This window comes from Streptomyces sp. NPDC093225 (assembly GCF_044753805.1).
GTDB lineage: Bacteria > Actinomycetota > Actinomycetes > Streptomycetales > Streptomycetaceae > Streptomyces.
Genome location: NZ_JBIVNX010000015.1, coordinates 113,904 through 170,679 on the forward strand (window position 1 = coordinate 113,904; position 56,776 = coordinate 170,679).

49 protein-coding genes (1 of these 49 running past the window's edge) are annotated in these 56,776 nt (G+C 73.4%); 29 read left to right on the forward strand and 20 right to left on the reverse strand.

The annotated features are described in order from the left end of the window. Positions 1-1,009: the 3' portion of an alpha/beta hydrolase gene (locus tag ACIQCH_RS16525; protein ID WP_402581369.1), read on the forward strand. The gene continues 101 nt to the left of window position 1, outside the view; the window shows 1,009 of its 1,110 coding nt (coding positions 102-1,110); its start codon lies off the left edge, out of view; it ends in the stop codon at positions 1,007-1,009. A gap of 53 nt (positions 1,010-1,062) precedes the next feature. Here the strand turns inward: ACIQCH_RS16525 and ACIQCH_RS16530 are convergent, their stop codons facing one another. Next, positions 1,063-2,031 (reverse strand): ABC transporter ATP-binding protein, encoded by a 969-nt coding sequence (locus ACIQCH_RS16530; protein WP_402581370.1) that lies wholly within the window; start codon positions 2,029-2,031, stop codon positions 1,063-1,065. Positions 2,032-2,171: 140 nt separating this feature from the next. Here ACIQCH_RS16530 and ACIQCH_RS16535 point away from each other — a divergent pair, with 140 nt between their 5' ends. The 4 genes from ACIQCH_RS16535 (at position 2,172) to ACIQCH_RS16550 (ending at position 5,755) form a co-directional block, all read left to right on the forward strand. Continuing rightward, positions 2,172-2,852 carry an ABC transporter permease gene (locus ACIQCH_RS16535; protein ID WP_402581371.1) on the forward strand — a complete coding sequence of 227 codons (681 nt, stop codon included), beginning with the start codon at positions 2,172-2,174 and terminating at the stop codon, positions 2,850-2,852. Positions 2,853-2,855: 3 nt separating this feature from the next. After that, positions 2,856-3,518, forward strand: a complete 663-nt coding sequence (locus ACIQCH_RS16540; RefSeq protein ID WP_402581372.1) for an ABC transporter permease — start codon at positions 2,856-2,858, stop codon at positions 3,516-3,518. Positions 3,519-3,663: 145 nt separating this feature from the next. Continuing rightward, positions 3,664-4,644, forward strand: coding sequence for an ABC transporter substrate-binding protein (locus ACIQCH_RS16545; RefSeq protein WP_402581373.1), 981 nt, complete (start codon positions 3,664-3,666; stop codon positions 4,642-4,644). Between the two features lie 82 nt (positions 4,645-4,726). Further along, the gene (locus ACIQCH_RS16550; protein ID WP_402581374.1) at positions 4,727-5,755 is read left to right on the forward strand and encodes a hypothetical protein; all 1,029 of its coding nucleotides are present in this window, start codon (positions 4,727-4,729) and stop codon (positions 5,753-5,755) included. A gap of 124 nt (positions 5,756-5,879) precedes the next feature. On the opposite strand, the gene ACIQCH_RS16555 is transcribed toward ACIQCH_RS16550, so the two are convergent. Next, entirely contained in the window at positions 5,880-7,022 is a 1,143-nt protein-coding gene (locus ACIQCH_RS16555) for an NADH-quinone oxidoreductase subunit D (RefSeq protein ID WP_402581375.1), read from the reverse strand. Between the two features lie 55 nt (positions 7,023-7,077). On the opposite strand from ACIQCH_RS16555, the gene ACIQCH_RS16560 reads away from it, so the two are divergent. Both ACIQCH_RS16560 and ACIQCH_RS16565 read left to right on the forward strand, forming a co-directional pair. Further along, entirely contained in the window at positions 7,078-7,611 is a 534-nt protein-coding gene (locus ACIQCH_RS16560) for a PH domain-containing protein (protein ID WP_402581376.1), read from the forward strand. Beyond that, positions 7,608-8,930: a PH domain-containing protein gene (locus ACIQCH_RS16565; protein ID WP_402581377.1), complete on the forward strand. Its 1,323-nt coding sequence runs from the start codon at positions 7,608-7,610 to the stop codon at positions 8,928-8,930. The genes ACIQCH_RS16560 and ACIQCH_RS16565 overlap by 4 nt, the downstream gene beginning before the upstream one ends. A 58-nt stretch (positions 8,931-8,988) precedes the next feature. On the opposite strand, the gene ACIQCH_RS16570 is transcribed toward ACIQCH_RS16565, so the two are convergent. Together ACIQCH_RS16570 and ACIQCH_RS16575 are read right to left on the reverse strand one after the other, a co-directional pair. Further along, positions 8,989-9,666: a response regulator transcription factor gene (locus tag ACIQCH_RS16570; protein WP_030199713.1), complete on the reverse strand. Its 678-nt coding sequence runs from the start codon at positions 9,664-9,666 to the stop codon at positions 8,989-8,991. A 94-nt stretch (positions 9,667-9,760) separates the two neighbouring features. Further along, positions 9,761-10,963, reverse strand: a complete 1,203-nt coding sequence (locus tag ACIQCH_RS16575) for a sensor histidine kinase (protein WP_402581378.1) — start codon at positions 10,961-10,963, stop codon at positions 9,761-9,763. A gap of 125 nt (positions 10,964-11,088) precedes the next feature. Here ACIQCH_RS16575 and ACIQCH_RS16580 point away from each other — a divergent pair, with 125 nt between their 5' ends. After that, positions 11,089-12,081 carry an SAM-dependent methyltransferase gene (locus ACIQCH_RS16580; protein ID WP_402581379.1) on the forward strand — a complete coding sequence of 331 codons (993 nt, stop codon included), beginning with the start codon at positions 11,089-11,091 and terminating at the stop codon, positions 12,079-12,081. A 60-nt stretch (positions 12,082-12,141) separates the two neighbouring features. Here ACIQCH_RS16580 and ACIQCH_RS16585 read toward each other — a convergent pair whose 3' ends face one another. The 3 genes from ACIQCH_RS16585 to ACIQCH_RS16595 form a co-directional block, all read right to left on the reverse strand. Then, positions 12,142-13,695 carry a M28 family metallopeptidase gene (locus ACIQCH_RS16585; RefSeq protein ID WP_402581381.1) on the reverse strand — a complete coding sequence of 518 codons (1,554 nt, stop codon included), beginning with the start codon at positions 13,693-13,695 and terminating at the stop codon, positions 12,142-12,144. Positions 13,696-13,972: 277 nt separating this feature from the next. Next, positions 13,973-15,103, reverse strand: a complete 1,131-nt coding sequence (locus ACIQCH_RS16590; RefSeq protein ID WP_402581383.1) for a DUF5937 family protein — start codon at positions 15,101-15,103, stop codon at positions 13,973-13,975. An 82-nt stretch (positions 15,104-15,185) separates the two neighbouring features. Continuing rightward, positions 15,186-16,424 carry a threonine aldolase family protein gene (locus ACIQCH_RS16595; protein ID WP_402581384.1) on the reverse strand — a complete coding sequence of 413 codons (1,239 nt, stop codon included), beginning with the start codon at positions 16,422-16,424 and terminating at the stop codon, positions 15,186-15,188. 123 nt (positions 16,425-16,547) lie between these two features. Between ACIQCH_RS16595 and ACIQCH_RS16600 the strand changes: the two genes are divergently transcribed. The 10 genes from ACIQCH_RS16600 to ACIQCH_RS16645 all read left to right on the forward strand — a co-directional run bounded on the left by ACIQCH_RS16600 (position 16,548) and on the right by ACIQCH_RS16645 (position 24,985). Next, positions 16,548-17,504 (forward strand): Rossmann-like and DUF2520 domain-containing protein, encoded by a 957-nt coding sequence (locus tag ACIQCH_RS16600; protein ID WP_402581386.1) that lies wholly within the window; start codon positions 16,548-16,550, stop codon positions 17,502-17,504. Beyond that, the gene (gene panC / locus ACIQCH_RS16605; RefSeq protein ID WP_402581387.1) at positions 17,501-18,577 is read left to right on the forward strand and encodes a pantoate--beta-alanine ligase; all 1,077 of its coding nucleotides are present in this window, start codon (positions 17,501-17,503) and stop codon (positions 18,575-18,577) included. The genes ACIQCH_RS16600 and panC overlap by 4 nt, the downstream gene beginning before the upstream one ends. Then, positions 18,574-20,439 carry an L-aspartate oxidase gene (locus ACIQCH_RS16610; RefSeq protein WP_402581388.1) on the forward strand — a complete coding sequence of 622 codons (1,866 nt, stop codon included), beginning with the start codon at positions 18,574-18,576 and terminating at the stop codon, positions 20,437-20,439. The genes panC and ACIQCH_RS16610 overlap by 4 nt, the downstream gene beginning before the upstream one ends. Before the next feature lie 2 nt (positions 20,440-20,441). Beyond that, on the forward strand, positions 20,442-21,419 hold the full coding sequence (gene nadC, locus ACIQCH_RS16615) for a carboxylating nicotinate-nucleotide diphosphorylase (protein WP_402581389.1): 978 nt from the start codon (positions 20,442-20,444) through the stop codon (positions 21,417-21,419). Then, entirely contained in the window at positions 21,419-22,228 is an 810-nt protein-coding gene (locus tag ACIQCH_RS16620; protein ID WP_030199736.1) for a type III pantothenate kinase, read from the forward strand. Before nadC ends, ACIQCH_RS16620 begins: the two co-directional genes overlap by 1 nt. Before the next feature lie 184 nt (positions 22,229-22,412). Further along, positions 22,413-23,024, forward strand: a complete 612-nt coding sequence (locus ACIQCH_RS16625) for a hypothetical protein (RefSeq protein WP_402581390.1) — start codon at positions 22,413-22,415, stop codon at positions 23,022-23,024. Positions 23,025-23,038: 14 nt separating this feature from the next. Further along, positions 23,039-23,206, forward strand: a complete 168-nt coding sequence (locus ACIQCH_RS16630) for a hypothetical protein (protein ID WP_030199741.1) — start codon at positions 23,039-23,041, stop codon at positions 23,204-23,206. A gap of 230 nt (positions 23,207-23,436) precedes the next feature. Continuing rightward, a complete protein-coding gene (locus ACIQCH_RS16635) occupies positions 23,437-23,886 on the forward strand; it encodes a BlaI/MecI/CopY family transcriptional regulator (protein ID WP_402581391.1) in 450 nt (149 codons plus the stop codon). Between the two features lie 9 nt (positions 23,887-23,895). Beyond that, complete coding sequence (locus tag ACIQCH_RS16640; protein ID WP_402581392.1) at positions 23,896-24,453, forward strand: amino-acid N-acetyltransferase; 558 nt, start codon at positions 23,896-23,898, stop codon at positions 24,451-24,453. Positions 24,454-24,649: 196 nt separating this feature from the next. Then, positions 24,650-24,985 carry an Lsr2 family protein gene (locus ACIQCH_RS16645; RefSeq protein WP_030199749.1) on the forward strand — a complete coding sequence of 112 codons (336 nt, stop codon included), beginning with the start codon at positions 24,650-24,652 and terminating at the stop codon, positions 24,983-24,985. Here the strand turns inward: ACIQCH_RS16645 and ACIQCH_RS16650 are convergent. Further along, positions 24,964-25,593, reverse strand: coding sequence for an SCO3374 family protein (locus ACIQCH_RS16650; protein ID WP_402581394.1), 630 nt, complete (start codon positions 25,591-25,593; stop codon positions 24,964-24,966). The genes ACIQCH_RS16645 and ACIQCH_RS16650 overlap by 22 nt on opposite strands. A 449-nt stretch (positions 25,594-26,042) precedes the next feature. On the opposite strand from ACIQCH_RS16650, the gene ACIQCH_RS16655 reads away from it, so the two are divergent. Continuing rightward, complete coding sequence (locus tag ACIQCH_RS16655) at positions 26,043-28,562, forward strand: ATP-dependent Clp protease ATP-binding subunit (RefSeq protein WP_402581395.1); 2,520 nt, start codon at positions 26,043-26,045, stop codon at positions 28,560-28,562. 77 nt (positions 28,563-28,639) lie between these two features. Here ACIQCH_RS16655 and ACIQCH_RS16660 read toward each other — a convergent pair whose 3' ends face one another. Next, a complete protein-coding gene (locus ACIQCH_RS16660; RefSeq protein ID WP_402581396.1) occupies positions 28,640-31,747 on the reverse strand; it encodes an NACHT domain-containing protein in 3,108 nt (1,035 codons plus the stop codon). Between the two features lie 380 nt (positions 31,748-32,127). Here ACIQCH_RS16660 and ACIQCH_RS16665 point away from each other — a divergent pair, with 380 nt between their 5' ends. Then, positions 32,128-32,754: a M23 family metallopeptidase gene (locus tag ACIQCH_RS16665; protein ID WP_402581440.1), complete on the forward strand. Its 627-nt coding sequence runs from the start codon at positions 32,128-32,130 to the stop codon at positions 32,752-32,754. Between the two features lie 22 nt (positions 32,755-32,776). Here the strand turns inward: ACIQCH_RS16665 and ACIQCH_RS16670 are convergent, their stop codons facing one another. Further along, the gene (locus ACIQCH_RS16670) at positions 32,777-33,364 is read right to left on the reverse strand and encodes a TetR/AcrR family transcriptional regulator (RefSeq protein ID WP_402581397.1); all 588 of its coding nucleotides are present in this window, start codon (positions 33,362-33,364) and stop codon (positions 32,777-32,779) included. A 269-nt stretch (positions 33,365-33,633) separates the two neighbouring features. Between ACIQCH_RS16670 and ACIQCH_RS16675 the strand changes: the two genes are divergently transcribed. Beyond that, positions 33,634-35,181 carry an MDR family MFS transporter gene (locus ACIQCH_RS16675; RefSeq protein WP_402581442.1) on the forward strand — a complete coding sequence of 516 codons (1,548 nt, stop codon included), beginning with the start codon at positions 33,634-33,636 and terminating at the stop codon, positions 35,179-35,181. A 579-nt stretch (positions 35,182-35,760) separates the two neighbouring features. Here ACIQCH_RS16675 and cseC read toward each other — a convergent pair. The 6 genes from cseC to ACIQCH_RS16705 form a co-directional block, all read right to left on the reverse strand. After that, positions 35,761-37,107 carry a two-component system sensor histidine kinase CseC gene (gene cseC / locus ACIQCH_RS16680; RefSeq protein WP_402581398.1) on the reverse strand — a complete coding sequence of 449 codons (1,347 nt, stop codon included), beginning with the start codon at positions 37,105-37,107 and terminating at the stop codon, positions 35,761-35,763. Positions 37,108-37,210: 103 nt separating this feature from the next. Beyond that, a complete protein-coding gene (gene cseB, locus ACIQCH_RS16685; RefSeq protein WP_030199770.1) occupies positions 37,211-37,915 on the reverse strand; it encodes a two-component system response regulator CseB in 705 nt (234 codons plus the stop codon). A 9-nt stretch (positions 37,916-37,924) separates the two neighbouring features. Then, positions 37,925-38,536, reverse strand: coding sequence for a hypothetical protein (locus ACIQCH_RS16690; RefSeq protein ID WP_402581399.1), 612 nt, complete (start codon positions 38,534-38,536; stop codon positions 37,925-37,927). A gap of 44 nt (positions 38,537-38,580) precedes the next feature. Beyond that, positions 38,581-39,150, reverse strand: coding sequence for a SigE family RNA polymerase sigma factor (locus ACIQCH_RS16695; protein WP_402581400.1), 570 nt, complete (start codon positions 39,148-39,150; stop codon positions 38,581-38,583). Between the two features lie 281 nt (positions 39,151-39,431). Then, positions 39,432-40,400, reverse strand: a complete 969-nt coding sequence (locus ACIQCH_RS16700) for an A/G-specific adenine glycosylase (protein WP_402581401.1) — start codon at positions 40,398-40,400, stop codon at positions 39,432-39,434. Between the two features lie 332 nt (positions 40,401-40,732). Further along, on the reverse strand, positions 40,733-41,437 hold the full coding sequence (locus ACIQCH_RS16705; protein ID WP_402581402.1) for a phosphatase PAP2 family protein: 705 nt from the start codon (positions 41,435-41,437) through the stop codon (positions 40,733-40,735). 250 nt (positions 41,438-41,687) lie between these two features. Between ACIQCH_RS16705 and ACIQCH_RS16710 the strand changes: the two genes are divergently transcribed. After that, the gene (locus ACIQCH_RS16710; RefSeq protein ID WP_402581404.1) at positions 41,688-42,512 is read left to right on the forward strand and encodes a hypothetical protein; all 825 of its coding nucleotides are present in this window, start codon (positions 41,688-41,690) and stop codon (positions 42,510-42,512) included. 118 nt (positions 42,513-42,630) lie between these two features. Here ACIQCH_RS16710 and disA read toward each other — a convergent pair whose 3' ends face one another. Both disA and radA read right to left on the reverse strand, forming a co-directional pair. Further along, positions 42,631-43,755, reverse strand: coding sequence for a DNA integrity scanning diadenylate cyclase DisA (gene disA / locus ACIQCH_RS16715; RefSeq protein ID WP_402581406.1), 1,125 nt, complete (start codon positions 43,753-43,755; stop codon positions 42,631-42,633). Between the two features lie 238 nt (positions 43,756-43,993). Then, the gene (gene radA / locus ACIQCH_RS16720) at positions 43,994-45,400 is read right to left on the reverse strand and encodes a DNA repair protein RadA (RefSeq protein WP_402581408.1); all 1,407 of its coding nucleotides are present in this window, start codon (positions 45,398-45,400) and stop codon (positions 43,994-43,996) included. Positions 45,401-45,730: 330 nt separating this feature from the next. Between radA and ACIQCH_RS16725 the strand changes: the two genes are divergently transcribed. After that, positions 45,731-47,599, forward strand: a complete 1,869-nt coding sequence (locus ACIQCH_RS16725; protein WP_402581410.1) for a hypothetical protein — start codon at positions 45,731-45,733, stop codon at positions 47,597-47,599. A 37-nt stretch (positions 47,600-47,636) separates the two neighbouring features. Here the strand turns inward: ACIQCH_RS16725 and ACIQCH_RS16730 are convergent, their stop codons facing one another. Further along, on the reverse strand, positions 47,637-48,401 hold the full coding sequence (locus ACIQCH_RS16730; RefSeq protein ID WP_402581444.1) for a hypothetical protein: 765 nt from the start codon (positions 48,399-48,401) through the stop codon (positions 47,637-47,639). 200 nt (positions 48,402-48,601) lie between these two features. On the opposite strand from ACIQCH_RS16730, the gene ACIQCH_RS16735 reads away from it, so the two are divergent. The 4 genes from ACIQCH_RS16735 to ilvD all read left to right on the forward strand — a co-directional run bounded on the left by ACIQCH_RS16735 (position 48,602) and on the right by ilvD (position 53,379). Next, entirely contained in the window at positions 48,602-49,528 is a 927-nt protein-coding gene (locus tag ACIQCH_RS16735; RefSeq protein ID WP_402581412.1) for a Ppx/GppA family phosphatase, read from the forward strand. Positions 49,529-49,645: 117 nt separating this feature from the next. Continuing rightward, the gene (locus ACIQCH_RS16740; protein WP_030199800.1) at positions 49,646-50,470 is read left to right on the forward strand and encodes a sugar phosphate isomerase/epimerase; all 825 of its coding nucleotides are present in this window, start codon (positions 49,646-49,648) and stop codon (positions 50,468-50,470) included. Beyond that, on the forward strand, positions 50,467-51,117 hold the full coding sequence (locus ACIQCH_RS16745; RefSeq protein WP_402581414.1) for a TetR family transcriptional regulator: 651 nt from the start codon (positions 50,467-50,469) through the stop codon (positions 51,115-51,117). The genes ACIQCH_RS16740 and ACIQCH_RS16745 overlap by 4 nt, the downstream gene beginning before the upstream one ends. Before the next feature lie 411 nt (positions 51,118-51,528). Then, a complete protein-coding gene (ilvD, locus tag ACIQCH_RS16750; RefSeq protein WP_402581416.1) occupies positions 51,529-53,379 on the forward strand; it encodes a dihydroxy-acid dehydratase in 1,851 nt (616 codons plus the stop codon). 91 nt (positions 53,380-53,470) lie between these two features. On the opposite strand, the gene ACIQCH_RS16755 is transcribed toward ilvD, so the two are convergent. Continuing rightward, positions 53,471-55,729, reverse strand: coding sequence for a PQQ-binding-like beta-propeller repeat protein (locus ACIQCH_RS16755; protein ID WP_402581418.1), 2,259 nt, complete (start codon positions 55,727-55,729; stop codon positions 53,471-53,473). 103 nt (positions 55,730-55,832) lie between these two features. On the opposite strand from ACIQCH_RS16755, the gene ACIQCH_RS16760 reads away from it, so the two are divergent. After that, positions 55,833-56,144: an SH3 domain-containing protein gene (locus ACIQCH_RS16760; protein ID WP_402581420.1), complete on the forward strand. Its 312-nt coding sequence runs from the start codon at positions 55,833-55,835 to the stop codon at positions 56,142-56,144. A 55-nt stretch (positions 56,145-56,199) separates the two neighbouring features. Continuing rightward, positions 56,200-56,748: a hypothetical protein gene (locus ACIQCH_RS16765; RefSeq protein ID WP_402581422.1), complete on the forward strand. Its 549-nt coding sequence runs from the start codon at positions 56,200-56,202 to the stop codon at positions 56,746-56,748. Positions 56,749-56,776: the final 28 nt, after the last annotated feature.

The window sequence follows — 56,776 nt, forward strand, 5'->3', positions numbered from 1 at the left end:
CTGGCGTGCCGTGTCCGGACGGGTGGGCCTGTTGCTCGCCACGCAGCTCGCGCTGTTCTCGGCGGTGGGCCTCGCAGCCAACAAATCGTTTCTCTTCTACGGTTCCTGGGCCGACCTGTTCGGCCAGGAGACCGAGTTGGGCGTGGTGGTCGACCACTCGGCGGGTGCCAAGGACATCAAGGTCGTCGGTACGCAGAAGCTCGACGTGCCCGGCGGCGGCCGGCCGGCCGTGGGCGGCCAGATCCAGAAGGTGGTCGTGGCCGGGGAGAAGTCGAAGATAACCAGCCCGGCGTACGTGTACCTGCCGCCGGAGTACTTCCAGCCGCAGCACGCCAAGGACGACTTCCCGGCCGCCGTGGTCCTGACGGGCTATCCGGGCACCGCGGAGAACCTGATCAAAGGGCTCGACTACCCGATGAGGGCCTACAAGCAGGCCAAGGCGGGCAAGATGAAGCCGATGGTCCTGGTCATGATGCGGCCGACGGTGGCCCCGCCGCGGGACACCGAGTGCGTGGACATACCCGGTGGACCGAAGACGGAGACCTTCTTCGCCGAGGACCTGCCCAAGGCCATCGGCGAGAGTTACCGCGTCGGCAGCAAGCCGCAGAACCTGGGCTTCGTCGGCAACTCCACCGGCGGCTACTGCGCGCTGAAGATGGGCATCCACTACCCGGGGACCTTCGGCGCGGTGGCCGGCCTGTCCGCGTACTACAAGGCCGCGCAGGACCCGACCACCGGCGACCTCTTCCACGGCGACAAGGCCCTCAAGGCGCGCGCGAACGTGCTGGCCAGCCTGAAGGCCAAGGCCCCGTCCCACACGTCGTTCCTGGTCACCAGCAGCCGGACGGGCGAGGGCAACCTCGCCGACACCAAGAAGTTCATCGCGGGTGTGAAGCGGGGCGACCGCGTCTCGTCGATCATCCTCGACAGCGGCGGCCACAACTTCAACACGTGGCGGCGCGAGATCGAGCCGATGCTGATCTGGATCAGCGGCCGGCTGCAGGCCTGACGGCCGTCCGGTCGCCCGGACGGCCGTCCTGACGGACCGTTCACCCGCGCTGATCAGGGCTCGGCCCGGCGCAGCGCGCGGTGCACCGCCGCCGGGGTCAGCACGCCCAGCACCGTCCCGTCCGGCCCGTCCCCCGCGGCGGTGACCGCGATCCGGCCCGCGTCCTGCTGGAGCAGCAGCGCCAGGGCCTCCCGCAGCGAGGCGCCCAGGGGCAGGCGCGCGTCGGGGAGTTCCGCCCCGTCGGGGACCGGTTCGAGGTCCGCGCGCTCCACCCGCGTCACCGCCAGCCGCTTCAGGCCGCGGTCGGCGCCCACGAAGTCCGCCACGTACGGGGTGGCCGGCGCGGCCAGCACGGTGGCCGGGGGCGCGAACTGCTCGATGGTGCCGTGCCCGTAGACCGCGATCCGGTCCCCGAGCCGGACCGCCTCCTCCAGGTCGTGCGTGACCAGGAGGATCGTCTTGCGCACGGTGCGCTGGAGCGCCAGGAACTCGTTCTGCAGCCGCTCGCGCACCACCGGGTCCACCGCGCCGAACGGCTCGTCCATCAGGAGGACGGGCGGATCGGCGGCCAGGGCCCGGGCCACTCCCACGCGCTGGCGCTGCCCGCCGGACAGCTGGTCGGGGAAGCGGCCGCCGTGCACCGCCGGGTCGAGGCCGACGAGTTCGAGGAGTTCCGCGGCCCGCTCGCGGGCCTCGGCCCTGGGCGTGCCGAGCAGCCGGGGGACGGTGGCCGTGTTCTCCAGCACGGTCTTGTGGGGGAAGAGCCCGACCTGCTGGATGACGTACCCGATGCGGCGCCGCAGTTCGACCGGATCGGTGCCCGCGACGTCCCGGCCGTCGAGCAGGACGCGGCCGGAGGTCGGCTCGACGAGCCGGTTGACCATCTTCATGGTCGTCGTCTTGCCGCAGCCCGACGGGCCCACCAGGGTGACCAGTTCGCCCTCGGCGACCTCGAAGGAGAGGTCCTCGACCGCGGTGGTGCCGTCGTCGTAGCGCTTGGTCACATGCTCGAATCGGATCACGGGCCCATCTTCGCAGTGGGTTCGTGAAGGCCGTGTTGCCCCGGTGCGAAGGAATCTGGCGTTGTCGGCGGCGGGGGTTAGGGTCGTGGTGATCGCTGCGGACGCGGCGCCGGTACGCGCCGACCGGAGGGGGTGGGGGGATGGCCGCAGCACCGAACTGCCTGGTGGCGAACGACTGGATCTGCTGGGAGTACGTGCGCTCGCGTAGCCAGGAGCTGACCGACGCGACGCTGCAGCACGTGTGGATCACCGTGGTCTCGGTGCTCGTCGGACTGGCCGTCTCGGTGCCGCTGGCCCTCCTGGCGCGCCACCGGCCGGCCTTCGCGGGCCCGATGCTGGCGACCACCACGCTGCTGTACGGGATCCCCTCGCTCGCCATGTTCTCGCTGCTGACGCCCGTGTTCGGGCTGTCGGCGTCGGTGGTCGTCACGGGGCTGGTGCTGTACTCGCTGACGATCCTGGTGCGCAACCTCCTGGCGGGCCTGGCGGCCGTGCCGGACGAGGTCCGCGAGGCCGCCCGCGGCATGGGGTACGGGCCGGCGCGGCTGCTGTGGCAGGTGGAACTGCCGCTGGCGCTGCCGACGCTGATGGCCGGGATACGCATCGCGACGGTGTCCACCGTCGCACTGACCTCGGTGGGCTCGATCGTCGGCAGCGGCGGGCTGGGCAACCTCATCGCCCCGGCCGTGCAGAGCTCCTTCCGGGCCCAGGTGCTGACCGCTTCGGTGCTCTGCGTGCTGCTGGCCCTGGTGGCGGACCTCCTGCTGCTCGGCGTGCAGCGGCTGCTGACGCCCTGGGCGCGCGCGGTGAAGGGGGGCTGAGCGGTGTCGGTACCGGTCGGGACGTGGCGCTGGCTGAGCGACGGGGCCCACTGGACGGGGGAGTCCGGGGTCTGGCACCGGCTCGCCGAGCACGCGTACGTGAGCGGGGTCGCGCTGGGGCTGGCGTGCGCGGTGGCGCTGCCGGTCGGACTGTGGCTGGGCCACCTGGGCCGCGGCGGGGCGGTGGCCGCGCAGGTGGCGAACGTGGGCCGGGCGGTGCCGGTGTTCGCGGTGCTGGCGCTCTTCACGGTCTCGCCGCTGCGCAACACCGGGTACCTGCCGACGATCACGGCGCTGGTGCTGTTCGCGCTGCCGCCGCTGCTGACGAACGCGTACGTCGGCGTCCGCGAGGTCGACCGCTCGGTGGTCGAGGCGGCGCGCGGGATGGGGATGTCCGGGCCGCAGGTGTTCCGGCGGGTGGAACTGCCGCTGGCGCGCCCGCTCCTGATGACGGGGGTGCGCTCGGCGGCGGTGCAGGTCGTCGCGACCGCCACGATCGCGGCGATGGTCGGCCAGGGCGGCCTCGGCCGGATCATCACCGCCGGCTTCAGCACGTACAGCACACCGCAGGTGGTGGCGGGCGCGCTGCTGGTGGCGGCCCTGGCCCTGGTGGTCGAGGGGGTGTTCGTGGTGGCCGACCGGCTCCTCGGGCCGTCCCGCCGCTGATCGCGGTGGCCGGCTCCGCTCCACCGTTCCGCGGGCCGCTGCGGCCCCGCGGTCGTCCCGCCGTCCCCGCCGTCCCCCTTGCTACCGGTGTCGCCCCCGTCCCCGCTCCGCCCCCTGTACCCCTTCCGTCGAACGGAGTTTCCCGATGAGCAAGACCACGCGCCTGCTCGGCGCCGCGCTCGGTGTGCTGGCCCTGACCGGAACGCTGGCCGCCTGCGGCGGCGACAGCCTGGAGAAGAGCAGGGCCGCCGGCTCCGCGCCCACGGGCGGCTCGGGCGAGAAGGGTTCGCTGGTGATCGGCGCCGCGGGCTTCACCGAGTCCAACGTGCTGGCCGAGCTGTACGCGCAGCTGCTCGGCGCGGCCGGCTACGGCACGTCCGTCAAGACGGTCAGCAACCGCGAGCTGTACGAGCCCGCCCTGGAGAAGGGCGAGATCGACGTGGTGCCGGAATACGCCGCGACCCTCGCCGAGTTCCTGAACGCCAAGGCCAACGGCCCGGACGCACCCCAGAAGAAGCCCGTCGCCTCGCCGGACGTGGCCGCCACGGTCGCGGGCCTGGAGAAGCTGGCCGCTCCCCTGGGCCTGAAGGTCCTGCCGGCGGGCGCGGCGGTCGACCAGAACGCCTTCGCGGTGAGCAAGGAATTCGCGGCCGAGCACAAGCTCAAGACCCTTTCCGACCTCGGCGCGGCGAAGCTGAAGGTAAAGATCGCGGCCGGCGACGAATGCGCCGTGCGTCCCTTCTGCGCGGTGGGCCTGAAGGAGAAATACGGAATCGATGTCTCCGGTATCGACCCCAAGGGCGTCGGCACGCCGCAGGCCAAGCAGGCCGTCAAGGACGGGGTCGACCAGCTGGTGCTGACCACCACCACGGACGCCACGCTGGAGGGCTTCGGCCTGGTCCTCCTCGAGGACGACAAGAAGCTGCAGAACGCCGACAACGTCCTGCCCGTGGTGAATGCGAAGGACGCCGGAAGTGCGGAGATCGCGGCCGCCCTGGCGAAGTTGACCAAGGTGCTCAGCACGGCCGATCTCGCCGAACTCAACCGCAAGGTCGACGGCGAGCGCGCCAAGCCCGGCGACGTCGCGAAGGCCTACCTCACGGAAAAGGGCCTGATCGCGAAGTAGTGACGGGCCTTGGGGTAACCGCCTGGAAACAGATTGCCGGGCGGCTCCCCCAAGGCAGTGCACGCACTGTAAATTTCAGGCCATGCCACGTGGACGCCACCGCCATTCGCCGCCCCTGCACAGGCTCCTCACCCCCACGACGATCGCCGGTGTCTCGCTCACCAGCGCCGCGGTCGCCTGGCTCCTCGCGGAACCGGTGGCGCTCCGCCTCCTGGTGGCCGCCACCGCCGCCGCCGGCGTCACGGGCGCGGTGGTCATGCGAGGCTGGGACCGCGCGGCCGGCCGTCGCGTCGCGGAACTGACGCGCGAGCGCGTGCGGGACGAGTGGCGCGCCGAGGACCGCATCGCGGAGCTGGAGTCCGACCTGGAGGAGTCCCGGGCGCTGCGCGCGAAGCTGGAGAAGACGCTGCGCGCCAAGCGGGTCGAGCTCGCGGGTCTGCGCGGCGAGCACGCGGCGCTGCTGCGCCGGTACGCGACGGCCGAGACGGAGCGCGCCAGCGCCCTGGAAGGCCGCCGGCTGCTGGCCAAGGCCACCGCGCCCACCGGTCCCGCGAAGGAGCTCCCGGCCCCGTCGGAGGACCGGACGACCGCCGGCGCGCCGACCGCGCTCGGGTACGCCCGGGCGGCCGCGGCCCTGACCGCGCTGGCCCGCAAGGCCGGGGCGCAGGCCGCCGCCCCCGGTGCGGCGCAGGCCCGCGCCGCGGCCGCCCCCGCCGAGGCGCACGCCAGGGCCCTGCCGCAGGCCCCGGCCCCGGCCGCGGCCCTGCCGGCCGCACCCGCCCCCGCCGCCCTGCCCGCCCGCCGTACGCCCTCCGCGGTGGCCCCGTACGCGGCGGCCCGCCGTACGGTCTCCCGCGCCGAGGGCGGCTTCGACTTCTTCGGCACCAAGTCCGCGGCCCAGACCCGCGCCGCCATCGAGGCGGTGCAGAACGAGGACCTCGCCGACGTGGTGGGCGCCGAGGCCCTCGCGGTCCACAAGGCCGAGTCCGCGGAGCCGGAGTTCAAGCCGCGGGCCCCCGAGCACCGGGCGGTCGGCCAGGTCATCGACCTGACGGCGCACGACGAGACCGAGGCCATCGACGTGGCGTCCCTGCGCACCGCGATCTCGTAACGCCCGGCAGAAACATTCCTGCGGACAGCACCCCGGCGGGAACACCCCCCGGCGAGAACACCCCGGCAACGCACGAGAGCCGGCCCGGCGCCCCGCGCCCGGCCGGCTCTCGCGCGTCCGCCGGCTACTTGTCGATGTCGCCGACGACGAAGAACATCGAGCCGAGGATCGCGACCATGTCGGCCACCAGGGTGCCGGGCAGCAGCTCGGTCAGCGCCTGGATGTTGTTGTACGAGGCCGAACGCAGCTTGAGCCGGTACGGCGTCTTCTCGCCCTTCGAGACGAGGTAGTAGCCGTTGATGCCCAGCGGGTTCTCGGTCCACGCGTACGTGTGGCCCTCGGGCGCCTTCAGGACCTTCGGCAGCCGCTGGTTGATCGGCCCGGGCGGCAGCTGCTCCAGCCGGTCGAGGCAGGCCTCGGCCAGCTCCAGCGCGTTGTGCGTCTGGTCCAGCAGGCACTCGAAGCGGGCCAGGCAGTCGCCCTCCTGCCGGGTGACGACCTTGAGCACGTCCTGGAGCTCGCCGTACGCCAGGTACGGCTCGTCGCGGCGCAGGTCGAAGTCGACGCCCGAGGCACGCGCGATCGGCCCGCTGACCCCGTAGGCGTGCACGGCCTCGGCGGACAGCACGCCCACCCCGCGGGTCCGGCCGCGGAAGATCTCGTTGCCGCGGACCAGGTCGTCGTACACGGACATGCGCGAGGTGACGTCCTCGATCGCGGCCCGGGCCCGGCCCGTCCAGCCCAGCGGCAGGTCCTCCTTGAGGCCGCCGACGCGGTTGAACATGTAGTGCATGCGGCCGCCGGAGATCTCCTCCATGACGGCCTGGAGCTCCTCGCGCTCGCGGAACGCGTGGAAGATCGGGGTGATGCCGCCCAGTTCGAGCGGGTACGACCCCAGGAACATCAGGTGGTTCAGGACGCGGTTGAGCTCGGCCAGCAGCGTGCGCATCCACACCGCGCGCTCGGGCACCTCCATGCCCAGCATCCGCTCGACGGCCATGACGACGCCCAGCTCGTTCGAGAAGGCCGACAGCCAGTCGTGGCGGTTGGCCAGCATCACGATCTGCCGGTAGTCACGGGCCTCGAACAGCTTCTCCGCGCCCCGGTGCATGTACCCGACGACGGGCTCGGCCGAGCGGATCCGCTCGCCGTCCAGGACGAGGCGCAGGCGCAGCACGCCGTGCGTGGAAGGGTGCTGGGGGCCGATGTTGAGCACCATGTCGGTGCTCTCCGCGGCACCGCCGATGCCGACCGTGGTCTCCGTCATGGGAACAGTCTCTCAGCCCCCGCTCGATCCCCGGCCGCAGCCCTACTCTGGGGGGATGGAGACGGGGACGGGGAGCGGGGCGGGGACGGGGACGGGGGCGGCGCCCGGGGCGGCGGTGTCCGGGGCGGAGCCCGAGTGGACCGGCCTGCCGGGCGGGCTGCTCACCATGCGGCGCCTGCTGCTGGCGGTCTGGCTGGGCGCGGCGGCCGTCGTGGCGGGGGTGCTGCCCGGCGTGCTGGCGGGGCCGGCCTGGGCGGCGTGCGCGCTGCTGCCGCTGGCGGTGCTCGCCTGGGGCTGGGTGGTGCTGGGGCGCAACTGGCGCTCGTGGCGGTACGCCGAGCGCGCCGACGACCTGCTGATCAGCCGGGGCGTGCTGTGGCGGGAGGAGACGGTGGTCCCGTACGGCCGGATGCAGCTGGTCGAGGTCACCTCGGGCCCGCTGGAGCGGCGCTTCGGTCTGGCCTCCGTACAGCTGCACACGGCGGCCGCGGCCACGGACGCCCGCATCCCCGGCCTGGACCCGCACGAGGCGGAGCGGCTGCGCGACCGGCTGACCGAGCTGGGCGAGGCGAGGTCGGCGGGCCTGTGAGCAGTACGGAAGCGGAAGCGCGCGCCGCCGCCCCGGAGCGGCGGCTGCACCCGGTCACCCCGCTGCGCCGCGCCTGGGCCCCGATCGCCCTCGTCGCGGGCCTCTTCGTGCAGAACCCGGAGCGGGCGCGCGAGTGGAGCACGGGCCTGTCGACCGGCTGGGGCGCCCTCGCGGTGGGCCTCGCGATCCCGCTCGCGGGGCTCTACGGCTTCCTCAGCTGGTGGTTCACCCACTTCGCGGTCACCGACACCGAGCTGCGCATCCGCACCGGACTGGTCTTCCGCCGCACCGCCCACATCCGCCTCGACCGGCTCCAGGCGGTGGACGTCACCCAGCCGCTGCTGGCCCGGATCGCCGGCGTGGCCCAGCTCAAGCTGGACGTGGTCGGCACCGAGGAGAAGGACGAGCTGGCCTACCTCGGGGAGAAGGAGGCCCGGGCGCTGCGCGCGGAACTGCTGGCCCGGGCGGCCGGCTTCGCCCCCGAGGCGGCGGTCGAGGTCGGCGAGGCCCCGGTGCGCGAACTGCTGCGGCTGGCGCCCCGGCAGCTGGTGCTCTCGCTCGCGCTGAGCCTGTCGGTGCTGGGCGCGCTGGTCGCCGGGCTGCTGGCGCCGCTCGTGGTGTGGCGCTTCAGCGACAGCCCGTGGGCCGGGCTGGTGGTCCTGCTGCCGATCCTGGGCGCCGTGTGGCAGGCCAGCGCCGGCCGGTTCCTGACGGAGTTCGACTGGACGGTCGCCGAGTCCCCCGACGGGCTGCGCCTCGACCACGGCCTGCTCGACAAGGCCCACGAGACCGTCCCGCCGGGCCGCGTGCAGACCGTGCGGCTGGTCGAGCCGCTGCTGTGGCGGCGGCTCGGCTGGGTGCGGGTGGAGCTGGCCGTGGCCGGCTCCAAGAACGACGTCCTGGTGCCGGTCGCCGAGCGGGCCGCAGCCGAGCGGGTGATCGCGTGCGTGCTGCCCGGGGTGGACCTGGGCGCGCTGGCCTTCGCCCCCGCGCCCCGCCGGGGCGCCCGGTGGGTGGTCCCCGTGTGGTGGCGCGGCTACGGGCTGGCCGTCTCGCCGGCGGTGTTCGCGGTGCGCGGCGGGCTGCTGTGCCGGCGCACGGCGATCGTGCCGCACGCCAAGGTGCAGAGCGTCCGCCTCACCCAGGGGCCGTGGGAGCGGGCCATGGGCGTGGCGGACGTGGCCGTGGACACCGGCGCCGACAAGACGGTCACCGCCCGGCTGCGCCCGGCCGGCGAGGCCGCGGAGCTGCTGGCCGCCCAGGCGGAGCGGTCCCGGACGGGCCGGCGCACCGCCCGCCCCGACCGCTGGATGACATAGGGCCGCGGTCCGCGGGACGCCCCCGCGGACCGCCCGTAGCCCCGTCGGCGGTCGGGCGTCAGGCCGCCGGCCCGCTGCCCGCCCGCACCATCCCGGTCTCGTACGCCAGCACCACGACCTGGACGCGGTCGCGCAGGCCCAGCTTGGTCAGGATGCGCCCCACGTGCGTCTTGACGGTGGCTTCCGACAGCACCAGCCGGGCCGCGATCTCGCCGTTCGACAGCCCCTGCGCCACCAGCAGCATGACCTCGCGCTCGCGATCGGTCAGCCGCTCCAGCTCCTTGTGCTGCGGCTCCGCCGTGGTCGTCGGCAGCATCGGCGCGAACCGGTCCAGCAGCCGCCGGGTCGTGGACGGGGCGACCACCGCGTCGCCGCTGTGCACGGAGCGGATGGCCGCCAGCAGCTCCGCCGGCGGCACGTCCTTCAGCATGAAGCCGCTGGCCCCCGCCTTCAGCCCGGAGAACGCGTACTCGTCCAGGTCGAAGGTGGTCAGGATGATGACCTTGGGGTGGTTCTCCTGCTCGCAGATACGGCGCGTGGCCTCGACCCCGTCGAGCTTCGGCATGCGGACGTCCATCAGCACCACGTCGACCGTCGTCGCCCGCAGCACCTCCAGCGCCTCCAGGCCGTCGCCCGCCTCCGCGACCACGTCCATGTCCGGCTGGGCCGCGAGGACCATCCGGAAACCGGTGCGCAGCAGCACCTGGTCGTCGACCAGCATGACTCGGATGGACATCCCGTAATCCCTATCCCTTTGGTTCGGGGCCCCTACGGCCCTGTGCCTCTACGGCCCTGTCAGGACCTGCCGGCCCGCCCGGCCCGCCCACGCGTCAGGACTTCCCCTTCAGCGGCAGCAGCGCACTGATCCGGAAGCCGCCGCCGGGCCGGGGACCCGCGTCCAGCGTGCCCCCCACCATGCCGACCCGCTCCCGCATGCCGATCAGTCCGTGCCCGGCACCGTCCGCGCCGCCGTCCTCGTACAGCTCGTGCGCCGCGCCCCGGCCGTCGTCCTCGACCAGCAGGCCGAGCCCGTCGTCGAAGTAGACCAGGCGCACCCGGGCCTTCGCCTCGGGGCCGCCGTGCTTGCGCGTGTTGGTGAGGGCCTCCTGCACGATCCGGTACGCGGTCAGCTCCACGCCGCTGGGCAGCGGGCGCGGGGTGCCCTCGACGTCGAAGTCCACCACGAGGCCGGCCTGCCGGACCTGTTCGACCAGGACCTCGATCTGTTCCACGTCCGGCTGGGGCACGTAGTCCTCGGAGTCCTGCGGCTCGCCGGTGCGCAGCACGCCCAGCAGGCGGCGCATCTCGGCCAGCGCCTGACGACCGGTGGTGGAGATCGTCTCCAGGGCCTGCTTGGCCTGCTCCGGCGCCATGTCGATGACGTACGCCGCGCCGTCCGCCTGCACCACCATCACCGAGACGTTGTGCGCGACGACGTCGTGCAGCTCGCGGGCGATCCGGGCGCGCTCTGCGGCCACCGCCACCTTCGCCTGGGCCTCGCGCTCCTTCTCCAGCCGGCGGTTCTTCTCCTCCAGCTGCGCGAAGTACGCCCGCCGGGTGCGGATCGAGTCGCCCAGCACCCAGGCCAGCGCGAACGGCACGGTCGCCATGAGCGGCGTCGCGATGTCGTTGGTGGGGTTGGCCCCGGTGAAGCCCCAGCGCAGGGCCGCCAGCGGGGCGGCCAGGAGACCGGAGCCGAAGGCGACCCGGGAGAGCCATCGGGGCACCTCGGCGGAGGCGGCGACCGTGTAGAGGATGAGGAGCATGGCCACGTCCGCCATGTGGGGTTGGACGTCCGCCGCGAGCTGGAACGCCCCCGCGCCCACCGCCAGCCAGTACATGGCGGCGGTGAAGCGCCGGCGCAGGGCCGTGACCGCGCAGAGCGCGGTCACCGAGACCATCGCCAGCAGCCGGGCCGGCACCGAGCCGTGCTCCGAGGCGACCTCCAGCGTCGAGACGCCGAAGAGCAGCACAGCCCAGAAGCTGTCGACGCCCGTCGGGTGTCTGCGGAGGAAGTCGTAGAAGCGCTGCACGTAACCCAGAGTAGGGAAGGGGGATAGGTGCCGGAGTCAACCGCAGGGGCGATCTCTCTCCGCGGGCTCCTACTCCCCAAGGTGGAGTACCTCCCGCCCCTCCGGGTGCACCTACCTTTGTGCGCATGAGCGGTGATCTGGGGAGCGGGGCGGCGGAGCCGGCCGGGCCGGTGGGCTGGCGGCGGGCGATGGAGCGGGCCCTGTACGGGCCGGACGGCTTCTACGTGCGCCCGCAGGGCCCGGGTCCCGCCGGCCACTTCCGCACCTCCGTGCACGCCTCCCCCCTGTACGCCGCGGCGGTGGCCGAGCTGCTGCGCCGGGTGGACGGGGCCCTCGGGGGGCCGCCGGAGCTGGCGTTCGTCGACATGGCCGCCGGGCGCGGGGAGCTGATCACCGGGGTGCTGGCCGCGCTGCCGGCGGCCACGGCCGCGCGCGTGCGCCCGTACGCCGTGGACCTCGCCCCGCGCCCGGCCGGCCTGGACCCGCGGATCGAGTGGCGGCCCCGGCCGCCGGCCGGGGTGGCGGGGCTGCTGTTCGCCAACGAGTGGCTGGACAACGTCCCGCTCGACGTCGCCGAGGACGGCCGGTACGTGCTGGTCGCCGAGGACGGCTCCGAGGAGCCCGGCGGGCCGGTCGCCGGGGCGGACCGCGACTGGCTGGAGCGGTGGTGGCCGGGCTGGCGCGACGGCGGGCGGGCCGAGATCGGCCGCCCGCGCGACGAGGCGTGGTCCGCGGCGGCCGGCTGCGTGGTGCGGGGCCTGGCGGTGGCCGTCGACTACGCGCACGCGCGCGCCGAGCGGCCTCCGTACGGCACGCTCACCGGCTTCCGCGGCGGCCGCGAGGTACGCCCGGTCCCGGACGGCAGCTGCGACGTCACCGCCCACGTGGCGCTGGACGCGTGCGCCGGTCCGGACGCGGTGCTGCTGACGCAGCGCGCGGCGCTGGCGGAGCTGGGGGTGTCGGGGGCGCGGCCGCCGCTGTCCCTGGCCGCGACGGACCCGGCGGCCTACGTCCGCGCCCTGGCGGGCGCGGGCGAGGCGGCGGAGCTCACGGCGCGCGGGGGCCTGGGGGACTTCGGGTGGCTGGTGGAGACGCGGGGGATCGGGCGGGTGCTCTGACGCACGGAGGGGGTGCCGCCACGGCCGTGGCGGCACCCCCTCCGTGCGTGTTCCGTGCCGTTACTCCGTCACGTCGTGGCCCTCGTGCAGGCCGCCGCCGCTGCCGCTGCCGCCGGTCGGGGTGGAGGTCACCGGCTGCGTCAGGGGCGCGAGGTCGTAGGCGTAGTGGCCGACCGCGTCCGCGATGACGTCGATGTTCACGTCGAAGGCCGGCATGTTGATGTTGGTGATGTCGTCGCCCTTGGCGTGGTAGTTCACGTCGTAGGCGACGCCCGCCGTGCCGCCGTACTTGGCGGCCTGGGCCTCCGTCTTGATGCCCTCGGCGCCGGTGAACGTACCGCCGGACGGGACGCCCGCGCCGATGAACGGCCCGTAGTCGGAGCGGCCGGTGAAGTCCGTGCCCTCGTGCGGGATGTTCTGCGAGGTCAGGAAGTCGTTGATGCCCTTCTCGATCTGCGCGGAGCCCTCGGGGCCGGGGCCGGAGCCCACGCCGTCCGAGTCGTCGCCGTCGTAGACGAAGTACGCGGCGTTCGGCGAGGCGATCATGTCGAAGTTCAGGTACAGCTTGATCTGCTTCTTCTGCGCCTCGGAGAGCGAGTCGACGTACGCCTCGGAGCCCAGCAGGCCGAACTCCTCCGCCGACCACCAGGCGAAGCGGACCTTGTTCTTGACCTTCTCCTTCGACTTGGCCAGCTGCTGGGCCACCGTCAGGATGCCGGCAGACCCGGAGCCGTTGTCGTTGATGCCGGGGCCCGCGGTGACGGAGTCGAGGTGGGCGCCGAGGAAGACCGTGTCGTCCGGGTCGCCGCCGGGGGTCTCGGCGACCACGTTGAAGGTCTTCCGGGTCTCGTGGATCTCCCGGATGTCCAGGTTCACGGTGACCGGGCCGGCCGCGATCTCGGCGGCCAGCGCCTCGCCGTCGGCCTGGGTGAGGCCACCGGTGGGGATCTTGCCGACGTTCGGGTCGGCCAGGGTGCCGTTGAGGGTGCCGGCGGTGTTGTTGTAGACGATCGCGCCGATGGCGCCCGCGGCCGCCGCGTTGGCCTGCTTGGCCGCGAAGGTGCAGCCGCCGCGCTTGATCAGGACGATCCTGCCGGCGTAGTTGCCGGTGGCGTAGTCCCCGGCGTCGCAGCCGTTGGTGTTGTCGGCGTCCACCGGGACCGCCGCGAGCTGCCCGGTGATGCCGCCCTCCGGGCCGCTCGCCGTGTACGTCATCAGCTTGATCGCGACGTCCCGCGGGGTGGGGGAGACCACCTTCAGCGTCTCGGCGATCGGGGCCGTGTAGACGAAGTCGAACTCGTGCCGGACCGGCTTGTAGCCGGCGCCGCGCAGCACCGCCTCGACGTACTTCGCGGACTGCTCGTGGCCCTTCGAGCCGGCCACCCGGGTGCCGCCGTTGTAGTCCGCGATGGACTGCAGCGTCTGGAGGTGCTTGAAGGCGGCCTTCGCGGTGGAGTCCTTCACGAGCTTCCTGGCCAGCGCGTCGCCCTTGTTGGCCCAGCTGGGGCTCCCGTCGCCGGGGGTGGCGCCGGCGGGGCCCGCGATGAGCAGCGGGGAGACGAGGGCGGCGGCCGCCAGGGCGGCGGTGGCGGCGGCTATACGGCGTGCGGGCATGGACGTCCTTTCACACGGCAGGCAGGGGAGTGCACTGGGGTGGGGCGTGGAGCTGGGACGCGCGGTGCACGCACGTTATGCGGGTGCCGCCCGGTCTCGCCAGGCTTTTCGCTGATTCCGGTTGATGAATTCCATATATCGGTACCGGAGTAGTGGGGCGCGAGTGTTGACCCGGCATCAGGGGGAAGCGCTGGGCCGTTGGGGCCGGAGCGACACGGGTGGCGGCCGGCGGGCCGCCACCCGTGGGCAGGGGGCGCCGGCTGCGCCCGCCGCCGGGTCAGCGCAGGATGCCCTCGACGAGGTCGGAGCCCAGTCGCGCCACCGTGCCGAGGTCCAACTGGTGCTGGACGTAGCGTCCTTGCCGGCGGGTGGTCAGCAGCCCGGCCCTCTTCAGCACCGACAGGTGGCGGGAGACCTCCGGGGCGCTGATCCCGTACGTGTTCGCCAACTCTCCCGTGGTGGCGGGCCCGCGCGCCAGGCTCCGGCACAGCCGCATGCGCATCGGGTGCGCGAGGGCCTCCATCCGACGCTGCAGCAGCTCCACCGGGCCCGGGCCCGGCAGCTCCGCGGAGCGCACCGGGTACTGCACCACCGGCCGCCAGCCGGCGGCGTGCAGCACCAGCAGGTGGGGCCAGCCGAAGGTGGACGGGACCATGACCAGTCCGGGGCCGAGCTCCGGGTCGACGGCGGAGGTGTCGCCGGTGGTCATCTTGTCGACGGTGATCACGGACCCGGCCGGGTCCACGGACAGGGCGGTGGAGACCCCCGCCAGCGCCGCCGCCAGGCCCTTGCGGCGCAGCAGCTCGGTCTGGTGGCGGGCGTGGGCCGTCAGCCCCGGCGAGATGCGCCGCCAGGTCTCCCCGAAGAAGGCCTCCTCGCAGTCCTCGAGCAGCCGGCGCAGCCAGGCCCGTACGGTCCCGGGCTCGGCCAGCAGCCGGTGCGTGAACCCGAGCTGCCGCGGCCCCCGGGCGGCGGCCGCCTCCAGCGCGCGGGTGCGGGCGGCCGGGTCGGTCAGGGGGGAGGGGCCGCCGCCCTCGTTGTAGTGGGCGAGCGCGCAGTGTTCCAGGGCGGCCGCGACGAACCGCTCGTCCGGCAGCCGGTCGAGCAGGTCGAGCTCCTCGGCCAGCGTCGCGCCGGGCAGGCGGGGGCCGTCGGTGGCCGCGGGCAGTCCCGCGAAGGGCATGAAGACGTCCGAGTACGACACCTGCCACAGGAACCCGGCCTCCAGCAGCCGGTCCGCCAGGCACGGGTCGAGCCGGGCGGCGGTGGCCGTGGTCCAGGAGGCCAGGTTCGGGTGGTGGGCGGGCTGCGCGAGCGCGTGCAGCACCATGCACAGCTCCGCGAGCGGGGACGGGGCGAACACGATCCGCCCGTGCTCCAGCCCGCCGATGTCGATGGTCACGCCCATCGGGCCATTGTCCCCGTACGTCCGGCGGCGCCCGGGGTCGCCTTCCGGCAGCGGCCGGCGGGGTCCCGGGCGCCGGTCCGGGTCAGACGAGCGCCCGTACCTCCTCGACGAAGTCGAGGACCGCGCGGCGGACGTCGTCGGCGGACCAGGACAGCGCCTCCGAGGCCACCGTCACCTCCGTGACCGCCAGCCCGGGCGGGCCGTCGGCGAAGAACCGGCCGAAGAGCGCCGTCCGCGTGGACTCCGCCTGTCGGACCGCGGCCTCCGTCAGGAGATCGGCCCCGTACGGCAGCCACACGTGGAACTGGTGCGTCGCCGGCGCCTCCGGCACCAGCCGGAACCACGGCACCCCCGCCTCCGCGAACCCCGCCCGCAGTCCCTCGGCCACCACCTTCGCGTGCGCCACGTACCCCGGCAGCCGCGGCAGCTCCCGCTCCAGTCCGGCGAGCGCCGACAGGGCCTGCGGGAACTGCCGGAACACCTGGCCGCCGTACCGGTGCCGCCACACCCGCGCCTCCGCCACCAGCGAGGCGTCCCCCGCCAGCGCCGCGCCCGAGAACCCGCCGAGGGACTTGTAGAACGACACGTACACGCTGTCCGCCAGGTCCGCGATCTCCGACAGCGGCCGCCCGAAGTGCTCCGTGGTCTCCCACAGCCGAGCCCCGTCGAAGTGCACGACCGCCTCCCGCTCGCGCGCCGCCTCCACCAGCTCGGTCAGCTCCTCCCAGGAGGGCAGCAGGAAGCCGGGGTCGCGCAGCGGCAGCTCCACCATCAGGGTCCCGAACGGCTCGGGCAGCTCGCGCACCTCGTCGGCCGTCGGCTGCCGGGCCTCGGTCGTGGTGTGGACGACGCGCAGCCCCGACACGACCGAGAGGGCCTCGCCCTCCCACCGCTCCGGGTGGGACTCGGGGTGCAGGGCCACGACCGGGTTGCCGGTCCGGCCCGCCCAGCAGCGCAGCGCCACCTGCTGGGCCATCGTGCCGGAGGGGAAGAACGCCGCCGCCTCCTTGCCGAGCAGCTCCGCGACCCGGCGCTCCAGCTCGGCCACGACCCCGTCGCCGTACTTGTCGCCCGGCTCGTCCAGGTCGTAGCCGTGCTCCGCCCAGGCCGCCAGGTCGGCCAGCTGCTCGCCGAGGGTCCGGTCCACCACGTTCCGGGTCAGGATCCGCTCGGCAGCCCGCCAGGCGGCCCGGCGCCGGCGCGCGGCGGCCTCCTCGGCGTCCGGCTCCGCGCCGGGGCTCCCCTCCGGTACGTCCGCCACGTTCCCCACTTCCGCCGCACCCTCTGCATCCTCTGCGCCATCGCGCCGCGCGTCCGTCATACGGCCGATCATCACCCGCCCGGGCGCGCCCGGCCACGGAAATTCCGGCCGGGGGGCCAGCGGCTAGCATGGCGACGTATCGTCCGGTACCCCCCGCGGACTGGAACGGAAGGCCCGCCCCGCGTGAACCCAACCCAGCAGCCCCGCCCCGCCCGGCTCACCGTCGGAGTCGTCGGTGCGGGCCGTGTCGGCCCCGCCCTGGCCGCCTCGCTCCAGCTCGCCGGGCACCACCCGGTCGCCGTGTCGGGCGTCTCCGACGCGTCCCGGCGCCGGGCCGAGGCCCTGCTGCCCGGAGTGCCCCTCGTACCGCCGTCCCAGGTGCTGGAGATGGCCGACCTGGTACTGCTGACCGTCCCCGACGACGCCCTGCCCGGGCTCGTCGAGGGCCTGGCCGCCACCGGGGCCGTCCGCCCCGGCCAGCTGCTCGTGCACACCTCCGGCCGGTACGGCACCGCCGTCCTCGACCCCGCACGCCGCGCCGGCGCGCTGCCGCTGGCCCTGCACCCCGCCATGACGTTCACCGGAACCTCGGTCGACGTGCAGCGGCTCGCCGGCTGCTCCTTCGGGGTGACCGCCCCCGAGGAACTGCGGCTGGCCGCCGAGGCCCTGGTCATCGAGATGGGCGGCGAGCCGGAGTGGATCGCCGAGGAGGCCCGGCCGCTGTACCACGCGGCCCTCGCCCTCGGCGCGAACCACCTCGTCACGCTCGTGGCCCAGGCCATGGAACTGCTCGGCAAGGCCGGTGTCGGCCACCCCGACCGGATGCTCGGCCCGCTCCTCGGCGCCGCCCTCGACAACGCCCTGCGCTCCGGCGACGCGGCCCTGACCGGGCCGGTCGCGCGCGGCGACGCCGGCACGGTCGCCGCCCACGTGGCGGAGCTGCGCAAGCACTCTCCCGCCAGCGTCGCGGGCTACCTCGCGATGGCCCGCGCCACCGCGGACCGCGCCCTCGCGCACGGGCTGCTCAAGCCGGAACTCGCCGAGGACCTGCTCGGCGTGCTCGGCGTCGGTACGGACGACGTCCCCGACGGCCGCCACGGCCCCGACGGTCCCGACGGCCCCCAGGGAGGGGAACGATGAACCGCCAGCTGCCGCCGGTGCTCCGCACGGCCGCAGAGCTGCACGCCCTGCGCGCCGACGCGAAGGGCCGCCGCACCGTCGTCATGACGATGGGCGCCCTCCACGAAGGCCACGCCACGCTCGTCCGCACCGCCCGGGACCTCGCCGGCCCCGACGGCCAGGTCGTGGTCACCGTCTTCGTCAACCCGCTCCAGTTCGGCCCGCACGAGGACCTCGACCGCTACCCCCGCACCCTCGACTCCGACGTCGACATCGCGGGCGCGGCCGGCGCCGACGCCGTCTTCGCCCCCGGCGTCGACGAGGTCTACCCGGGCGGCGAGCCGCAGGTGCGCGTCACCGCCGGCCCGATGGGCGAGCGCCTCGAAGGTGCCACCCGCCCCGGCCACTTCGACGGCATGCTCACCGTCGTCGCCAAGCTGCTGCACCTGACCCGCCCCGACACCGCCCTGTTCGGCCAGAAGGACGCGCAGCAGCTCGCCCTCATCCGGCGCATGGTGAGCGACCTCAACTTCCCGGTCGAGATCGTGGGCGTACCGACCGTCCGCGAGGGTGACGGCCTGGCCCTCTCCAGCCGCAACCGCTACCTGTCGGAGGCCGAGCGGGGCACCGCCCTCGCCCTCTCCCGCGCCCTCTTCGCTGGCCGCGACCGGCTGGCCGCCCAGTACGCCCTCGTCGCGCGCGCCTCCACCGCGCCCACCACCGACGAACGGGCCGCCGCCCTCGCCAAGATGGGCGAGTCCCGTGCCTCCGCCGACGCGCACGCCGTGTCCGTGGCCGCCGCCGGACTGCCCGCGGCCGTCCGGGCCGCCGCCGGGGCCGTCCTGGCCGACGCGGCCGCCGCCGAACCGCCCCTGGCCCTCGACTACGTCGCGCTGGTCGACCCCGCCACCTTCACCGAGGTCCCCGACGCCTTCACCGGGACGGCCGTGCTGGCCGTCGCCGCGAAGGTCGGCACGACCCGGCTCATCGACAACATCCCCCTGGAATTCGGCCCCGTGGACGCCGTCGGAACCGCAGCCGCGACCGCCGCCCCGCCCTCGGGGGACCGTACGGCAGACGGAGCACACCTGTGAGCAGCACCGGCCGCACCCCGGCCAACAGAGCCACCGGCCCGGGCACGGGCACCGCCACCGGCATACGCCTGCACGCCCCCGCCCCCGGCTGGGCGATCGGGGCGGACGTCGTGGTCATCGGCTCCGGCGTCGCCGGCCTGACCGCCGCCCTGCGCTGCGCCGCCGCCGGCCGCCGTACGGTCGTCGTCACCAAGGCCCGGCTCGACGACGGCTCCACCCGCTGGGCCCAGGGCGGCATCGCCGCCGCCCTCGGCGAGGGCGACACCCCCGAGCAGCACCTGGACGACACCCTGGTCGCCGGCGCCGGACTGTGCGACGAGAGCGCCGTACGGCTGCTGGTCACCGAGGGCCCCGACGCGGTGCGCCGCCTGATGGCCGCCGGCGCCGAGTTCGACCGCGACGCCACCACCGGCGAGATAGAGCTGACCCGCGAGGGCGGCCACCACCGCCGCCGCATCGCGCACGCCGGCGGCGACGCCACCGGCGCCGAGATCTCCCGCGCCCTCGTCGAGGCCGTCCACGCCTCCGGCATCGAGACCATCGAGAACGCCCTCGTGCTCGACCTCCTCCAGGACGCGGCCGGCCGCACCGCCGGCGTCACCCTGCACGTCATGGGCGAGGGCCAGCACGACGGCGTCGGCGCCGTCCACGCCCCCGCCGTGATCCTGGCGACCGGCGGCATGGGCCAGGTCTTCTCCGCCACCACCAACCCCGCCGTCTCCACCGGCGACGGCGTCGCGCTCGCGCTGCGCGCCGGGGCCGAGGTCTCCGACCTCGAGTTCGTCCAGTTCCACCCGACGGTGCTCTTCCTCGGACCCGACGTCGAGGGCCAGCAGCCCCTGGTCTCCGAGGCGGTGCGCGGCGAAGGCGCCCACCTCGTCGACGCGGACGGGGTCCGCTTCATGGTCGGGCAGCACGAACTCGCCGAACTGGCCCCCCGCGACATCGTCGCCAAGGGCATCATGCGCCGCATGCAGGAGCAGGGCGCGCAGAACATGTACCTGGACGCCCGGCACTTCGGCGCCGCCATGTGGGAGCAGCGCTTCCCCACCATCCTCGCCGCCTGCCGCGCCCACGGCATCGACCCCGTCACCCAGCCGATCCCGGTCGCCCCCGCCGCGCACTACGCGAGCGGCGGCGTACGGACCGACCTGCGCGGCCGGACCACCGTCCCCGGCCTCTACGCGTGCGGCGAGGTGGCCTGCACCGGCGTCCACGGCGCCAACCGGCTGGCCTCCAACTCCCTGTTGGAGGGGCTGGTGTTCGCCGAGCGCATCGCGGCGGACATCACCGCCCGCGCCGCCGCCGGCGAACTCACCTCGGCCGGCCCCGGCATACCCGTGCCGTCCACCGGCCCGCTGCTGCCCGGCGACGCCCGCTTCGAGGTGCAGCGCATCATGACCGAGGGCGCGGGCGTGCTGCGCTCCGCCGACAGCCTCCAGGACGCGGCCGACGCACTGGAGTCCCTGTACTGCCGCGCTCTCAACGAACTGGAGACGCACGGCAAGACGGCCGAGCCCGGCACCGACACGTGGGAGGCCACCAACCTCCTGTGCGTGGCCCGGGTGCTGGTCGCGGCCGCCCGCCGCCGCGAGGAGACCCGCGGCTGCCACTGGCGCGAGGACCACCCCGACCGCGAGGACGCCGCCTGGCGACGCCACATCGTCGTACGGCTGTCGGCGACCCGGCGGCGCGCCCTGGTCGTCGCCACGACCCCGACGGCGGACCTCCCGCCGGTGGACGGGCCGTCGGCCCTGGTGCCGATGCCCGAGGAGCGGCCCGACCGGCGCTCCGACTGCAGCGAGCGCCCCGGGCGCTCCGAAGAGCCTTCCGTACGCCACCCCCTGACGCAGGAGCAGTGACCGTGAGCACCCCCGAACTCCCCCTTGTGCAGAACGAAGAGGGCTGCGGCGACGACTGCGGCTGCGGCCCCGCCGAGTCCGGCCTGGACCCGGCCCTCGCGCAGCTGCTGGCCGACGCCGGCCTGGACCCGATCGAGGTCGAGGACGTCGCCCACATGGCGCTCTCCGAGGACCTCGACGGCGGCGAGGACGTCACCACCGTCGCCACCGTCCCCGAAGACGCCGTCGCCACCGCCGACTTCACCGCCCGCGAGGCCGGCACGGTCGCCGGCCTGCGGATCGCCGAGGCCGTGCTGTCGGTCGTCTGCGAGGAGGCGTTCGAGGTCGAGCGGCACGCCGAGGACGGCGACCGCGTCGAGCCCGGCCAGGTGCTGCTCTCCGTCACCGCCCGCACCCGCGACCTGCTCACCGGCGAGCGCAGCGCCCTGAACCTCCTGGGCCGGCTGTCCGGCATCGCCACCGCCACCCGCGCCTGGGCCGACGTCCTGGAGGGCACCGCGGCGCGCGTGCGCGACACCCGCAAGACCACGCCCGGCCTGCGCGCCCTGGAGAAGTACGCGGTCCGCTGCGGCGGCGGCGTCAACCACCGCATGTCGCTCTCGGACGCGGCCCTGGTCAAGGACAACCACGTGGTGGCCGCCGGCGGCGTCGCCCAGGCGTTCAAGGCCGTCCGCGAGATGTGGCCGGACCTGCCCATCGAGGTCGAGGTCGACACCCTGCACCAGGCCCGCGAGGTCATGGACGCCGGCGCCGACCTGATCCTGCTCGACAACTTCACGCCGATGGAGACCGAGGAGGCCGTGATCCTCAACCGGGAGCACAACAAGGGCCGTGCGGTCCTGGAGTCCTCCGGCCGCCTGACCCTCGACAACGCCCGCGCGTACGCCGACACCGGCGTCGACTACCTCGCCGTGGGCGCCCTCACCCACTCCGTGCGCGTCCTCGACATCGGCCTCGACCTGCGAGAGGCAGCGCGCTGATGCTGCTCACCATCGACGCCGGCAACAGCCAGACGGTGCTGGGGCTCTTCGACGGCGAGGAGATCGTCGAGCACTGGCGCATCTCGACCGACCCGCGGCGCACCGCCGACGAGCTGGCCGTCCTGATGCAGGGCCTGATGGGCATGCACCCGATGCTCGGCAGCGAGCTGGGCGACGGGATCCACGGCGTCGCGATCTGCTCGACGGTGCCGTCCGTCCTGCACGAGCTGCGCGAGGTCACCCGGCGCTACTACGGGGACGTGCCGGCCGTCCTCGTCGAGCCGGGCGTCAAGACCGGCATCCCGATCCTGACCGACCAGCCGAAGGAGGTCGGCGCCGACCGCATCGTCAACGCGCTGGCCGCCGTCGAGCTGTACGGGGGCCCGGCGATCGTCGTCGACTTCGGTACGGCCACGACCTTCGACGCGGTGTCGGCGAAGGGCGAGTACCTCGGCGGGGTCATCGCGCCGGGCATCGAGATCTCGGTCGAGGCGCTCGGCGTGCGCGGCGCGCAGCTGCGCAAGATCGAACTGGCCCGGCCGCGCAAGGTGATCGGCAAGAACACCGTCGAGTGCATGCAGTCCGGCATCGTCTACGGCTTCGCGGGCCAGGTCGACGGCGTCGTCACCCGCATGACCCGGGAGCTCGTCGGCCCCGACGGGGACCCCTCCGACGTCCGCGTCATCGCCACGGGCGGCCTCGCGCCGATGGTCCTCGGCGAGTCCACGGTCATCGACGACCACGAGCCGTGGCTGACCCTGATCGGCCTCCGGCTCGTGTACGAGCGGAACGTGGGCGCGTTCTCGTAGCGGCCGGCCCCCGGCCGGGGCGGGTGGCCGAGCCCCCCGCCCCGCCGGGCGCCGACGTCGGGTGACGCGCCGGCGGGCCCGCCCGCCGTGGCCCCGGGGGCACCGCCGCGGCCCGTCCGCCGCCCGCCGCGCCGGGAAGCGCGCGGTCAGGGGGTTTTGTCCGATTAGCGCGTATCTTCTGGACATGCCCACGCCCTACGGATCCCGCGGCGGCATGGCCTTCAGCGCTGCTGAGCTGGTCGTGCTCCGGCGGTCCCTCGCCCATGCCCTCCACTCCGGAACCGACCGGGCCCTGACGCCCGGGGAGGTCAAGGACTGCCTGCGGCTCGCGCAGGCCCTCGATGACGCCGTGCGTGAGGCCGAGCGGCTCAGAGCCTTCCTGCTCGACGACCTGCGCCGGTACCGGGAGGCCCTGCCCGGGAGCCTGGGCGGGTACCTGGAGATGCTCCAGGACGCGCTGGCCGCCGGGTACCAGCCGGTGCCCGACGACCTCGCCGCCCTGCGCGCCCTGCGCGGCAACCGGGTCGCCGCCGCGCTGCTGCAGCGCTGCCAGGTGCTCGCCGAGAAGGCCGTACGCGCCAAGCTCGGCGCCGCCCTCACGCCGGCGCCCCGGCTGCGGCTGCTGGCCCTGCCCGGCGGCGGGGAGCGCTCGCAGCCCGATCCGAAGCCCAGGCCCGACCCCGCCCCGGCCGAGCCCAAGGCGCCGCGGCCCGACCGGCCGATCCCGACGCCCGGCGAAGTCTTCCCGCCACGGCGGAAGCCGGCGCCCCCTGCCGAGGGGCGGGCCGCCGGGTAGCTACGCTGAGGGGCATGGACTACGTATCCGCGCTCGTGCCCCCCATCGTGATGGCCGCGTTCTTCATCGCCCTCGTCGTGACGATCGTGAAGAGCCAGGGCGGCGCCAACAAGGCGAAGGAAGACGCGGCCGTCGACGCCGCGCTCGCCCGCGCCGAGGCGACCCGGCAGGCCAAGAGCTAGCTCCGTTCCCTTCCCGTTTCTCCCGGGTCCGGGTTTCGGGGGCGCGGCGCGGGTTCCGCTTCGCTCCCGACCGCGACCGCAGGTTCTCTCCGACGGGCCCCGCCTCCTTGCGGCGGGGCCCGTCGGCGTTCGCCGGTCCGGCCGGGCCGGGCTCGGCCTTTCGCGGCGTGCGGCGATTTCGTCGCGCGAATAGCCGGGCAATTTTGGACATCTCGCACTATGGTGCTGGTGTGCCTCGCCCCTTGGGAGAACTCGAAGACGCCGTCATGACGCGGGTGTGGCAGTGGAACCGCCCGGTCACCGTTCGGGAAGTGCTGGAGGACCTCCAGAAGGAACGGTCCATCGCGTACACCACCGTGATGACCGTTATGGACAATCTCCATCAGAAGGGCTGGGTCCGCCGGGAAGCCGAAGGCCGCGCCTATCGATATACGGCGGTCTCCACCCGCGCCGCCTACTCGGCCGCACTGATGAACGAAGCCTGGCAGACGAGCGACAACCCGGCCGCCGCCCTCGTCGCCTTCTTCGGCATGATGTCGCCCGAGCAACGGGAGGCGCTGCGCGACGCCGTGCGCATCGTGCAGCCCGCGGAGGACGCCGACGGGGCCGACGGGGCCGAAGCCCCCGACGAGGACGGCCCGGGCGATGCCGGCGCACCGCCCGGGGACGCGGGGCGATAGCGTCCCCCCATGGACGCACAGCATGGCGATTCGCATCCGGAGGAGTTTCCCGGTGCGAATGCAAAAGCCGTAACGATCCGGCGGGCCCGCACCACGGATGTGGCCGCCCTGCGCGGCCTGCTCGACCAGTACGTGGGCCAGCGCATCCTGCTCGACAAAGCCCCGGTGACCCTTTACGAGGACATCCAGGAGTTCTGGGTCGCGGAACGCGAGCTCGACGGCCGGGTCGTGGGCTGCGGCGCCCTCCACGTCATGTGGGAGGACCTCGCCGAAGTCCGCACACTCGCGGTCGACCGCGAGCTGAAGGGGGCCGGAGTCGGGCATCAGCTGCTGGACAAGTTGTTGCAGACCGCCCGCTGGCTCGGCGTGCGCCGGGTTTTCTGCCTCACCTTCGAAGTCGACTTCTTCGCGCACCACGGCTTCGTCGAGATCGGCGAGACGCCGGTCGACACCGATGTCTACAGTGAGCTCCTGCGTTCCTATGACGAGGGCGTCGCCGAGTTCCTGGGTCTCGAACGAGTGAAGCCGAACACCTTGGGCAACAGCCGGATGCTTCTGCACCTCTGAACGAGTGCGGGAAGCAGTCCCTCGATCACACCCCGTTCGTACCGGCTATTCCGCCCGGCGGTCCGGCCGTGGCCTATGTCCGAATCGCGTGCGTTTCCCGTCGTGTGGAGCTCCTGAACCTCTCCCGGGGGTTTGTGTTTTCCAGGCAAAAGCGGTTTCCTTTCCGCGTACTGCATTTTCGATGAAAGGAAATCCGGTGGCACAGAAGGTTCAGGTCCTTCTTGTCGACGACCTCGACGGTGGCGAGGCGGACGAGACCGTGACGTTCGCGCTGGATGGCAAGTCCTACGAGATCGACCTCACCACCGCCAACGCGGACAAGCTCCGCGGTCTGCTCGAGCCGTACACCAAGAGCGGGCGTCGCACCGGCGGCAGGGCCGCCGCGGGCCGTGGAAAGGGTCGTGCCGCTTCCGTGGCCAGCCCCGACACCGCCGAGATCCGCGCCTGGGCGAAGGCGAACGGCTTCAACGTGAACGACCGCGGCCGCGTGCCCGCCGAGATCCGTGAGGCCTACGAGAACGCCAAGGGCTGACCCGCCCGAGCGGGGTTCCCGGTACGGGCCAGCCGCGCGCGATGACATTCGGTCGCCGCGGCGCCCGCCAGCCGGGCCAGATCGGGAGCCGCCCCGGCCGCGCCGGGGGCTCCCCGGCCGGTCCCGCCGCCCATGGCGGCCAGGGCCGGCAGCAGTGCCTCGCACCCCGGCTCCGGGGGCCGCAGCCAGACGGCGGCCCCCGCCGGGTCACCCCCGGCCGGGCCGGGGGGCTCGGGCGCGGTGATCCGACCGCCGGCCCCGAGGGCGGTGAGGTCCAGTGGGACCCCGCCCCATTCCAGCCATTCGAGCAGCCCCGGCAGCTCGTCCGCGCTCCCGGCGGCCACCAGGAGCCGCATCCGCCGTCCCATCAGGGCCACGGGCCCGGTCGGCACGCCGCGCCGCAGTACCGCGTAGCCCGCGTCCGCCGGGAGCTCCAGGACGTCGAAGCGCACACCGGTCAGCAACTGGACGGGCGGCCCCCCCGGCACCGGCTCGGCCACCGGCCAGCCGAGCACGTGCGCGTACCAGTGGACGAGGGCCGCCTGGGCGGCACCGGACCGGTACGACGCGCCCAGCGGCGCGCGGGGCGGCGGGACGGTGTGGGCCATGTCCAAGCAAACTCCCGAAACGCCCGCGGGTTACGCACCGTGCACCAGGAGGTGCGGAGCGTGAACTTCCACCGAGGGGTGTCCCGCATTTGAGACGCAACTGTGTTCGCCCGTAGCGGAGGGAACCGGTGTGGAGGGCATGGAGTGTCCGTGCCCACGGGTAAGACATTCCTAGTGGATCGGGGCGACACGCTGATTAACCCGGCTCCCGTTCGCCATCGGCGTACTCGTGAGACGGGTATCTGTCTGGCCTGCGGGAACATCGTCTCGCACCATCGGGTTAGAGCAGTTGTCGGCTGTGCAGGGCGGGTTTTCCCCAACGACGGGGGTGAGCCGTGGACGGATGTCGGCAGTTGGAATGAGCTGTCCCGCCCCGCGGGACTAGCATGCGGAAGGACAGGGCGGGGACCGACCCCGAACTGCCCGACCGCTCTGAGGAGCGAATAACGATGTTCGAGAGGTTCACCGACCGCGCGCGGCGGGTTGTCGTCCTGGCTCAGGAAGAAGCCCGGATGCTCAACCACAACTACATCGGCACCGAGCACATCCTCCTGGGTCTGATCCACGAGGGTGAGGGTGTCGCCGCTAAGGCCCTGGAGAGCCTCGGGATTTCGCTCGAGGCTGTTCGCCAGCAGGTCGAGGAGATCATCGGGCAGGGCCAGCAGGCGCCGTCCGGTCACATCCCCTTCACCCCGCGGGCGAAGAAGGTCCTGGAGCTGTCGCTCCGCGAGGCCCTCCAGCTCGGCCACAACTACATCGGCACCGAGCACATCCTGCTCGGCCTGATCCGCGAGGGCGAGGGCGTCGCCGCCCAGGTCCTCGTGAAGCTGGGCGCCGATCTCAACCGGGTCCGTCAGCAGGTCATCCAGCTGCTCTCGGGCTACCAGGGCAAGGAGACCGCCACCGCCGGCGGCCCGGCCGAGGGCACCCCTTCGACCTCGCTCGTCCTGGACCAGTTCGGCCGCAACCTCACCCAGGCGGCCCGCGAATCCAAGCTCGACCCGGTCATCGGGCGCGAGAAGGAGATCGAGCGGGTCATGCAGGTGCTGTCCCGCCGTACCAAGAACAACCCGGTCCTCATCGGCGAGCCCGGCGTCGGCAAGACCGCCGTCGTCGAGGGACTGGCGCAGGCCATCGTCAAGGGCGAGGTGCCCGAGACCCTCAAGGACAAGCACCTCTACACCCTGGACCTCGGCGCGCTCGTCGCCGGCTCCCGCTACCGCGGTGACTTCGAGGAGCGCCTGAAGAAGGTCCTCAAGGAGATCCGCACCCGCGGCGACATCATCCTGTTCATCGACGAGCTCCACACCCTCGTGGGTGCGGGTGCCGCCGAGGGCGCGATCGACGCCGCGAGCATCCTCAAGCCCATGCTGGCCCGCGGTGAGCTGCAGACCATCGGCGCCACCACGCTGGACGAGTACCGCAAGCACCTGGAGAAGGACGCGGCCCTGGAGCGCCGCTTCCAGCCCATCCAGGTCGCGGAGCCCTCGCTGCCGCACACCATCGAGATCCTCAAGGGTCTGCGCGACCGCTACGAGGCCCACCACCGGGTCTCCATCACGGACGAGGCCCTCGTCCAGGCGGCCACCCTCGCCGACCGGTACATCTCGGACCGCTTCCTGCCGGACAAGGCGATCGACCTGATCGACGAGGCCGGCTCCCGGATGCGCATCCGCCGGATGACCGCGCCGCCGGACCTCCGCGAGTTCGACGAGAAGATCGCGGCCGTCCGTCGGGACAAGGAGTCCGCGATCGACTCCCAGGACTTCGAGAAGGCGGCTTCTCTCCGCGACAAGGAGAAGCAGCTGCTGGCGGCGAAGACCAAGCGCGAGAAGGAGTGGAAGGCCGGCGACATGGACGTCGTCGCCGAGGTCGACGGCGAGCTGATCGCCGAGGTCCTCGCGACCGCCACCGGCATCCCGGTCTTCAAGCTGACCGAGGAGGAGTCCTCGCGTCTGCTGCGCATGGAGGACGAGCTCCACAAGCGCGTCATCGGCCAGAAGGACGCCATCAAGGCGCTTTCCCAGGCGATCCGCCGTACCCGCGCCGGTCTGAAGGACCCCAAGCGTCCCGGTGGCTCGTTCATCTTCGCCGGCCCCTCGGGCGTCGGTAAGACCGAGCTGTCCAAGACGCTGGCCGAATTCCTGTTCGGCGACGAGGACGCGCTGATCTCCCTCGACATGTCGGAGTTCAGCGAGAAGCACACGGTTTCCCGCCTCTTCGGTTCGCCCCCCGGTTACGTGGGCTACGAGGAGGGCGGCCAGCTCACCGAGAAGGTGCGCCGGAAGCCGTTCTCCGTCGTCCTCTTCGACGAGGTCGAGAAGGCGCACCCGGATATCTTCAATTCCCTGCTGCAGATCCTGGAGGACGGTCGCCTGACCGACTCCCAGGGCCGCGTCGTGGACTTCAAGAACACGGTCATCATCATGACGACCAACCTGGGTACGCGGGACATCTCCAAGGGCTTCAACCTCGGCTTCGCGGCCACGGGTGACGTCAAGACCGGCTACGAGCGCATGAAGGCCAAGGTCAACGAGGAGCTGAAGCAGCACTTCCGCCCCGAGTTCCTGAACCGTGTCGACGACACGGTGGTCTTCCACCAGCTCAGCCAGGAAGACATCATCCAGATCGTCGACCTGATGGTCGCGAAGGTGGACGAGCGCCTCAAGGACCGCGACATGGGCATCGAGCTCAGCGGCGAGGCCAAGATCCTCCTGGCCAAGCGCGGCTACGACCCGATCCTGGGCGCCCGCCCGCTGCGCCGGACCATCCAGCGCGAGATCGAGGACATCCTCTCGGAGAAGATCCTCTTCGGCGAGCTGCGCCCCGGTCACATCGTGGTCGTCGGCACGGAGGGTGAGGGCGAAACCGCCAAGTTCACCTTCCGCGGCGAGGAGAAGTCCGCCCTGCCGGACGTGCCCCCGATCGAGGCCACGGGCTCCGGCCCGGACCTGAGCAAGGGCGCGTAACGCACGCGGGCACAGCACGACGGGGCGGCCCCGGAACCCACGAGGTTCCGGGGCCGCCCCGTTTCTGCGTGCGGGCCTCAGACGCGGATCACGGTAATGCCTTGGGGAAGCAGCCGACCGAAGTTGAAGTCTCCTTGTGTCGGGGGTACGTGCAGAGCCGCCAGCTGGGGAAAGAGCTCAGGGATGCGCTTGATGAGTGCTTTGGTGAGTTCACGGCTCCCGGGGAGCGTCAGATTCTTGACGCCTGGCAGCACAACCCACGGTCTGGCGCAGGCCAGAGAGGGCGCCGGCAGCTGCAGGGTGGCGAGGTGCTGAAGCGGGGTGATCTCCGCCCAGCCCCGGGCGTCACGAGGAGCAGCGCCGGAGTCCAGGGCCAGGGAAGTGAGCTGCGGGTGGTGGTGCAGCCCCAGGGGCCGGTCGGGGTGCCAGATGGTGCGTTCCATGGCGAGGCTGTGGAGGGAGACTCCGGGGCCGAGTTGCGCGGCGATGTCGATCGGACCGTCCTGGACGGTCACGCTCTTCAGTGCCGACCAGCTCCGGAGGACCGGTAGCGCCGTCCTCCGCTGGTTCAGCGACAGCCGGGCATTCTGGATGCCGATATCAGTGAGGGCGGAGAGATCGTCCAGCTGCGGGCAGGTGTCGAAGGTGACGTTGGTGAGCCCGTGGGCCCTGCCCCGGAGGAACTCGAGATCCTCCAGCAAGGGGTTCCCGAAGACGAACAGCCTGGTCAGCGGGACCCGTGCAGCGTAACGGGCCAGGGCGGCGGGGGTGACGCTGCCGTTGCACTGCAGCCACCGGGCCGGCCGAACGTCCGCCAGTACGTCCAGTTGTTCGTCCGTGGTCACGAGGGCGAGACTCGTCGGGCTCATGCGGGCGATGACCTCCTCCCCGTACTCCCGTGTCCCGAACTCGGCCCAATGCCGGAAGAGCTCGATCTGCACCATGGACCACGAATGGCCGGCGAACCGGGCCAGGTACGGCAGGGCGGTCGGCGAACCGGCGGCGGCGCCGGTGGCGGCGACGAAGGTGTAGTAGGCCGTCCACTCGTCGAGATCCTCCGGGTCCGGGAGGAGCCCGAGCAGCATCGGTCCTACCGACGAGAGGTCCAGGGCCTCTGAGGGGCCCGCGGGCGGTATCAGCTCCTGTGCGCGGAGGGTGACGGCGTCACGCACCTCCGGATCGACCTCGGGCGCGTGCGGCAGGCTCGCGTAGGCGAGCAGCGTGGCCCGTGTGCTCGCACTCCGGGCCAGCAGGCCCCGCAGGATCTCCGTCCGCTCACGGGGGCGGGCCTGGGCGACCGCCATGCGGATGACGTCGTCCCACTGGTCGTCGTCGGCGTGGGCGGCCAGCTCCCCGAAGCTGCCCTCGTCCACGACCGCTCGCGCGCCGAGGAAATCCTGGAACGTGCGGTGGACGAAGTCGACCCGGCCGGGAGCCGGGGTGCGCAGGAGGCCGCTGCGCAGGAGCAGGTGGGCGAAGACCTCCCGGCCGTCGCCCAGTGCCGCGGCCTCCGGGAGCGCGGGCAGCGCGTCCTGGACCAGGGCCTCCGCGCGGCTGCGGTCCATCTCGGAGGCGTTGTTGCGGATCAGCCAGTACGCGAGGCGCTGGAGCAGTTGGAGCTGGGTTTCCTCGCTCACCTGGGGCACCTCCAGGCTGCGCTCCCGGTCACGGCGGCTCAGCAGCATGGACAGGGCCGCCGAGTACAGGTCCTTGCGTCCGAGGGGGAGGAAGCCGCGGCGGTCGCGGTGGAGGGCGCAGATCAGCCCGCACATCAGCGGGTTGGTCGCGAGCCGGCCCAGGTCGACGTTGGCCCGTACGGAATGCAGCAGCTGGCTCTCGTATTCGGCGAGCGCGGCGTCCTCCTCCTCGCCCCCCGTGCGCGCGGCCGCGTGCCAGCGCCCGAGGAACGTGGCCACGTCGGCGTGGCCCATGGGGGACAGGGCGAGCTCGGTGAAGGATTCCTCGCGCAACCAGTCCTCGATGACGGCGGAGGGCCGACAGGTCAGCAGCCAGCGATTGCCCGGGTAGAGGCCCGCAAGGTCGACGAGCCACTCGCGGACGCGGCGTCGGGCGCCCTCCGGGATCTCGTCGAGGCCGTCGACCAGGACGAGCCCGCGCCCCTGGGTGAGCACCCGGTCCTCCCATCCCGGGGGCTGCTCGCCGGCCAGCGGGACGCCGACGGCGGTGAGGAACTCGCGCGGCGCAGGCAGGTGGACGTGCTGGCGGGTGAGGGTGCGCAGCGGCAGGACGAAGGGGATCTTGTCGTGGAGGTAGGCCATGCGCCCGTCCGGTACGGGGCGGGCGGCGGAGACGGCGAGCCACTGGATGAGGGTGGTCTTACCGGAGCCTGCTTCGCCGCGCAGAAGGACGCGAGGCCGGTCGGCCAGGGCCTGGTCGGCGGGGCGTGGGCCGGGGGTGTCGAACAGGGCCCAGACACGGCCGTCCGCATCGGTCACGGCCCCCCTCGGAGCTGTGGGGTGAGCCGTCGCCTCCAGGCTCATGTACGCCGCGTCGAGGGGCCACTTCCCCGGGGTGCGGGTGAGGTCGATGCCGAAGATCGTCAGGGTGCTGTGCTTGCGGACGACGTAGTCGAGGTAGCGGCGCTCGAAGGCGGTGTCGCGGGCGTCCTGGCGGGGGATGCGGGCCACCAGCTCGTCGACCTTGGCGACCAGCTCGGCCTGGCGGCGGGACTGGTGGACCAGGGTGGCCGCGACGAAGGCCGAGCGCTGGGTGAGGAAGTGGAGGACGTGCAGGCAGGCGGTCTCCAGGACCCGGTCGTGGAGGTAGGCGGCCTGTTCGGAGAGGCCGACGGGAGGGGTCCGGGCGCGGAGGGCACGGGCCAGCGCCAGGTGGCCGAGTTCGACGGCCTCGGCGTCGGTGAGGTCGAGGTCGGCCAGGCCGTACAGGGTGGCGGCCAGGGCGGCGGCCACGCCCGCCTCCTCCCCGGGCGGGAGGGCGCGCTCGCCCGGGGCGTTGAGGGCCGCCTCGACCAGTTCGGCGGCGACGCGGTCGAGGTCGGCGCGGTCCGGGGCGCGTTTCTCGCGCCAGGAGACGTAGGACGAGATGCGCGCGGGCCGGTCCACCAGCCCTGCGCCGGGGCCCTCCGACATGCGGAAGAGCTTCTTGACGATGGGGCCGATCACGGTCGATGCGAGGCGTAAGCCCGCCTGGGCGACTGGGTCCACGACGCGTGAGCGTAGCGATCGGTTGTCCGGCTTTCGTCCCGAAACGGACAGGAGATGGTCCGGGGCCGGTGACAAGCCGCACATGGGATCAAGGGCGTACGAGCGGAAATAGTAGATCGAATCGGGCGTCCGAAGGGGTGGAAGTGCAGGAAAAGGCTCGTCAACGGGACAAATCACACCCCCCCTGTTACGGGCTTGCGTAGTAATTGGGGGGTTTGGGGAAGCCCGGGAGCCCGGGTTACCAATGTGAAGCCAGCCCGGCTGCAACGTGCCGGGCTGATTGCGTGCCCGAGTCCCCCTCGGGCCTGCGGTCCGGTCCGTGGGAGTCCTTCCCGCGGCTCACGGCCGAGTCCCTGTTCCCCAGCCGGAGGTTCATCAAGATGTCGAAGCGCGTCGCCACCACCCGAGTCCGTTCGTCCCGCATCCGTACCCGCAGCGCCGTCGTGGCCGCGGGCCTCGGTGCCCTGCTGACGATCGGGGCCGGCCAGGCCGCCTTCGCCGACTCGATGCCCGCCTCGGCCGCCAAGACGGCCGTCGTCAAGACCGTCGCCGCCAAGCCCGCCAAGCCCGCCGCCCCGGCCAAGGCCACCGCCTGGGTCCGTCCGGTCGCCGGCTACACCCTGTCCGCCAGCTTCGCGCAGGCCGGCTCCATGTGGTCGCACAAGCACTCCGGCCAGGACTTCGCGGTCCCGGTCGGCACCGCGGTCAAGGCCGCGCACGCCGGTACGGTCGTCAAGGCCGGCCCGAACGGCGGCGGCGACGGCCCGGCGTACGGCAACGCCATCGTGATCAAGCACGCCAACGGCACGTACTCCCAGTACGCCCACCTGTCGCGGATCCAGGTCACCGTCGGCCAGAAGGTCGCCACCGGCCAGCAGATCGCCCTGTCCGGCAACACCGGCAACTCCAGCGGTCCGCACCTGCACTTCGAGATCCGCACCACCCCGAACTACGGCTCGGCCGTGAACCCGGTGTCCTTCCTGCGCACCGCCGGCGTCACCGTCTGACGCCTCCCCCCTGGGGACTACTTCAGTCGCGGGGCCCGTGATGGGCCTGCGTGACCATGTCGATGGCGACCTCGAGAACGGCCCGGGCCTTCTCCTCGGGGTCGCCTTCGACGCTCTGCATGAAGAACATGCCGGCGTGCAGGGTGAACAGCGCGCTGACGCAGCGGACCCGGTCGGCCATGCTGAAGTCCGGCTCCTGGACCAGCTCGCTCAGTGAGATCACGCGCTCCTTGAACGACTCGCCGATGCTCAGCTCGCGCACCGTCGCCTGGTTCTCCTGCATGAAACGGAACAGCGGCGCAGCACCCGTCAGCGCGGCGTGGTAGCGACGGATGATCTCCTGCTTGGTCTCCAGCGTGCGCGGCTGCGCGCCGGCCCAGGCGATCAGCTCGTCGAGCGGCCGGGTGTGGTCCTCGAAGACGCCGATCAGGATGTCTTCCTTGGTCTTGAAGTGGTAGTAGAGCGCCGCCTTCGTGACCTCGAGCCGCTCCGCGATCTCGCGCAGCGACGTCTTCTCGTACCCCTGCTCGGCGAAGAGCTCCAGCGCGACGTCCTGGATGCGCTGGCGGGTGTTCCCGCGGCGCGGCTGCGGCGTGCTGGCGCTGGTCATGGCTCTCCCCGACTTACTTACTTGACGCCCGGCTAGTGACGGGTCTACTTTCACCAGTGTAGTGAACTAGCCGGGCGGCAAGTAAGTATCGGCGCCAAGTAAGTACCACCGGCGACTGGGTACCACCACCGGCGAGCAAGTACCAGCAGCAAGGCAGTACCAGGGGAGTGGCGATGAGCGAGAAACCGGTCAAGAGCGAAGTGGGGGCGGCGCAGGCGCCGGCCGGAGAAGTGGACGGGCCCAAGCCCCGCAGTGTCCGAGTGGTGCTGATGGCGCTGATGATCGCCATGCTGCTCGCGATGCTCGACAACATGATCATCGGTACGGCGATGCCCACGATCGTCGGCGAGCTCGGCGGTCTCGAGCACCTGTCGTGGGTCGTCACCGCCTACACCCTGGCCACGGCCGCCTCCACCCCGATCTGGGGCAAGCTCGGCGACATGTACGGCCGCAAGGGCTCGTTCCTCAGCTCGATCGTGATCTTCCTGGTCGGCTCCGCGCTCAGCGGCATGGCCCAGGACATGGGCCAGCTGATCGGCTTCCGCGCGATCCAGGGCCTGGGTGCCGGTGGTCTGATGGTCGGCGTCATGGCGATCATCGGCGACCTGATCCCGCCGCGTGAGCGCGGCAAGTACCAGGGCATGATGGCCGGCGTCATGGCGCTCGCCATGATCGGCGGCCCGCTGGTCGGCGGCACCATCACCGACCACCTCGGCTGGCGCTGGTCCTTCTACATCAACCTGCCGCTCGGCGCGGTCGCGCTGGCCATGGTCTCCGCAGTGCTGCACCTGCCGAAGAACCGCAAGAAGGCGAAGATCGACTACGCGGGCGCGGCGCTGCTGACCGTCGGCATCACCTCCATCGTGCTCGTCACCACCTGGGGCGGTACGGAGTACGCGTGGGGCTCCGGCGAGATCATCGGCCTGATCGTCGCGGGCGTCACCGCGATCGCCGCCTTCCTGTTCGTCCAGACGAAGGCGTCCGAGCCGGTCATGCCGCTGCACATCTTCCGCAGCCGCAACTTCACGCTCATGTCGGTCATCGGCTTCCTGGTCGGCTTCGCGATGTTCGGCGCGGTGGTCTACCTGCCGCTGTTCCAGCAGGCGGTGCAGGGCGCCTCGGCCACCAACTCCGGTCTGCTGCTGCTGCCGATGCTGCTGTCGATGATGGTCGTCTCGCTGATCGCGGGCCGGGTCACCACCAACAGCGGCAAGTACAAGGTCTTCCCGATCGCGGGCGGTGCGCTGATGGTCGTCGGCCTGTACCTGCTCGCGCAGATGGACACCGGTACGTCGCGCCTGGTCTCCGGCGTCTACATGGCGGTCCTCGGCGCCGGCCTCGGCTTCCTGATGCAGATCACGATGCTGGTCGCGCAGAACAGCGTCGAGATGAAGGACATGGGCGTGGCCTCGTCCACGACCACCCTGTTCCGTACGCTCGGCGGCTCCTTCGGCGTCGCGCTGATGGGCTCGCTGTTCACCACCCGGGTGCAGGACACCATGTCCGAGCGGCTCGGCTCGGCGGGTGCCGGCGCGACCGCGGGCTCCGCCCAGCTGGACGCGGCGAGCCTGGCGAAGCTGCCGGCCGCGGTGCGCGAGGCGTACCAGCACGCGGTGGCGGCGGGTACGCACTCGGCCTTCGTGCTCGGGGCGGGGGTCGCGGTGCTCGGGTTCCTGGTGGCGCTGTTCGTCAAGGAGGTCCCGCTGCGGGGGGCCGGGCCGGAGGAGCCGGAGGCTCCCGAGGCGGGCGCCGACGCCGGCTCGGACTCCGGTACCGACTCCGCCGACCAGGCCGGTCGGGAGGCCGTCGCCCGCTGACGGGCGGGTCCCACGGTCCACCTCCCCTGGTGGAAGGGCCCCCGGCACCCTCTGGGTGTCGGGGGCCCTTTTCGGTTGGTGCGGGCCGTTGCCCTGCGGGGCCGGTCCCCTCCCCGCCCTTTCACCGTTTCCCGGGGCTCCGCCCCGGACCCCGGTCGGCTCCGCCCCGGACCCCGTCGGCTCGGTTCGGACCCCGTCGGCGGCTGTCCGGGTCCACCGACCCAAGGCGGGAGTGCCGTCCCGGGGCGTGTGGGGGAGGTGCTTGAGGCGGTAGGGCCTGCAGGCCCTACCGCCTCAAGCGCCGAGGGGACCCACACACCACGGGACGGCCCCCACCGACCGAGGCGAACGACGCCGAAACGGAGCCCCGGCGAGCCGCCTGAGCAGCCGCGGACCCACGGGGACCCACGGGGAATTGGGCACTCACGGGAAGCCATAGAGACCCACGGGGTGCCACGGGGCACCCACGGGAAGCCATGGCGACCCACGGGGAAATGGGCACCCGCGGGAAGCCATAGGGACCCACAGGGAGTCACGCCACGGCCACCCAAGGGGCCCCACGCGGCCCCACCGAGGAGGTCAGCGCCGGCGGCCGCGCGGGGTGGGCTTCGGGGGTTCCGGGAGCTGGATGATCGGGAAGCTGCCCGTCGCCGTGGGGGCGTGTTCCGGGAGCCAGAGGACCGCGACCGCGCCCGCGCAGGCGCCCTCGCGTTCGATGCCGCCCGGCGCGGCGACGTTCCGGAACGTGAGGCGGGCACCCAGGACCCGGGCCTGGCCGGCGGCGATGGTCAGGCCGAGGCCGTGGCCGACGCCCGCCCGGTCGGTCGAGCCCGTGCGGAACCGGCTCGGTCCCTCCTTGAGCAGTGCCTCCGGGAAGCCGGGGCCGTGGTCGCGCACCCGGACCACCCGGCCCTCGACGTCGACCTGCACCGGTTGCCTGCCGTACCGGGCCGCGTTGGCCAACAGGTTGCCGAGGATGCGCTCCAGCCGGCGCGGGTCCGTGGCGACGATCTCGTCCGCCACCACCCGGACCGTGGCCTCCGGCATCAGGACGGTGACGCGCCGCGAGACGAACTCGCCCAGCGCCACCTCCTGGAGCTCGGCCCGCTCCGAAGCGCTGTCCAGACGGGCCACCTCCAGCACGTCCTCGACCAGCACCCGCATCGCCTGCGCCCGGTCCCGCACGAGCTCCGTCGGCCGCCCGGGCGGCAGCAGTTCGGCGGCCGTGAGCAGGCCCGTCACGGGCGTGCGCAGCTCGTGCGCGATGTCCGCCGTCACCCGCCGCTCGGCCTCCAGCCGCTGCTGCAGCGCGTCGGCCATGCGGTCCACGGCCCGTGCGAGGTCGTCGGTCTCGTCGCGTACGACGCCCCCGACCGCGTCCCGGACCCGTACGTGCGGGTCGCCCTGGGCGACCTTCCCGGCCGCGGCCGCGGCCTTGCGCAGCCGGCCCGAGATCTGTCCCCCGATGAGCACGCCCAGCGCGGAGCCGGCCACCACCACGGACACCGAGCCCACGACGAGCGCCTCGTCGAGGGCGCGCATCATGTTCGCGTTCTCCTGGAAGGAGTTGTGCAGCGACAGCACCTGCCCGTTGCCGAGCGGCACCGCGGCCCACACCTCCGGGGCACCGCCCGGGTGTTCCTGCACGTACGAGCCGCGACGTCCCGAACGGGCCTTCTCGCGCAGCTCGCGCGGCAGGTCGGGGTCGTTCAGCTTCGCGCCCAGCGGAGGCTTCTTCGTCACCTCGGCGCTCTTCGAGAGGAACTGGACGCGCTCCATCTGCACCTCGCGCGCGCTCTGCAGCATCGAGACGCGGGCGGCGTTGTGCACCACCAGGCTCAGCGCGAGCGCGATGAGCGCGCCGACGGCGGCGATGGCGAAGCTGATCTTCCAGCGGATGCCCGTGCGGAGTCTGACGCGCCTCATCCGGCGAGCCCCGGGCAGGTCGTGGGCTCTGTGTCTCGGCTCATGCCTTCTCGTATCGCCTCGTGCTCGGCGCGTGCCCGCGTGCGCGGCGCGGCCCTCCGGCTCATGCCTTCAGCTTGTATCCGAAGCCGCGGACCGTCTCGATCCGGTCCTGGCCGATCTTGGTGCGCAGTCGCTGGACGTGGACGTCCACCACCCGGGTGTCCCCACCCCAGTCGTAGTCCCAGACCCGCTCCAGCAGCCGGTCGCGGGAGAGCACGGTGCCCGGCGCGGTCGAGAACTCCAGCAGCAGTCGCATCTCGGTCGGGGTCAGCGCGACCGGCGCCCCGCCCTTGCGCACCTCCATGCCCTCGGTGTCGACCTCCAGGTCCCCGAAGGACAGCACCCCGCGCTCGCCGCCGAGTTCGTCCTCGGCCGCCGCCCCGCCGTTGCCGCCGGCGTGCCCGAAGCGGCGCAGCACCGCCCGGATCCGGGCGACCAGCACCGCGCCGTCGAAGGGCTTCGTCACGTAGTCGTCCGCGCCCGCCTCCAGGCCGAGCACGACGTCGATCGAGTCGGCCCGCGCCGACAGCATGATCACCGGCACGGTGGACTCGTCACGGATGCGCCGGCACAGGCTCACCCCGTCCATGCCCGGCACCATCACGTCCAGCAGCGCGATGTCGGGCCGCTTCTCCCGGAAGGACTCCAGCCCCGCCAGCCCGTCGGGCCGGGCGGTCACGACGAAGCCGTCGCGCTCCAGAGCGAGGGTCGTCGCCTCGCGGATGACGTCGTCGTCCTCCACGAAAAGCACATGCGTCTCGGCCATCCGCTGCTCTCAGCCCTTCGAGGTGATGGCCGGGGCGGGCTGGCCCCCGCCGTCGGCCGTGTTGCTGAAATCCGTGTGCACCCTGTCGTGCAGGGTGAACTTGTCCCCCGACCACCGGTACGTGATCACGTCCTGGCCCGACGGGTAGGCGATGGAGTCGCCCTTGCCGTAGACCTCGCGGGTGAGCACGAGGTCGCCGCGGTCGATCTCCGCGTACACGGGGGCCTCCTCGGAGGCGAAGACGTTCTGGAACTTCTCGCCGTCCTTGCGGTACACGAACGTGCCCACCCCCACGGCGTCGGCGCAGGACAGCACGTTGACGATCACGTCGTCCGTGCTGTTCGCGGTGACCTTCCCGTACGTCACGTCCACCGGGTACTGCTTGCCCACGCACGGCTTGAGGTCGCGCTTGAGCTGCGCGCTGACCTTCGCGTCGGCCTTCACCAGCGCCACGGCGTCGACGCGCTCGAACGTCGGCAGCGACGAGGCCCGCGGGGTGGGGGCGGTCTTCGCCGCCGACTCCGTGCTGGCGGGACCCTCGTCCTTCAGGCCGGTGCCGTTCGAGGAGCAGCCGACCATGAACAGCACTGAGCCGACGAGGACGACCGTCCCCGCCGACATCAGTACGAGTGAGCCCCGGCTGTCCCGGTCGAGGCATCTGCCACTCAGGCCGCGCAACGCACCCGCCCCTCGTTCCGCATGTCGTGGTGGTGGTGGTCGCCGCGCTCGAGGGCGCGCATGTCGAGGTTGCGGCTCTCGAGCTCCTGACGGAGCCGGGCCAGCGCGCGGTGCAGTGTGCTCTTCACAGTCCCTGCCGACATCCCGAGCGCCGCGGCCGTCTCCTCGGTGCTCATCTGCTCCCAGTGTCGCAGCACCACGACACTGCGCTGCTTGGGCGCGAGAACCTTGAGGATGTCCATCAGCAGGGCGCGGTCGGCGCGCTGCTCGGCGCCGTCCTCGACGCTCGCGTCGGGCAGCTGCTCGGTGGGGACCTCCTCGAGCTTGCGGGCCCGCCACCACTCGGTGCGCGTGTTGATCATGACGCGGCGGAGGTAGGCGTCCGCGAGCGACTTGTCGGCGATGCCGTCCCAGCGGCCGTACGTCCGGACCAGCGCGGTCTGGAGCAGGTCCTGCGCGTCGGTCGGGTCCGGGACCAGGCGGCGGGCACTGCGCAGCAGCGCGTCCTGGCGGGTACGTACGTACTCCTCGAATCCGAGCACCTCGCCGTGCGCCATGTCAGACCGCCTCCGTTCCTGTCCGTCCGTGCGTCTCCTGCTTACGGATTCGAAGGTACGGAGGGGTTGTCACGAGGCTGTGCGGTCCAGACCTCGGTGGACGCACGGAAAGCCATAGGTTGTGTAACAGCCCCTGGGGCGACGGTTTCCGAGCTGGTGCCGGAGCGCGACATTCCACCCCCGTGGACGGGGGAAGGGCGGACGGGGGACCGGCTCCCGCAGGGCAACGACCCGCACGGGAGCCGGAGTCGGCGCGCGACCGGGCGCCGGGAGGGGCGGGGTTACGTCAGGGGCAGGCGGTACAGGCGGCCGGCCAGCGGCTCGACCAGCCCGTCCGAGACCAGGCCGTCCAGGGCCCGGGCCCGCTGCACCGGCTCGTCCCACACCGTGTCCAGCACGGCCTGCGGCACCGGCCCCACCGCGTCCCGCAGCACCGCCAACAGCCGCCCGCGCACCTGCCGGTCGGTGCCCGCGTAGGTCTGGCCGCGCCGCGGCGGCCCCTGGTGCGCCGGCTTGCCGGCCAGCCGCCAGGCGCAGCGCGCGGCGATCGGACAGCGTTCGCACGACGGGCCCTTGGCGGTGCACACCAGCGCGCCCAGCTCCATCGAGGCCGCCGCCCAGGCCGCGGCCGTCGGCTCGTCGTCGGGCAGCAGGGCCCGGGCCAGGCGCCGTTCGGCGGCGGTGGTGGCGTTCGGCGGGTACTCGGTACCGGTGACGGCCCGGGCGAAGACGCGGCGGACGTTGGTGTCGAGGACCGCGTGCCGCTGCCCGTACGCGAACGAGGCGACCGCCGCCGCCGTGTACTCGCCGATGCCCGGCAGGGCCAGCAGCTGGGCGTGGTCGCGCGGTACGTCGCCCCCGTGGCGTTCCGTTATCGCCACCGCCGCCCCGTGCAGCCGCAGCGCCCGGCGCGGGTAGCCGAGGCGGCCCCAGGCGCGGACGGCCTCGCCGGGCGCCTCGGCCGCGAGGTCGGCCGGGCGGGGCCAGCGGGCCAGCCACTGCTCGTACACCGGGAGCACCCGGGCGACCGGGGTCTGCTGGAGCATGAACTCGCTGACCATCACGCCCCAGGGGCCGGCCTCGGGGTGCCGCCACGGCAGGTCGCGGGCGTGCCCTTCGAACCAGTCGATGACGGGGTCGTGCAGCTCACCGGGCGCCACGGCGCCACCGGCGTCCCGGAGCGCGGGGTCCGGGGTCCCGGCGGCGGGGGCCGGGACGGGGGAGGAGGGGGAGTCGGGAATGGCAGTCATGACACTCCGCATCCTGGCACGTTTCGGGGGTGCCGCGCGGACCTCATGGCGGAGCCCGGCTCCGTGCGGTGGGGCGGGGGCTCCGGCGGGCTCGCTCCGGGGGTGGGTCCCGTGGTGTGCGGGTCCCCTCGGTGCTTGACGTGTCGTGGCCTGCAGGCCCTGCGGCAGGCCCACCCCGGAGGCTTCGGGGCTTCGCCCTGGCCTTCGGCCACCTCCGGCCCGGGCCTGCCTCCGGACCAGCCTGCCACGACACGTCAAGCACCTCCCCCACACACCACGGGACCCACCGGGCACCGCCGAGGATGCGGCTGCCCGGGTCCGCCGGTAGGCGGTCAGCCCCGCCCGTGGCCGCGGTGGTCACCGTGCGCGTACGGCGGGGTGCCCGCGGGCCCCGTCCCGGACGGGGCGTACGCGCGGGCGGCGCCGGGGGCACCGGGGCCGGCGGTCCCGTATCCCTGGGCCGGCACGGCCGGCCCGCGTCCGCCGGGGTGCCGGCCGGCGGCCGGCGGCCGGCCCGGGCCCGCGAACCAGGCGAAGGCGGCCGTGCCGGAGGCGCGCATGGCCTCCAGGACCCGGCCCAGCGGCCACGTCAGGGCGGCCACCGTCAGGGCCGCCGTGGAGGCGCCCAGCACGAGGCCGATGCCGACGTCGTGCGGGTAGTGCACGCCCACGAACACCCGGGAGAAGGCCATCAGCAGGGCCATCGGCAGCGTCACGAACCCCAGCCGCGGCAGCGCGAGGGCCAGGGCGACGGCCGCGGCGCCGGCGATCGTGGAGTGGTTGCTGGGGAACGACCAGTCGCCGTGCGGAGGGCACGTCACGAGCGAGGCCGCCGCTCCCGCCACGGCCCGGCACGGCCGCTCCTCGTGCACGAGCGACTTGAGGAGCTCGGAGACGATGTACGCGAAGGCCGTCGCGAGCGGTGCCAGCACGGCGAGGGAGAGCGCGCGCACGTCCCCGGTGCGGGCCCGCCACCACACGACGACGAACAGCACACCGAACAGCAGCAGTCCGGCCTCGGTCCACAGTTCGGCCACGGTCTGAAGCCAACCGGGCGTGGAATGAGCGAAATCCGTGACATCGCGATAGAGGTCGGAGGTGTCCATGGTCACCGACAGTACGTAAAGCCGACGTGTGACGGTAACCGGCCCCTCACGTGACCCTTAACCTCCGCGTGCGATGGCGGGCGCGGTCGGCGTACGAGCGCGGAATGATGATCGCCAAATCTCGCGCGCCGCGCGGCGGGTGACCAGCGCACGCGCCCCGATCTCTCGTACAGTTCGCTGCGTGGGATCTCTGCGCAATCCGGTCGGGCCGCTCCCCTCCTCCATCTACTGGCGAAGGAGGGCCGTACTGGCGTCCGTCGTGGCGCTGCTCGCCATCCTCGCCACGTGGGTCGTCAGTTCCGGCGCCAAGCCGGGGAGCACGGACGCCAAGAACGCCTCCCCGCACTCCAACACCCCCATCACCCCCGGGGCCGACCCCTCCGGGTCGCCGATCACCCGGTACCCGGGCGGTCGCGGCGCGTCGGGCGGCGGCACCGGGAGCGGTACGGGATCCGAGGACACCGGCGGCGGCTCGGCCGGCAGCGCCTCGGGCGCGGACGGCGGCGCGGACTCCGGCACCGACGCGGGCGGCAAGAACGGCGACCCCGGCGGTGGTTCCGGCGGTGCCGAGCCGGCCCGGGTGCCGGCCGGCTCCCAGCTGCCCAACTGCGCGGCCGGCGCGGTCCGGTGGACCGTGCGCAGCGTCAAGAACAGCTACGAGCCCACCGAGCGGCCGCGGTTCGAGCTGACCGCCACCAACACCTCGGGCACCAGCTGCAAGCTGGACCTCGGCCCGCGCACCGCGGTGCTCACGATCACCCGCACCGGCGACGACAAGGCCGTGTGGTCCTCCGCGGACTGCCCGAGCGGCGCGGGGACGGTGTACTACCGGGTGCCGGCGCAGACGGAGATCCGGCACGCGGTGGAGTGGGACCGCAAGGCCAGCGACGCGGCGAAGTGCACGGCACCGCCGGCGGCTGCGGCCGAGCCCGGGACGTACCTGGTGGAGGTGCGGTCGCCGGGACTGCCGGTCGTGCAGACGTCGTTCGTCCTCGACCGGGACTGACGGGGCCGGAGCGGGCCGGACGGCCGGACCGCGTCGTACGGCCGGACCGGGTCGACCGGCCCGACCCGCGTTGCGGGCCGGTGGGACCGGTCCGTAACGCGGCCCGATCCGTCCCGTTCTAGACGTACCGCTCCAGGATCGAGGACTCGGCCAGGCGGGACAGGCCCTCGCGCACGCTGCGGGCGCGGGCCTCGCCGACGCCGTCCACGGTCTGGAGGTCGTCCACGCTCGCGGCCAGCAGCTTCTGCAGCCCGCCGAAGTGCTCGACCAGCCGCTCGATGATCGCGCCCGGCAGCCGGGGGACCTTGGCCAGCAGCCGGTAGCCGCGCGGCGAGACCGCCGAGTCGAGGGTCTCCGGGGAGCCGCTGTAGCCCAGGGCCTTGGCGACGATCGGCAGCTCCAGCAGCTCGGCGTGCGTGAGGGCGTCGAGGTCGGCCAGCGCCTCGTCGACCGTGCGGGAACGCTTCGCCGTCGGCTCCGGCACGTAGTCCCGCGCGACCAGCTCGCGCTCGCCCTCCACGCCCACGGTCAGCTCGTCGAGCTGGAGCGAGAGCAGGCGGCCGTCCGTACCGAGCTCGACCACGTACTCGGCGATCTCGGTGGCGATCCGGCGGACCATCTCCAACCGCTGTGCGACCGCGGTCACGTCCCGGACGGTGACCAGGTCCTCGATCTCCAGCGCGGAGAGCGTGCCCGCCACCTCGTCCAGGCGCAGCTTGTACCGCTCCAGCGTCGCCAGGGCCTGGTTGGCGCGGGACAGGATCGCCCCGGACTCCTCCAGCACGCGCCGCTCGCCGTCCACGTACAGGGCGATCAGCCGCATGGACTGGGAGACGGAGACGACCGGGAAGCCGCACTGCTTGGAGACGCGGTCGGCGGTGCGGTGCCGGGTGCCGGTCTCCTCGGTGGGGATCGACGCGTCCGGCACCAGCTGCACGCCGGCCCGCAGGATCTTGGTGATGTCCTTGTCGAGGATCAGCGCGCCGTCGAGCTTGCACAGCTCGCGCAGGCGGGTGGCGGTGAACTCGACGTCGAGCACGAAACCGCCGGTGCACATGGCTTCGACGGTCTTGTCCATGCCGAGGACGATCAGGCCGCCGGTGTTGCCGCGGACGATCCGCTCCAGTCCGTCACGCAGGGCCTGACCAGGCGCGACGGCGCTCAGGGAAGCGCGTACCAGCGCCTCGTGCTTGGAGCTCGCGCCGGACTTCCCGGGTGCTGCTGCCCCGTCCTTGGCTGCCACTGCACTCCTCCGGTCGCGGTTGCGGTGCCCGTAGACGGCCGGGCGGACCAGCCCAAAGTCTACCGGCGCGCCCTGCCGGCCCCTGGTGCCTTGCCCGACCTGACCGGTTCGGACCCCGATCCGCACCCCGACACCGCACCCCGGCGCATCCCCTCCGCATCCCGATCCCACGTCGATCCGGATCTCGGTCCGGACCCGCCGGTACGTTTCCGGACGCCCGCCCGGGGCGGGCTGGCTGCTACTCCGCCGCCGGCCGCCGCGCCGCCGCCCGGGACCGCGGGAGCACCCGCAGCGCTTCGCCCATGTCCGCGACCTCCGTGACGCGCATGCCGGGCGGGACCTTCCCCGGGTCGCCCGGTACGAGGGCGTGCGTGAAGCCGAGCCGGTGCGCCTCGGCCAGCCGCCGCTGGACGCCGGTCACCCGCCGCACCTCGCCCGCGAGGCCGACCTCCCCGATCGCCACCAGGTTCTTCGGCAGCGGGGTGTCGCTCGCCGCCGAGGCCAGGGCCAGCGCGATCGCCAGGTCCGCGGCCGGCTCCGAGAGCTTCACCCCGCCCACGGTCGCGGAGTAGATGTCCCGCTTGCCCAGCGCGCTGATCCGGCCGCGCTGCTCCAGCACCGCGAGCATCATCGACACCCGGGAGGTCTCCAGGCCCGAGGTGGTGCGTCGGGGCGAGGGGATCTGCGAGTCCACCGTCAGCGCCTGCACCTCGGCCACCAGCGGCCGGCGGCCCTCGAGCGTCACCGTCAGGCAGGTGCCCGGCACCGGCTCGTCGCGCCGGGTCAGGAACAGGCCGCTGGGGTCGGCGAGCCCGGTGATGCCCTCGTCGTGCAGCTCGAAGCAGCCGACCTCGTCCGTCGCGCCGTACCGGTTCTTCACGCCGCGCACGAGCCGCAGCCGCGCGTGCCGGTCGCCCTCGAACTGCAGCACCACGTCCACCAGGTGCTCCAGCAGGCGCGGGCCGGCGATCGCGCCGTCCTTCGTCACGTGGCCCACCAGCAGGGTGGACATGCCCCGGTCCTTGGAGGCCCGGATCAGCGCGCCGGCCACCTCGCGCACCTGCGCCATGCCGCCCGGCGCGCCGTCGATCTCGGGGGAGGCCACGGTCTGGACGGAGTCGAGGACCAGCAGGGAGGGCTTGACCGCGTCGAGGTGCCCGAGCACCGCCGACAGGTCGGTCTCCGCCGCCAGGTACAGGTGGTCGCTGAGGGCGCCGATCCGGTCGGCCCGCAGCCGCACCTGGCTCGCCGACTCCTCGCCCGTCACGTACAGCGTCCTGTGCGCCTCGCTCGCCGCCTTGGCCGCGACGTCCAGCAGCAGGGTCGACTTGCCGACGCCCGGCTCGCCCGCCAGCAGCACCACGGCCCCGGGCACCAGGCCGCCGCCGAGCACCCGGTCCAGCTCGTCCACACCCGTCGCACGGGCCGTCGCCTGCCGGCCGTCCACCTGCGCGATCGGCAGCGCGGCCGTGGAGACCCGGCCGGCGGCGGTCGTGCGGACGGCGGGTGCGCCCATCTCCTCGACCGTGCCCCAGGCCTGGCACTCGGGGCAGCGGCCGAGCCACTTGGCCGTGGTCCAGCCGCACTCCGTGCAGCGGTAGGAGGGCCGGTCCTTGGCGGATGAGCGGGATGTACGGGCAGCCATGCGCCCCACCGTAGCGGGCACCACCGACAGCGCCCCCGGACCGCGGACGGTGGGAAGGGTGCCGGGAGCGGCGGGCGGGCGGCCGTGCCGAGGGGCGGGTGGACCGGTGCCGGGCGGGAACGGACGGACGTGACGCTTTGGCCAGGGCCGGTCACCCCCCTGACAGGTACTGGCCACGGCCTCCGCCACGCGGCGCTCATGCCCTGGCCAGGGCCTTGCGGGGCGGTCCGTCAGGGCCGCCGTCGCCCCGCCGCAGATCTGTTCACCCGTAAGGATTAAAACTGCTCAAGGCTTCCAAGACGCCCACGGCCCGGCTTCTACGGTCGCCGGGTGACCAGAAGCAGTCAGGCCCAACCCACCAGGAGCACCGGCGCACACCGGGCGCACGGGCGCGCGTGCCGCACGCCGGACGAGCGGCCCCCCTCCCGCCACGAAGCCCATCTCGACGGCCTGTTCACCTACTGCCTCTCGGTGATGTGCGACCACGACGCGGCCACCGAGGCGCTCGGCGACGTCCTCGTGGTGGCCGAGCGGCACGCCGGCCGCCGCGCCGCCGACGCCGGGGAGGACCGGGCCTGGCTCTACGCGCTCGCCCGCTGGGCCTGCCTGCGCAAGCTGGCGGCACAGCGGCGGGCCCGCCAGGGGGCGCACAGCTCCCGCCGTGCTCCGGCGCACACCGTCGCGCCCCACTCCGCCCTTGCGCCGGTCGGTGCGCCGTCGGGAGCGTCGGGCGGCACCGCCGCCGTCACCCCGACCGCGACGGACGCCACCGACCGGAACGCGGCCGCCACCCTCACCCGGAGCGCGGACGCGCCGGGCCCCGGCGCCGCGGACGGGCCGCGCCCCGCCACCGCCGACGGGCCCGCCACGGACCCCGCCGCGGCCCCCGCCACCCTCCCCGACGCCGCCGAGCGGCACGCGGAACTCTCCCGCCTCGCCTGGCCCGAGGCCGCCGGCACCACCCCCGAGCAGCGCGAGGCCCTCGAACTCGCCGTCCGCCACGGCCTCGCCGTCCCCGAGGTGGCCGCCGTCCTCGGCCTGGGCCCGGCCGCCGCCCGCGAGCTCCTGGCCGGCGCCGCGTGCGAGGTCGAGCGCACCCGCGCCGCCCTCGCCGTCGTCGAGACCGGCAGCTGTCCCGCGGTCTCCCGGCTCACCGACGACAGCCAGGTGCTGCTCTCCAGCGCCCTGCGCGCCGAACTCGTCCGGCACGTCGACGACTGCCCCGCCTGTCGCCGCGTCGCGGAACGCGTCGACGCCGTCGGCCCCTGGCCCGGCTCGGCCCTCACCCGGGCCACGCTGCCGCTGGTGGCCGCGCCCCGGCCCGCCGTCGCCCTGGCCGCCCGCGCGCTGCCGCGCAGCCGCATGGCCAGCCCGCGGTTCGACCGCACCGGCTTCCCCATGGACCCCAAGGACCGGGCGCTGCGCCGCGAGCGGCTGCGGGCCCGGGCCGTCACCACCACCGTCGTGGCCACGGTGGTCGCGGCCCCGGTGCTCGCCCTGTGGGCGGCGTACCGAGGGGCTCCGCTCACCGGCGAGGGGAGCGTGGGGGCCACCCGGATCTCCGCCGCGGAGGCCGACGGGCACACCCGCGCCGGCGGCCCGTACGCCTCGTACGAGAACGCGGGCAACGCCCGCACGACCTCGGGCCCGGGCTTCATGGCGGGCAGCCGCTCCCCGGACGTCTCGGTCGAGGTGATCAGCCCCGGCCGGGCCACCGAGCCCTCCGTCCCGGGCGTCAAGGGACCCGGCCGGCTCACGGTCGACGCGGTGTCCTCGGGCGGTACGACCCTGGTGATGCTCAGCGCGAGCGGCGGGACCCCGGTCCAGTGGCGGCTGTGGTCGGACGCGCCGTGGCTGTGGATCAGCAGTACGAGCGGGACGCTGGAGCCGGGCGAAACGTTCACCGTACGCATCTCCGTCGACCACGCGGTCGAGCCCGCGGGCGACTGGATCGCCCGGCTCGGGGTGGAACCCTCCGGCGCGGTCCTCACCATCGAGGGGCACGGCCCGGCCCGGCCGTCGTCCCCGAGTCCGAGCCCGACGACGGCGGGTCCGACCCCGAGCCCCAGCGCCACCACCGCGGACCCGACCCCGAGCCCGACGCCCACACCGACCGAGACGGCGGAGCCGACGCCCTCGACGAGCACAGAAGGAACGGTTTCCCCGGACCCGACCGACCCGACGGCACCGCCGTCGTAGCCGGCCCGGCACGGCCGTCGGGCTTCCGCGGGCGGGACTACGCGGGGTCGGCCGGGTGCGGTGCCATCGGCAGCAGCGAGGCCAGCCGCTGCTCGCACAGCCCGACCAGCACGTCGTACGCCTCCTTGCCCATCAGCTCCGTCAGCTCGGCCCGGTACGACACGTACACCGGCTCGCCCGCCCCGTGCGCCGAGGTCGCGGAGGTGCACCACCAGTGCAGGTCGTGCCCGCCCGGCCCCCAGCCGCGCCGGTCGTACTCGCCGATGGACACCTGGAGCACCCGGGTGTCGTCGGGCCGGTCGATCCAGTCGTACGTGCGCCGGATCGGCAGCTGCCAGCACACGTCCGGCTTCGTCTCCAGCGGCTCCCGGCCCTCCTTGAGGGCCAGGATGTGCAGCGAGCAGCCCGCCCCGCCCGCGAACCCGGGGCGGTTCTGGAAGATGCAGGACCCCTCCCAACGGCGGGTCTGCTTCTCCCCGTCCTCGTCGAACTGGGTCCAGCCGCGCTGCGTGCCCTCGTCGTGGAACTGCCACAGCTCGGGAGTGAGCCGCGCCACGTGCCCGGCCACCCGCTGCTCGTCGTCCTCGTCCGAGAAGTGCGCGCCGAGCGTGCAGCAGCCGTCGTCGGCCCGGCCGGCCCGGATGCCCTGGCAGCCGCTGCCGAAGATGCAGGTCCAGCGGGAGGTGAGCCACGTCAGGTCGCAGCGGAAGACCTGCTCGTCGTCGGCGGGGTCGGCGAACTCGACCCACGCGCGCGGGAAGTCCAGACCGACCTCGTCCCGGGCCCGCTCCGCATCGGACATGACACCGGCGCCGGGCTCCGGCCCGGACCCGGACCCGGCGCCGGGCACGGCGCCGGACACGACTCGTTCGTCCACCTTCACGGCATTGGAGACCTTTGAGCCTTTCGACTCCTTCGACTCCTTCTTGCCCTTCTTCGTATTTGGCACAGCCCCAGGGTAAGCGCGGTGGCAAGCCAATTGGCCGAGTAGCGTTGCCCTTCATGAGACTCGGTGTCCTTGATGTGGGTTCGAACACGGTGCATCTGCTGGCGGTGGACGCGCACCCCGGTGCGCGCCCCCTGCCCGCCCACTCGCACAAGACGGAGCTGCGCCTCGCCCAGCTCCTCGACGAGGCCGGCGCGATCGGCACCGAGGGCGTCGACAAGCTGGTGGCCGTGATCGCCGAGGCCGTCCAGGCGGCCGAGGACAAGGGCTGCGAGGACGTGCTGCCGTTCGCGACCTCCGCGGTGCGCGAGGCCACCAACGCGGACGCGGTGCTGGCGCGCGTACGCGAGGAGACCGGGGTCGACCTCCAGGTGCTCAGCGGCGAGGACGAGGCACGGCTGACCTTCCTGGCCGTCCGCCGGTGGTTCGGCTGGTCGGCCGGGAAGCTGCTGGTCCTCGACATCGGCGGCGGCTCGCTGGAGGTCGCGTACGGCATCGACGAGGAGCCCGACGCGGCGGTCTCGCTGCCGCTGGGCGCCGGCCGGCTGACCAGTGCCTGGCTGCCGGGCGACCCGGCGGACCCCGCGGACGTACGGGCCCTGCGGCGCCACGTACGGGCGCAGATCGCGCGGTCGGTCGGCGAGTTCACCCGCTTCGGGGCGCCGGACCACGTGGTGGCCACCTCGAAGACCTTCAAGCAGCTGGCCCGGATCGCGGGCGCGGCGCGCTCCGCGGAGGGGCTGTACGTCCAGCGCGACCTGACCCGGAAGTCGCTGGAGGAGTGGGTGCCGCGACTCGCCGTCATGACGGCCGCCGAGCGCGCCGCCCTGCCCGGCGTCTCCGAGGGGCGGGCCGGGCAGCTGCTGGCCGGCGCCCTGGTGGCCGAGGCCGCCATGGACCTCTTCGAGGTCGAGGAGCTGGAGGTCTGCCCGTGGGCGCTGCGCGAGGGCGTCATCCTGCGCCGCCTGGACCACATGCCGTAGGCCGTGCGGCGGCCCGCCCCGCCGCGGCGGGCCGGGCCGGCCGGGAGCGGGCGGCGGTGTGACCGGAAGCATGCCGTGGCCCGTACGGCCGACCGCACCGCCCCGTACCCTGTCCCCGTGGCAGAACCCGTCGTGCGCATCCCGGACGCGAAGGTCGCCCTCTCCACGGCCTCGGTCTACCCGGAGTCCACGGCGACGGCCTTCGAGATCGCCGCGCGCCTGGGGTACGACGGCGTCGAGGTCATGGTCTGGACCGATCCGGTCAGCCAGGACGTCGAGGCCCTGCGCCGCCTGAGCGACTACCACCAGGTTCCCGTCCTGGCCATCCACGCCCCGTGCCTGCTCATCACCCAGCGCGTCTGGTCCACCGACCCGTGGACCAAGCTCCGGCGCGCCCGGTCGGCCGCGGAGCGGCTCGGCGCCTCCACGGTCGTCGTGCACCCGCCCTTCCGGTGGCAGCGCCAGTACGCCCGGGACTTCGTCGAGGGCATCTGGCGGATGGCGGACGAGACCGACGTCCGCTTCGCCGTCGAGAACATGTACCCGTGGCGCTACCGCGACCGCGAGATGCTCGCGTACGCGCCCGAGTGGGACGTCACCAAGGACGACTACCGCCACTTCACGGTCGACCTCTCCCACACGGCCACCGCCCGGACCGACGCCACCGCGATGATCGACCGGATGGGTGACCGGCTCGCCCATGTCCACCTCGCCGACGGCAACGGCTCCGCCAAGGACGAGCACCTCGTCCCCGGCCGCGGCACGCAGCCCTGCGCGGAGCTCCTGGAACGTCTCGCCCTGTCCGGCTTCGACGGCCACGTCGTCATCGAGGTGAACACCCGCCGCGCGATGTCGGCCGCCGAGCGCGAGGCCGACCTCGCCGAGGCCCTGGCCTTCACGCGCCTGCACCTCGCCTCCGCTCTCCGGGTGCCGCGTACGTGAGCGACGACCGGCCCGCGCGGCAGCCCGAACCGCAGGCCGAACCGCAGCCCCGCCGGCGCCGCGGCCGCCCGGCCCGTACCGCCTCCGACGGGGGGCCGGGTGCGCAGGAGCGCATCCGGCTCGCCGCCCGCGAGGAGTTCGCCGCGCGCGGGTACGACAAGACGTCCGTCCGCGGCGTCGCCAAGGCCGCGGGCGTGGACCCGGCCCTGGTCCACCACTACTTCGGGACGAAGGAGGACCTCTTCGCCGCCGCGGTGGAGATCACCCTCGACCCAGCCCTCGCCGTGCCCGCCGTGATCGGCGAGGGCCTCGACGGCGTCGGTGAGCGGCTCGCCCGCTTCTTCCTCGGTGTCTGGGAGAACCCCACCACCCGTGCGCCCCTGGTGGCGACGGTCCGCTCGGCGATGACGCACGAGGCGGCCGCGAAGGTGCTGCGCCAGTTCGTGCTGCGCCGGCTGCTGGAGCGCATCGCGCGGGAGCTGGAGGTGCCCCGGCCTGAGCTCCGCGCCGAGCTGGCCGCCTCGCACATGATCGGCGTGGCCATCCTGCGGTACGTCGTCCAGGTCGAGCCGCTGGCCTCGGCGGAGCCGGAGGAGATCGTGGCGTTGGTCGCGCCCACGTTGCAGAGGTATCTGACGGAGGCCTGAGCACCCTCGGGGGCCGCCCTGTGGTGTGTGGGTCCCCTCGCCTCTTGACCCGTCATGGCCTGCAGGCCCTGCGGCAGGCCCACCCCGAGGGCTTCGGGCCTTCGGCCGGGCCTGCGGCCCCCCTCGGCCCGGGCCTGCCTCCGGACCAGCCTGCCATGACGCCTCAAGAGGCTCCCCCACACACCACAGGGCGGCCTGCTCCCTCGAGATGGCGGGCCCGGGTCGGTGGACGCGCCCGGCCGCCGAGGTGGCCCGAGCGGCTCCCGCACACCCCAGGGCGGCAGCTGACCGAGGGGTGACCCCTGCATCCCGCCATCCGGACGCACTGTCCAGATGGCGGAGCCGGGGCGTAGGCTCGTACCAGTCGTATCCGCAGCCTTCGGACTGCGCCGCACCTGGGGAGTGAACCCGATGCCCGAGCTGAGGTCCCGCACCGTCACCCACGGCCGCAACATGGCGGGCGCGCGCGCTCTTATGCGCGCGTCGGGCGTAGCGAGCGAAGACATCGGCAAGCCGATCATCGCGGTGGCGAACTCGTTCACCGAGTTCGTGCCGGGCCACACCCACCTGGCACCGGTCGGCCGCATCGTCTCCGACGCCATCCGCGCCGCCGGCGCCGTGCCCCGCGAGTTCAACACCATCGCCGTCGACGACGGTATCGCGATGGGCCACGCCGGCATGCTCTACTCGCTGCCGTCCCGCGACCTGATCGCCGACAGCGTGGAGTACATGGTCGAGGCGCACTGCGCCGACGCCCTGATCTGCATCTCCAACTGCGACAAGATCACCCCCGGCATGCTGATGGCCGCCATGCGCCTGAACATCCCGGTCGTCTTCGTCTCCGGCGGCCCGATGGAGGCCGGCCAGGCCACCCTCGTCGACGGCACCGTCCGCAAGCTGGACCTCATCGACGCCATGGTCGACGCCGCCAACGAGAACGTCTCGGACGCGGACGTCCTGCGCATCGAGGAGAACGCCTGCCCCACCTGCGGCTCCTGTTCCGGCATGTTCACCGCCAACTCGATGAACTGCCTGGCCGAGGCCATCGGCCTCGCCCTCCCGGGCAACGGCTCCGTCCTCGCCACCCACACCGCCCGCCGCGCCCTCTACGAGGAGGCCGGCCGTACGGTCGTCGAGATCACCAAGCGGTACTACGAGCAGGACGACGCCTCCGTCCTGCCCCGCAACATCGCCACCCGCCAGGCCTTCGAGAACGCCATGGCGCTCGACATCGCGATGGGCGGCTCGACCAACACGATCCTCCACCTCCTCGCCGCCGCGCAGGAGGCCGGCCTGGACTACGACCTCAAGGACATCGACGAGGTCTCCCGCCGCGTCCCGTGCCTGGCCAAGGTCGCCCCGAACGTGGCGCCGGGCGGCACGTACTACATGGAGGACGTCCACCGCGCCGGCGGCATCCCCGCGATCCTCGGCGAGCTGCACCGCGGCGGCCTGCTCAACAAGGACGTCAACACGGTCCACTCGGACTCCCTGGAGGACTGGCTGGCGAAGTGGGACGCCCGCTCCGGCACCGCCTCCGAGGAGGCCATGGAGCTGTGGCACGCGGCCCCCGGCTGCGTCCGCTCCGCCTCGGCCTTCTCGCAGTCCGAGCGCTGGGACTCCCTCGACCTCGACGCCGAGAACGGCTGCATCCGCTCGGTCGAGCACGCGTACAGCAAGGACGGCGGCCTCGCGGTCCTCAAGGGCAACATGGCGCTCGACGGCTGCGTCGTGAAGACCGCCGGCGTCGACGAGTCCATCTGGACCTTCGAGGGCCCGGCGGTGGTCTGCGAGTCCCAGGACGAGGCCGTCGAGAAGATCCTCACCAAGCAGGTCCAGCACGGCGACGTGGTCGTCATCCGCTACGAGGGCCCGCGCGGCGGCCCCGGCATGCAGGAGATGCTCTACCCCACCTCGTTCCTCAAGGGCCGGGGCCTGGGCAAGACCTGCGCGCTGGTCACCGACGGCCGCTTCTCCGGCGGCACCTCGGGCCTGTCCATCGGCCACGCCTCCCCGGAGGCGGCCTCGGGCGGCACCATCGCCCTGGTCGAGGACGGCGACCGCATCCGCATCGACATCCCGAACCGCTCGATCGAGCTGCTCGTCGACGAGGCCACCCTCGCCGCCCGCCGCGAGGCCCTCGGCGGCGTCTACGCCCCGAAGGACCGCGAGCGCAAGGTCTCCGCCGCCCTGCGGGCCTACGCCGCCATGGCCACCAGCGCCGACAAGGGCGCCGTCCGCGACGTCAGCAGGCTCGGCTGACCCTGCCGTGTGACCGGACCGCGGGCGGCCCCTCCGACGAGGGGCCGCCCGCGGTCGTCGTCTCCGGGGCGGGCCGCCGCGCGCCGGCGCCTCACCAGCCCGCCGGGTCCCCCGGGTCCACCGCGAACACGGACCCGTCGGGTGCTCCCGCGACGACGCGGCCGTCCGCCGCGGCGGGCGGCGCCACCACGGACGTCACCGGGTGGGAGCCGCTGCCGGTGCGGGGCTTCGACTGCCCCACGAGCCGCCCGTCCCGGGAGTCCAGCCCGATCAGCCGTCCGTCGGCGGCGGACAGGTACACGAGGTGCCGGGCGGCGTCCACGACGGGCCTCGACGTGCGGGCGACGGCCGTCTCCTGCCGCCACAACTCGCTGTTGCCCGGCCCGGACTCCGTCCGTACGGCGGTGAGTCCGCCGGTCAGCCCGATGACGTACACGGTGCCGTCGGGCCCGCTCGCCGCCTGGGGCTGGTCCACGGGCAGGCTCAGCGTGAAGCCGCGGACCTCGCGGGTGCGCAGGTCCAGCCGTACGACGCCGTCGGTCACCGCGTGCCGGTCGCTGCGCAGGAGGAGCAGCGCCCTGTCCGTGCTGCCCACCGGGGTCAGGCTGCCGTCGATCCGGCGCTGCCACAGGACCGCGCCCGTCCGGGGCGAGACGGCCTTCACGGTGGTCGACCCGCCGTCGGACGACAGGGTCGACACGAGGACCGGTCCCCGTGCGCCCGGCGCGGCGGTCCACTCGGAGCCGACCTCGCCCAGGCGCTTCGACCAACGACGCCTGCCCGTGGCCGAGTCGAGCGCCGTGACGTCGCCCTCCTGGCCGACCAGCAGGACCGTCTCCCGCGCGGCACCGGCGTGCAGGAGGGCCGCGGTGGGCGCCGGGGCCGACCAGCGCACCGCCCCGTCGCGCGGATCGAGCGCCTCGAGGCGACCGCTGCCGGCCGGGACGGTGTGCACCAGCCCGCCGGCGAACTCGGGGGCCCACTGGACGACGACCCGGGCGTCGCGCCGCGCCGCCTTGCGGGACGGCTTGACCGTCCAGCGCACCGCCCCGGTCGCGGGGTCGAGCCGGGCCGCGCTGCCGCCCGCCCCCGTGCAGTACACCGCGGCGTCGGTGCCCCCGCCGTAGGAGCACAGCGGCGTACGGTCGCCGGCGCCGTCGGCGATCAGGGGTACGGTCCACGGCCGGACGCGGGCACCGGCGCCGGTGGCGGCCGGGCCGGCGGGCGTCCCGCCGCCGTCCCGCCCGCCCGTCAGTACCACCCCTAGGGCCGCGACCGCGCCGACGAGGACGAGCGCGGCGCCCGCGGCCAGGGCCGCCCGGCGGGTCGGGCGGCGTCGGACCCGCGCGCCGGCGTCCCCGGACCCCGGCCCCGGCGTCGCCTCCGACCCGGGCGTCGCCTCGGACCCGGGCCGCGGCGGCGGCTCCGCGTCCGCGACCTCGATGCGGGCCCGCCGGTGGGTGTGCTCCTCGGACCGCGCCTCGACCGGGTCCCGCGGCGCCGGTATGAACGCCCGGGTGTTCTCCGAGGTCGGGTACGCCGCCGACCGCAGCGCCGCGATCAGCGCGTCCGTCGTCGGGCGCTTCGCGGGGTCCTTCTGGAGGCACCGTTCGACGATCGGCCGCAGTTCCGCGGGGACGTCGTTCAGGTTCGGCTCGTGGTGGACCACCTGATAGGCCACCAGATAAGGGCTGTCGGAATCGAAAGGCCCGCGTCCGGTGGCCGCGTGCACCAGGACGGCCCCCATCGCGAATACGTCCGCTTCGGGTCCGACCTCGCGCGGCCGCTGGAACTGCTCGGGCGCCATGAAAGGCGGCGTTCCGATCAACTTGCCGGTTTCCGTCCGCAGATCACTGTCGTACGGACGGGAAATGCCGAAGTCGATCACCTTCGGTCCGTCGCTCGCCATCAGCACGTTGCCCGGCTTCAAATCCCGGTGCACCAGTCCGGCGCGGTGGATATCCCGCAGCGCTTCCGCGAGCCCGGCGCCGAGCCGACTGAGTTCCGCCGTCTCCAGCGGCTTCTGCTTCACCCGCTCGGCGAGCGTGGGCCCGTCCACGAACAAGGTGGCCATCCAGGGCCGCTCGGCCTCGGGGTCCGCGTCCACCACGGCGGCCGTGAAGGCGCCCGACACCCGGCGGGCGGCCGTGACCTCCTGCCGGAAGCGCGCCCGGAACTCCGGATCCGCCGCGAACTCGGCGTGCACGACCTTCACCGCGAGCCGCAGGCCGGAGACCGAACTGGCCATGTGGACGACGCCCATGCCGCCGGAACCCAGGACGGATTCCAGCCGGTACTGCCCCGCGTATTCCGGCTCCGCCGGATGCGCGGGCTGTGCTGAGCGCGGCATGCCCACCCCCCGTGTGCCTCGTGCGCCGACGCGCCCGTGGAGCCTACCGACCCCTGCTAGCCTGCGCGAGTCACGCAATGTGAAGCATTGGGGGGAGTCGAGCGTGTCCACAGAAGACGTGTCCGTCGAAGGCGTGTCCATTCAGGAACGGGCGGCCGAGAGCCTGGCCGTTCGCTATCCGGTCGCGCCCGGCTACCGCGTGAATGTGCGCAGCGGCCCGGGGACCAGCTACCCGGTCATGAAGGTCCTGCCCTACGACGCGTACGTCACGATCTACTGCCAGTGCCCCGGCACCACCGTCAGCGGCCCGTACGGCACGTCGAACATCTGGGACAACATCGGAAACGGCCTCTTCGTCGCCGACGCCTACGTGAAGACCGGACGCGACGGTTACATCGCTCCGCGTTGCACCTGATTCCAGCAACGGGACAACCACCGGAATCCGTCACCGGCCGGGGATAATCGCTGATGTGAGCGACGAACGAGACGACAGCGCCCGGCCCGCGCCGGCGACCGGGCCCGACGTGGCCGCCGCCAAGGCCACCCCGGCCGGCCCGCAGCCCGAGGAGATCCGCTTCTTCGGCACCACCTGGCTGGACCACGACGGCGGGTACGCGATGCGCCGCGTCGGCGTCGCCATCGGCTCGCTCACCGCGGCCGTGGCCGGCGCCTTCGTCCTGCGCTTCGCGTGGGAGGGGCTGGAACTCGGCAACGTCGGCAGCTTCGTCAACTGGACCATCGTGATCATGTTCGCCGTGTGCAGCGCGATCGCGTACGGCAAGACGTGGGAGTCCTTCACCCGCCGCCCCGCCCCCGGTTCCCAGGACGCCTCGCTCAAGGGCCTCAAGGCCATCGGATTCATCGGCTCCCTGATCGCCTACTTCCTGCGCTCCCTCGGCGAGGCCCCCGGCGAGAAGCTGTACCGGGCCGAGTACGAGCGGGCCGTCGTGGAGTTCGAGCGCCGCCGCGCCAGCCGTACGGGCAACCCGGCGGCCCGCCGCCCCAAGCGCAAGAAGTAGCGGTCCGGGCAGCGGGGACCTGGCGCGG

What these genes read in the sequence shown, in the direction of transcription:
- ACIQCH_RS16695 (WP_402581400.1), bottom strand. Translation starts at nt 39,150, where the DNA reads ATGGCGCACGGCGAGGTGCTCGGATTCGAGGAGTACGTACGTACCCGC.
- ACIQCH_RS16625 (WP_402581390.1), top strand. Translation starts at nt 22,413, where the DNA reads ATGCCCACGCCCTACGGATCCCGCGGCGGCATGGCCTTCAGCGCTGCT.
- ACIQCH_RS16650 (WP_402581394.1), bottom strand. Translation starts at nt 25,593, where the DNA reads ATGGCCCACACCGTCCCGCCGCCCCGCGCGCCGCTGGGCGCGTCGTAC.
- ACIQCH_RS16630 (WP_030199741.1), top strand. Translation starts at nt 23,039, where the DNA reads ATGGACTACGTATCCGCGCTCGTGCCCCCCATCGTGATGGCCGCGTTC.
- ACIQCH_RS16535 (WP_402581371.1), top strand. Translation starts at nt 2,172, where the DNA reads ATGGCCGCAGCACCGAACTGCCTGGTGGCGAACGACTGGATCTGCTGG.
- ACIQCH_RS16620 (WP_030199736.1), top strand. Translation starts at nt 21,419, where the DNA reads ATGCTGCTCACCATCGACGCCGGCAACAGCCAGACGGTGCTGGGGCTC.
- ACIQCH_RS16755 (WP_402581418.1), bottom strand. Translation starts at nt 55,729, where the DNA reads ATGCCGCGCTCAGCACAGCCCGCGCATCCGGCGGAGCCGGAATACGCG.
- ACIQCH_RS16590 (WP_402581383.1), bottom strand. Translation starts at nt 15,103, where the DNA reads ATGGGCGTGACCATCGACATCGGCGGGCTGGAGCACGGGCGGATCGTG.
- ACIQCH_RS16640 (WP_402581392.1), top strand. Translation starts at nt 23,896, where the DNA reads ATGGACGCACAGCATGGCGATTCGCATCCGGAGGAGTTTCCCGGTGCG.
- radA (WP_402581408.1), bottom strand. Translation starts at nt 45,400, where the DNA reads ATGGCTGCCCGTACATCCCGCTCATCCGCCAAGGACCGGCCCTCCTAC.
- ACIQCH_RS16700 (WP_402581401.1), bottom strand. Translation starts at nt 40,400, where the DNA reads ATGACTGCCATTCCCGACTCCCCCTCCTCCCCCGTCCCGGCCCCCGCC.
- ACIQCH_RS16595 (WP_402581384.1), bottom strand. Translation starts at nt 16,424, where the DNA reads ATGACGGACGCGCGGCGCGATGGCGCAGAGGATGCAGAGGGTGCGGCG.
- cseB (WP_030199770.1), bottom strand. Translation starts at nt 37,915, where the DNA reads ATGGCCGAGACGCATGTGCTTTTCGTGGAGGACGACGACGTCATCCGC.
- ACIQCH_RS16655 (WP_402581395.1), top strand. Translation starts at nt 26,043, where the DNA reads ATGTTCGAGAGGTTCACCGACCGCGCGCGGCGGGTTGTCGTCCTGGCT.
- panC (WP_402581387.1), top strand. Translation starts at nt 17,501, where the DNA reads ATGAACCGCCAGCTGCCGCCGGTGCTCCGCACGGCCGCAGAGCTGCAC.
- ACIQCH_RS16570 (WP_030199713.1), bottom strand. Translation starts at nt 9,666, where the DNA reads ATGTCCATCCGAGTCATGCTGGTCGACGACCAGGTGCTGCTGCGCACC.
- ilvD (WP_402581416.1), top strand. Translation starts at nt 51,529, where the DNA reads ATGCCCGAGCTGAGGTCCCGCACCGTCACCCACGGCCGCAACATGGCG.
- ACIQCH_RS16670 (WP_402581397.1), bottom strand. Translation starts at nt 33,364, where the DNA reads ATGACCAGCGCCAGCACGCCGCAGCCGCGCCGCGGGAACACCCGCCAG.
- ACIQCH_RS16665 (WP_402581440.1), top strand. Translation starts at nt 32,128, where the DNA reads ATGTCGAAGCGCGTCGCCACCACCCGAGTCCGTTCGTCCCGCATCCGT.
- ACIQCH_RS16550 (WP_402581374.1), top strand. Translation starts at nt 4,727, where the DNA reads ATGCCACGTGGACGCCACCGCCATTCGCCGCCCCTGCACAGGCTCCTC.
- ACIQCH_RS16675 (WP_402581442.1), top strand. Translation starts at nt 33,634, where the DNA reads ATGGCGCTGATGATCGCCATGCTGCTCGCGATGCTCGACAACATGATC.
- ACIQCH_RS16545 (WP_402581373.1), top strand. Translation starts at nt 3,664, where the DNA reads ATGAGCAAGACCACGCGCCTGCTCGGCGCCGCGCTCGGTGTGCTGGCC.
- ACIQCH_RS16735 (WP_402581412.1), top strand. Translation starts at nt 48,602, where the DNA reads ATGAGACTCGGTGTCCTTGATGTGGGTTCGAACACGGTGCATCTGCTG.
- cseC (WP_402581398.1), bottom strand. Translation starts at nt 37,107, where the DNA reads ATGAGGCGCGTCAGACTCCGCACGGGCATCCGCTGGAAGATCAGCTTC.
- ACIQCH_RS16690 (WP_402581399.1), bottom strand. Translation starts at nt 38,536, where the DNA reads ATGTCGGCGGGGACGGTCGTCCTCGTCGGCTCAGTGCTGTTCATGGTC.
- ACIQCH_RS16560 (WP_402581376.1), top strand. Translation starts at nt 7,078, where the DNA reads ATGGAGACGGGGACGGGGAGCGGGGCGGGGACGGGGACGGGGGCGGCG.
- ACIQCH_RS16585 (WP_402581381.1), bottom strand. Translation starts at nt 13,695, where the DNA reads ATGCCCGCACGCCGTATAGCCGCCGCCACCGCCGCCCTGGCGGCCGCC.
- ACIQCH_RS16580 (WP_402581379.1), top strand. Translation starts at nt 11,089, where the DNA reads ATGAGCGGTGATCTGGGGAGCGGGGCGGCGGAGCCGGCCGGGCCGGTG.
- ACIQCH_RS16555 (WP_402581375.1), bottom strand. Translation starts at nt 7,022, where the DNA reads ATGACGGAGACCACGGTCGGCATCGGCGGTGCCGCGGAGAGCACCGAC.
- ACIQCH_RS16730 (WP_402581444.1), bottom strand. Translation starts at nt 48,401, where the DNA reads ATGTCCGATGCGGAGCGGGCCCGGGACGAGGTCGGTCTGGACTTCCCG.